Origin of the sequence: Asticcacaulis sp. MM231 (assembly GCF_964186625.1) — a bacterium.
Classification (GTDB): Bacteria; Pseudomonadota; Alphaproteobacteria; order Caulobacterales; family Caulobacteraceae; genus Asticcacaulis.
In genome coordinates this window covers 115,344-173,014 of sequence record NZ_OZ075109.1, presented here as the reverse complement: position 1 = coordinate 173,014, position 57,671 = coordinate 115,344, and the positions used below count along the sequence as shown (strand labels likewise).

The 57,671-nt window shown below is 58.4% G+C and carries 43 protein-coding genes, 1 tRNA gene and 4 pseudogenes (2 of these 48 cut by a window edge); 10 read left to right on the top strand and 38 right to left on the bottom strand.

Annotated elements, in window-relative coordinates; all coding sequences use genetic code 11:
• The 8 genes from ABQ278_RS17615 to ABQ278_RS17580 all read right to left on the bottom strand — a co-directional run.
• Window positions 1-1,369 carry the 5' portion of an AAA family ATPase gene (locus ABQ278_RS17615; protein WP_349322336.1) on the bottom strand. The gene continues 68 nt to the left of window position 1, outside the view, so 1,369 of the gene's 1,437 nt are visible here — the first part of the coding sequence; it begins with the start codon at window positions 1,367-1,369; the stop codon falls past the left edge of the window.
• A 585-nt stretch (window positions 1,370-1,954) separates the two neighbouring features.
• Window positions 1,955-2,032 (bottom strand) — tRNA-Arg (locus ABQ278_RS17610).
• Window positions 2,033-2,125: 93 nt separating this feature from the next.
• Window positions 2,126-4,234 carry a TonB-dependent siderophore receptor gene (locus ABQ278_RS17605; RefSeq protein WP_349322335.1) on the bottom strand — a complete coding sequence of 703 codons (2,109 nt, stop codon included), beginning with the start codon at window positions 4,232-4,234 and terminating at the stop codon, window positions 2,126-2,128.
• Between the two features lie 176 nt (window positions 4,235-4,410).
• Window positions 4,411-4,704: a DUF3325 domain-containing protein gene (locus ABQ278_RS17600; RefSeq protein ID WP_349322334.1), complete on the bottom strand. Its 294-nt coding sequence runs from the start codon at window positions 4,702-4,704 to the stop codon at window positions 4,411-4,413.
• Window positions 4,704-5,342, bottom strand: coding sequence for a hypothetical protein (locus ABQ278_RS17595; RefSeq protein WP_349322333.1), 639 nt, complete (start codon window positions 5,340-5,342; stop codon window positions 4,704-4,706). The genes ABQ278_RS17600 and ABQ278_RS17595 overlap by 1 nt, the downstream gene beginning before the upstream one ends.
• Window positions 5,343-5,359: 17 nt before the next feature.
• Complete coding sequence (locus ABQ278_RS17590; RefSeq protein ID WP_349322332.1) at window positions 5,360-6,934, bottom strand: PepSY-associated TM helix domain-containing protein; 1,575 nt, start codon at window positions 6,932-6,934, stop codon at window positions 5,360-5,362.
• Window positions 6,931-7,254 carry a hypothetical protein gene (locus ABQ278_RS17585; RefSeq protein ID WP_349322331.1) on the bottom strand — a complete coding sequence of 108 codons (324 nt, stop codon included), beginning with the start codon at window positions 7,252-7,254 and terminating at the stop codon, window positions 6,931-6,933. The genes ABQ278_RS17590 and ABQ278_RS17585 overlap by 4 nt, the downstream gene beginning before the upstream one ends.
• A 172-nt stretch (window positions 7,255-7,426) precedes the next feature.
• Entirely contained in the window at window positions 7,427-8,206 is a 780-nt protein-coding gene (locus tag ABQ278_RS17580; protein WP_349322330.1) for a DUF1080 domain-containing protein, read from the bottom strand.
• A gap of 523 nt (window positions 8,207-8,729) precedes the next feature.
• Here ABQ278_RS17580 and ABQ278_RS17575 point away from each other — a divergent pair.
• The gene (locus ABQ278_RS17575) at window positions 8,730-9,296 is read left to right on the top strand and encodes a gluconate 2-dehydrogenase subunit 3 family protein (RefSeq protein WP_349322329.1); all 567 of its coding nucleotides are present in this window, start codon (window positions 8,730-8,732) and stop codon (window positions 9,294-9,296) included.
• A 23-nt stretch (window positions 9,297-9,319) separates the two neighbouring features.
• Complete coding sequence (locus ABQ278_RS17570; RefSeq protein ID WP_349322328.1) at window positions 9,320-11,032, top strand: GMC family oxidoreductase; 1,713 nt, start codon at window positions 9,320-9,322, stop codon at window positions 11,030-11,032.
• A 63-nt stretch (window positions 11,033-11,095) separates the two neighbouring features.
• Here ABQ278_RS17570 and ABQ278_RS17565 read toward each other — a convergent pair whose 3' ends face one another.
• From ABQ278_RS17565 to cimA, 5 genes are all read right to left on the bottom strand, one after another.
• Window positions 11,096-12,223: an ABC transporter permease gene (locus tag ABQ278_RS17565; protein ID WP_349322327.1), complete on the bottom strand. Its 1,128-nt coding sequence runs from the start codon at window positions 12,221-12,223 to the stop codon at window positions 11,096-11,098.
• A gap of 1 nt (window position 12,224) precedes the next feature.
• Window positions 12,225-13,202, bottom strand: a complete 978-nt coding sequence (locus ABQ278_RS17560; protein WP_349322326.1) for an ABC transporter ATP-binding protein — start codon at window positions 13,200-13,202, stop codon at window positions 12,225-12,227.
• Window positions 13,202-14,137 (bottom strand): HlyD family efflux transporter periplasmic adaptor subunit, encoded by a 936-nt coding sequence (locus ABQ278_RS17555; RefSeq protein ID WP_349322325.1) that lies wholly within the window; start codon window positions 14,135-14,137, stop codon window positions 13,202-13,204. Before ABQ278_RS17555 ends, ABQ278_RS17560 begins: the two co-directional genes overlap by 1 nt.
• Entirely contained in the window at window positions 14,130-14,780 is a 651-nt protein-coding gene (locus ABQ278_RS17550; RefSeq protein WP_349322324.1) for a TetR/AcrR family transcriptional regulator, read from the bottom strand. Before ABQ278_RS17550 ends, ABQ278_RS17555 begins: the two co-directional genes overlap by 8 nt.
• A gap of 176 nt (window positions 14,781-14,956) precedes the next feature.
• Complete coding sequence (gene cimA, locus ABQ278_RS17545) at window positions 14,957-16,873, bottom strand: citramalate synthase (RefSeq protein ID WP_349322323.1); 1,917 nt, start codon at window positions 16,871-16,873, stop codon at window positions 14,957-14,959.
• Between the two features lie 72 nt (window positions 16,874-16,945).
• On the opposite strand from cimA, the pseudogene ABQ278_RS17540 reads away from it, so the two are divergent.
• Window positions 16,946-17,377 (top strand): annotated as a pseudogene (locus ABQ278_RS17540) (SDR family oxidoreductase); the annotation flags it as partial.
• A gap of 268 nt (window positions 17,378-17,645) precedes the next feature.
• Here the strand turns inward: ABQ278_RS17540 and ABQ278_RS17535 are convergent.
• The 4 genes from ABQ278_RS17535 to putA form a co-directional block, all read right to left on the bottom strand.
• Window positions 17,646-18,875 carry a type II toxin-antitoxin system HipA family toxin gene (locus ABQ278_RS17535; protein ID WP_349322322.1) on the bottom strand — a complete coding sequence of 410 codons (1,230 nt, stop codon included), beginning with the start codon at window positions 18,873-18,875 and terminating at the stop codon, window positions 17,646-17,648.
• On the bottom strand, window positions 18,872-19,123 hold the full coding sequence (locus ABQ278_RS17530) for a helix-turn-helix domain-containing protein (protein ID WP_349322321.1): 252 nt from the start codon (window positions 19,121-19,123) through the stop codon (window positions 18,872-18,874). Before ABQ278_RS17530 ends, ABQ278_RS17535 begins: the two co-directional genes overlap by 4 nt.
• A gap of 252 nt (window positions 19,124-19,375) precedes the next feature.
• Window positions 19,376-19,687 carry a peptidylprolyl isomerase gene (locus ABQ278_RS17525; RefSeq protein ID WP_349322320.1) on the bottom strand — a complete coding sequence of 104 codons (312 nt, stop codon included), beginning with the start codon at window positions 19,685-19,687 and terminating at the stop codon, window positions 19,376-19,378.
• Between the two features lie 120 nt (window positions 19,688-19,807).
• Entirely contained in the window at window positions 19,808-22,876 is a 3,069-nt protein-coding gene (putA, locus tag ABQ278_RS17520; protein ID WP_349322659.1) for a bifunctional proline dehydrogenase/L-glutamate gamma-semialdehyde dehydrogenase PutA, read from the bottom strand.
• Between the two features lie 126 nt (window positions 22,877-23,002).
• Here putA and ABQ278_RS17515 point away from each other — a divergent pair, with 126 nt between their 5' ends.
• Entirely contained in the window at window positions 23,003-23,458 is a 456-nt protein-coding gene (locus ABQ278_RS17515) for an Lrp/AsnC ligand binding domain-containing protein (protein WP_349322319.1), read from the top strand.
• A 54-nt stretch (window positions 23,459-23,512) separates the two neighbouring features.
• Here the strand turns inward: ABQ278_RS17515 and ABQ278_RS17510 are convergent, their stop codons facing one another.
• The 8 genes from ABQ278_RS17510 to cyoA form a co-directional block, all read right to left on the bottom strand.
• Entirely contained in the window at window positions 23,513-25,066 is a 1,554-nt protein-coding gene (locus tag ABQ278_RS17510) for an outer membrane beta-barrel family protein (RefSeq protein ID WP_349322318.1), read from the bottom strand.
• Window positions 24,985-25,749, bottom strand: coding sequence for a TonB-dependent receptor plug domain-containing protein (locus ABQ278_RS17505; RefSeq protein WP_349322317.1), 765 nt, complete (start codon window positions 25,747-25,749; stop codon window positions 24,985-24,987). The genes ABQ278_RS17510 and ABQ278_RS17505 overlap by 82 nt, the downstream gene beginning before the upstream one ends.
• Before the next feature lie 207 nt (window positions 25,750-25,956).
• Window positions 25,957-26,172 (bottom strand): helix-turn-helix transcriptional regulator, encoded by a 216-nt coding sequence (locus ABQ278_RS17500; protein ID WP_349322316.1) that lies wholly within the window; start codon window positions 26,170-26,172, stop codon window positions 25,957-25,959.
• Entirely contained in the window at window positions 26,172-26,975 is an 804-nt protein-coding gene (locus ABQ278_RS17495) for a hypothetical protein (protein WP_349322315.1), read from the bottom strand. Before ABQ278_RS17495 ends, ABQ278_RS17500 begins: the two co-directional genes overlap by 1 nt.
• A 146-nt stretch (window positions 26,976-27,121) precedes the next feature.
• Window positions 27,122-27,553: a cytochrome o ubiquinol oxidase subunit IV gene (cyoD, locus tag ABQ278_RS17490; RefSeq protein ID WP_349322314.1), complete on the bottom strand. Its 432-nt coding sequence runs from the start codon at window positions 27,551-27,553 to the stop codon at window positions 27,122-27,124.
• Complete coding sequence (gene cyoC, locus ABQ278_RS17485) at window positions 27,553-28,209, bottom strand: cytochrome o ubiquinol oxidase subunit III (protein ID WP_349322313.1); 657 nt, start codon at window positions 28,207-28,209, stop codon at window positions 27,553-27,555. The genes cyoD and cyoC overlap by 1 nt, the downstream gene beginning before the upstream one ends.
• Window position 28,210: 1 nt before the next feature.
• The gene (gene cyoB / locus ABQ278_RS17480; RefSeq protein WP_349322312.1) at window positions 28,211-30,277 is read right to left on the bottom strand and encodes a cytochrome o ubiquinol oxidase subunit I; all 2,067 of its coding nucleotides are present in this window, start codon (window positions 30,275-30,277) and stop codon (window positions 28,211-28,213) included.
• Window positions 30,278-30,283: 6 nt separating this feature from the next.
• Window positions 30,284-31,366 carry a ubiquinol oxidase subunit II gene (gene cyoA, locus ABQ278_RS17475; protein ID WP_349322311.1) on the bottom strand — a complete coding sequence of 361 codons (1,083 nt, stop codon included), beginning with the start codon at window positions 31,364-31,366 and terminating at the stop codon, window positions 30,284-30,286.
• Window positions 31,367-31,757: 391 nt separating this feature from the next.
• On the opposite strand from cyoA, the gene ABQ278_RS17470 reads away from it, so the two are divergent.
• Window positions 31,758-32,216, top strand: a complete 459-nt coding sequence (locus ABQ278_RS17470) for a hypothetical protein (protein WP_349322310.1) — start codon at window positions 31,758-31,760, stop codon at window positions 32,214-32,216.
• 94 nt (window positions 32,217-32,310) lie between these two features.
• Here ABQ278_RS17470 and ABQ278_RS17465 read toward each other — a convergent pair whose 3' ends face one another.
• The 3 genes and pseudogenes from ABQ278_RS17465 to ltrA all read right to left on the bottom strand — a co-directional run bounded on the left by ABQ278_RS17465 (window position 32,311) and on the right by ltrA (window position 35,786).
• On the bottom strand, window positions 32,311-33,021 hold the full coding sequence (locus tag ABQ278_RS17465) for an SURF1 family protein (protein WP_349322309.1): 711 nt from the start codon (window positions 33,019-33,021) through the stop codon (window positions 32,311-32,313).
• A gap of 74 nt (window positions 33,022-33,095) precedes the next feature.
• On the bottom strand, window positions 33,096-34,229 hold the full coding sequence (locus tag ABQ278_RS17460) for an FAD-dependent oxidoreductase (protein ID WP_349322308.1): 1,134 nt from the start codon (window positions 34,227-34,229) through the stop codon (window positions 33,096-33,098).
• Between the two features lie 158 nt (window positions 34,230-34,387).
• Window positions 34,388-35,786, bottom strand: a pseudogene (ltrA, locus tag ABQ278_RS17455) (group II intron reverse transcriptase/maturase).
• A gap of 730 nt (window positions 35,787-36,516) precedes the next feature.
• Here ltrA and ABQ278_RS17450 point away from each other — a divergent pair.
• Complete coding sequence (locus tag ABQ278_RS17450; protein WP_349322307.1) at window positions 36,517-37,524, top strand: LacI family DNA-binding transcriptional regulator; 1,008 nt, start codon at window positions 36,517-36,519, stop codon at window positions 37,522-37,524.
• Between the two features lie 8 nt (window positions 37,525-37,532).
• Here the strand turns inward: ABQ278_RS17450 and ABQ278_RS17445 are convergent, their stop codons facing one another.
• The 4 genes and pseudogenes from ABQ278_RS17445 to ABQ278_RS17430 all read right to left on the bottom strand — a co-directional run bounded on the left by ABQ278_RS17445 (window position 37,533) and on the right by ABQ278_RS17430 (window position 43,712).
• A complete protein-coding gene (locus ABQ278_RS17445; protein ID WP_349322306.1) occupies window positions 37,533-40,673 on the bottom strand; it encodes a CusA/CzcA family heavy metal efflux RND transporter in 3,141 nt (1,046 codons plus the stop codon).
• 9 nt (window positions 40,674-40,682) lie between these two features.
• Window positions 40,683-41,931: pseudogene (locus ABQ278_RS17440) on the bottom strand (HlyD family efflux transporter periplasmic adaptor subunit).
• Window positions 41,931-43,211, bottom strand: a complete 1,281-nt coding sequence (locus ABQ278_RS17435; protein ID WP_349322305.1) for a TolC family protein — start codon at window positions 43,209-43,211, stop codon at window positions 41,931-41,933. The pseudogene ABQ278_RS17440 and the gene ABQ278_RS17435 overlap by 1 nt, the downstream one beginning before the upstream one ends.
• Window positions 43,212-43,259: 48 nt before the next feature.
• A complete protein-coding gene (locus ABQ278_RS17430) occupies window positions 43,260-43,712 on the bottom strand; it encodes a hypothetical protein (protein ID WP_349322304.1) in 453 nt (150 codons plus the stop codon).
• A 243-nt stretch (window positions 43,713-43,955) separates the two neighbouring features.
• Here ABQ278_RS17430 and ABQ278_RS17425 point away from each other — a divergent pair, with 243 nt between their 5' ends.
• The 3 genes from ABQ278_RS17425 to ABQ278_RS17415 are packed head-to-tail and all read left to right on the top strand — an operon-like array spanning window position 43,956 to window position 47,045.
• Complete coding sequence (locus ABQ278_RS17425) at window positions 43,956-44,762, top strand: DUF1080 domain-containing protein (RefSeq protein ID WP_349322303.1); 807 nt, start codon at window positions 43,956-43,958, stop codon at window positions 44,760-44,762.
• A gap of 5 nt (window positions 44,763-44,767) precedes the next feature.
• Window positions 44,768-45,343 (top strand): gluconate 2-dehydrogenase subunit 3 family protein, encoded by a 576-nt coding sequence (locus ABQ278_RS17420; protein WP_349322302.1) that lies wholly within the window; start codon window positions 44,768-44,770, stop codon window positions 45,341-45,343.
• 10 nt (window positions 45,344-45,353) lie between these two features.
• A complete protein-coding gene (locus ABQ278_RS17415) occupies window positions 45,354-47,045 on the top strand; it encodes a GMC family oxidoreductase (RefSeq protein WP_349322301.1) in 1,692 nt (563 codons plus the stop codon).
• A 400-nt stretch (window positions 47,046-47,445) separates the two neighbouring features.
• Here the strand turns inward: ABQ278_RS17415 and ABQ278_RS17410 are convergent, their stop codons facing one another.
• Together ABQ278_RS17410 and ABQ278_RS17405 are read right to left on the bottom strand one after the other, a co-directional pair.
• On the bottom strand, window positions 47,446-48,408 hold the full coding sequence (locus ABQ278_RS17410) for an SIS domain-containing protein (protein ID WP_349322300.1): 963 nt from the start codon (window positions 48,406-48,408) through the stop codon (window positions 47,446-47,448).
• Between the two features lie 68 nt (window positions 48,409-48,476).
• Window positions 48,477-50,658, bottom strand: a pseudogene (locus tag ABQ278_RS17405) (alpha-galactosidase).
• A 301-nt stretch (window positions 50,659-50,959) separates the two neighbouring features.
• Between ABQ278_RS17405 and ABQ278_RS17400 the strand changes: the two are divergent.
• Complete coding sequence (locus ABQ278_RS17400; protein WP_349322299.1) at window positions 50,960-52,408, top strand: sugar porter family MFS transporter; 1,449 nt, start codon at window positions 50,960-50,962, stop codon at window positions 52,406-52,408.
• A gap of 62 nt (window positions 52,409-52,470) precedes the next feature.
• Here the strand turns inward: ABQ278_RS17400 and ABQ278_RS17395 are convergent, their stop codons facing one another.
• The 4 genes from ABQ278_RS17395 to ABQ278_RS17380 all read right to left on the bottom strand — a co-directional run.
• Window positions 52,471-53,499 carry an aldose epimerase family protein gene (locus tag ABQ278_RS17395; protein WP_349322298.1) on the bottom strand — a complete coding sequence of 343 codons (1,029 nt, stop codon included), beginning with the start codon at window positions 53,497-53,499 and terminating at the stop codon, window positions 52,471-52,473.
• Complete coding sequence (locus ABQ278_RS17390) at window positions 53,496-54,233, bottom strand: SDR family oxidoreductase (RefSeq protein WP_349322297.1); 738 nt, start codon at window positions 54,231-54,233, stop codon at window positions 53,496-53,498. Before ABQ278_RS17390 ends, ABQ278_RS17395 begins: the two co-directional genes overlap by 4 nt.
• Window positions 54,234-54,238: 5 nt before the next feature.
• Window positions 54,239-55,336 carry a galactonate dehydratase gene (gene dgoD, locus ABQ278_RS17385; protein ID WP_349322296.1) on the bottom strand — a complete coding sequence of 366 codons (1,098 nt, stop codon included), beginning with the start codon at window positions 55,334-55,336 and terminating at the stop codon, window positions 54,239-54,241.
• A gap of 569 nt (window positions 55,337-55,905) precedes the next feature.
• On the bottom strand, window positions 55,906-57,671 hold the 3' portion of the coding sequence (locus ABQ278_RS17380) for a penicillin acylase family protein (protein WP_349322295.1). It continues 373 nt past the right edge of the window; the window shows 1,766 of its 2,139 coding nt (coding positions 374-2,139); its start codon lies beyond the right edge, outside the window; its stop codon occupies window positions 55,906-55,908.

Genomic DNA, 57,671 nt, shown 5'->3' with positions numbered 1-57,671 from the left:
GGGAAATGCTTGTAGCAAAAAATAGAACGCATGATTCATGATCAGCACCGACCTCAGGCGAATGAGTACACGCAATGATTTGCCTGCCTTGGTGTTGTTTTTCGATATGCTCGAGAATTATTCTCTGCCAGTCGACATGTAGCGATAGCTCAGGTTCATCGATCAAAAAGCAACCTGATTTGAAAGGTGAACGACTGGCTGAGTAGAGCATAGTCACAATCTGCCGCTCTCCCGATGAAAGAGCGTAAAGACTGTATGGTTTGCCTTTTCCAGGCTCAATATAAACGGCAGAGCGTCCTCCCAAATTTTGCCGGGCGCTGGGATCTTGACCAATCTTTAGTGTTTTTTCTGACAGAAAAATATTCACGGAATTTTGTAAATCATTAATTGGATCAAGTACTCGCTCTCTGTTAAGTTTTCTTTCTTTAAGTATATCGACATATATTTGTAATAAATTATTGTATTTTTTTTCAGCCGCACCTGTAGACTGTATGGCTTCTACCAATTTTAAGTATGCGGCATTTTTTGTGGGGCCGAATAAATTTTGATCATCATCCGCGACCAATGCACTAATAGTTTCAAGCAGGTCATTCTGACTAAGAGGCGACGCTTCTTCAGTTCCGCCCGCAATCGCGGCGAAGATATCGACGAAAGCCGTTTCAAATTGCTTTTGCTCTTTTCTAGCGGTGTCAATCTGAGCGCGCTCCCACTCGTTAGTTACACCTTCTATAACATCGACAATTGACGGGTATCGAATAGTTGGAACAAATTCGCCAAACCATTGGCGACATCTCGAAGTTTTAACCACATTGCCGTAAACTAAATCGTCCATCCGCTTGAGATGCCGTTCGGAACTACTGCCAAATAGCGCTTTATGTTCTACGCGGACCAAGGCATCAAATTCAGGTTTCTTTCGCTCCTCATAATTCCCGTAGTAACTTTCGCGAAGTCTTTCCAGCACGGACCTGAAAGCCGGCAAATACGTGGCGCGCTCGCCAATAATCGATCTTAATTCACTCTTCTCAACTTCAGATAGGGGTGTATTTCCTCGTTCGTAAGAAGTCTCTTTGTCATTTATATAAACATTCAGCGCATCATCATGCTTAATCAGCTTAACGGATTGATCTAAGTTGTTAGATATCTTTATTTCTTTGAATGATAGGTGAGCAAATCTGTCAATATCTGCTTCTGATAAGTTAGCGATTATATGTAAAAGAGTGGTCTTACCAAGACCATTTTTTCCGTAAATTATATTTATGCCAGGTTGAAGGTTGACATCAAAATTTAAGCGGTTGTGAAGACCTGAAACGGAGATTTTCGCAATCCACGAACTTTCATGGCCATGAGACATATCCAACTGATCGTCCACTTTGATCTCCCCAATTTTCGGTATGAGTGTTGTCTCGAAAGCCCGTGAGCGGAACGACAGCCCCAGGTGGTGCCGCTTAAATTTTGCCAGCCCTACGATACGCCTACGAGAGGCCGAGTTTCAACGACAAAAAGCAGTATCCTGCATTTATGGCATGTTCAACGACAGCTTCTCTCATTGAGAAATTATTTGGAGACTGGGAGTTTTACAATGAGACCTGACCGCGCGCAAAGGTCCGCTAACAGCGGTTTCATTGCAACGAGTGAATGGCCGGCAAGGGCGCAAACCGGTCCGATGCAAGTGCAGGCAAGAAAACATCAGCGCAAATCGATGGCAATTGATCACACCGGAAAAATAGTCACTGTCGATTTCACATCTTGAAAATGTATCAAGACAACAAACCAGCCTCCTAAAGAACGGGCTTGAATACACTTTATGTGCGCGCTTGTTGCGCGTTTATGGTGATGAGGGCTGCCTAATTTAAACATCCAAAGTGGTGAAATATTGCGCAATCTACCTGTGATAGCGAAAAATCCGTTCCTTAACGCATATTTTTCCGCGTCTTAATGCAAACGCACACAGATATGGCGCACCCGACGAGATTTCGAACTCATGACCTACGGTTTAGGAAACCGGCGCTCTATCCTGCTGAGCTACGGGTGCGTTAGGTGCATTCCTAAAGTAAGCTGGCGGTACGCTCAACAGGCAGAATGAGATTTTCTTGGAAAACCTCATTCTGCCGCCTCAATTGTAGACCTACCAGTTCACCTTCATACTGAGCGCTCCATTGATGCCTTCGCCAAGGCCGCTCATCTCCCAATAGGTCGTGTTGAAGAGATTGTTGATATTCCCGGTAAAGGTCACTCCGTGGCCATACATCTCTGTGCGATACTGGAAGCCGACATTGGCCAGGGTCCGGTGCGGGATGAGGATACGGTTCAGGTCGTCATAATAGGCGTCGCCGTAATAGCGCACGCTGCCGTGCAGGCTTAGACCGCGTATCGACTGGACATCGTAATCGGCATTGGCGACAGCCTGCCATTTGGCGGCACTGGCAGGGATATGACCTTCGACGGCAGCGTTATCAGGTGACACGTCTTCGATGCTGGCGTCGAGATAAGTAGCGCCTAAGCCCACACGCAAGGCCTCATTGACCTTGTAGCTACCGATCGCTTCCAGCCCCTGATAAATTGTCAGACCGTCCTGACTCAGATAGCGCAGGCCATCGACGTACTGATCAATCTGGGCGGCGCGCTCAACACGGAAAGCCGCCGTGGTAAAGCTGGTGCGATCCTGTTCGAGTTTCAAGCCGACTTCGAGCTGCTCGCTGATCGTGGCATCAAGAATCTCACCAACATTGGCGTAAGTGTCCCCCACCCGCGTGCCGGCTTCGAGCGATTCAACATAGCTGCCATAGACGGAGATATTGCCGCGCGGCTTGTAGATCAGGGCGATGGTGGGCGTCAGGGCATCGGTGCTGTAACCGGAGCCGACGCTTGGGTCACCATCCATGTCCTCCTGATCATAATAGGTGTAGCGTAAGCCGACGATGGCCTGCCACTTGTCATTGAAATGCAGCGTATCGCTGGCGAAGGCCGCCGTTTGCTGCTCGTTGGCGCTGACCGGTGCGAAGCTGTAGTCGATATCGCGGGTGACGGCAAAGGTCTGCTTCTGATAGATATTGCCGTTGAAGTCGTTGCTCCAGTACCACTCATTGCCCCATTGGTCCGTCGTCTTCTGGTAGGCGGCGCCAACGACGATGTCGTGCTTCACCGAACCGGTATAGACCTGACCCTGCAAGGTGGCCTGCGTGGAATAGTTCTTGAGGCGGCCAGAGAAGTTATAGGCGGTGCCTTCGTAATCACCGGCCTCGTTCAGCATGTAGGCGAACATCTTGTTAGAGTAGTGGTCCTTCTGCGTATAGCCGGTGACCAGATTGGCCTTCCACGTGTCATTGATCTGCCATGTCAGGCCGGTCGAACTGATCAGGGTCTTGGTCTTGTAGTAAGAGCCCTTGATCAGGACGTTATCGTAATCGTCGGTCACCTCCGGCAGGTTGTCACCAGTATAGCTATCCCAGTAGAACAACAAGGGCTCGTGCTCCAGCTTGCTGTCCTGATAGATGGCGCTGCCATACCAGATCAGATCCGGCGTGAGGCGATAATCGAGGGCGACCGACCCTAAGGTGCGGTTGACGCCGGCGCCATTGTAGGCGTCGCCCTTTTCTGCAGCGACATCGACGCGATAGCCCAATCTCTGGTCTTCGCCAAGACGGCCGCCGGCATCGATATTGGCATAAAAGACGCTGTCATTGCGATAGCCGATCTCGGTCGTCAGGCGCTTGGCCTCAGTCGGCTTTTTGAGTGAATAGCTGATGACACCGCCGGGCGAGCCAAAGCCATACATAAAGCCGCTCAGGCCTTTCAGGGCCTCGACCGTTTCCACGGCTTCGAGCGGAAATTCGCCACCCCAGTAGAGCAACATCGGGTTGCCATCGACATAGTAGTTGCGCACACCGAGACCTCGGATCTGGGCGCCCCACCAGTCGGTAGTGGCCGAAGGCGATGACGACGACACCGACGGATCATTAACAAAGAGCTGCGCCACCGAATTGGCCTGGCGCTTGGACATATCTTCTTCATCGATCACGGTCACAGAGAACGGCGTATCGAGCAGTTTTTTTTCACCCAAGGCGCCATGGCTGGCCGCCTCGTTCTGCCCCTTCTCGACCTTCTTGCCGGTGACCACGACGGTCTGGACTTCGGTCGCCGTCTCCGTATCGGGGAGGCTTTCCGCCAAGGCCGGCGTCGCGAGTAGCGCCAAGAGGGCGAAGTGTGAGGGCATGCGCCAACGAGAAGATGCCATTATTTTTCCTTTGAAAGCGGTCATCAAACGACAGGCTGGGAAAGAATTTGAGCTGAATTACGCGCCATCCCCGGCCATCAGAATAATATTGCGAATAATTCGCAATTATTGCCGCGTCAATAGCAAATGCGTCTTATTTGCATTATCTGCTGACAAGGTGACATATTCGTCATCGCTCAGCGCCGCAGGTATTTCAGCAAAATGTCACGGTTGAAATTTACCACAATGACGACCAGCGCGGCGACCGTCATCCAGCCGCACCAGACGACCGTGCCGTAGGCAAAGCCCTGCGTGAAACCTGCCACCAGCCAGGCCGCGAACAAAAGGCCGAAGCCCCCTGCCCGCAGACTTAGGCTAAGGGATCTGGCCAGTTTGGCGCCAAACCAATCGGGCTGGTGACGGCCCATGGCCGCCAGCAGCAGGGCGAACGCCCCCAGACATAACAGAAAAATGAAGGCGTCGCTCATCATCAGTCGGCGATGTAGGTCATGGTCGCGATATGCAGCAGGCTGTCGACCTTCTGGCCGGAGACCGTGACATCCGACGGCGTTTCGTTCTCGGCGATCAGAATATATTTGCCCTGCCCACGCGCCGGCACAGTGAAGCGGCCTTGCGCGTCAGTTTCCATCTGTCTGGCCCATTTGTCGGGATCGACCAGCTTGACCGTCTTATTGGCGACCGGCTTGCCCTCGAATGTCAGAACGAAGGTGTCGCTGTTGGGTGCCACCGGCACGAACTCATAACCTTGACCAGCGGTGGTTTCCGAACGGCCATAGCGCGCGTGATAGACCGCCGCCTGATATTTGCCATCGTCGGTCTTCCACGGCTCCCAGACGGCGTTATGCACCCAGCGCACGTCACCCGTGGCAGAGACAGGCGATGTCTGGTGATCGGTCTGGACCGTGTAGGCGATGGCCTGCGGCTTGCCGCCGACCAGCAACTGGCCGCCGGTCAGGCGCCTGGCGGCTTCAGGATCGGGCTTGCCATCGGGATCGCCGAGATAGACGTGCAAGGTGGTGGCGTCACGCTCCAGCCAGACTTCATGAGCCTGCGCGGTGAGGGATGTGGCGGCAAACAGGACGGCACTCAGAACGGTTGTCTTGAACATGGCAGTCTCCTTAAGGGTTAAGCGGGTTCGGGTTGGGTGTTAACGGCTTTTTTGTTCACCTTGACGTACGGCTTGTGACGCGCCGTCTTCCATGCAGCCAGCGCATAGGCAGCAGCGGTCAGCAGCATCAGGACATCGAAGCTGAGGAACAGGATATCGCCGCTGAACAGGCTGTGGATCAGCCCGCGCGGCGTGGTGATCGCATTGACCACCGGCACCAGCGCAAACAGACCAGCGCAGGCGCTCATGGCCTCAACCCAGCCCCTTTTCGTCGGTCGCGCAAAGGCCCAGACCAGCACCGCAACCCAGGCGATGAACAGGCTATGGATCTCCCAGTCGGCTCGCGCGGTCATGCCGAGCGGCAGCAGCCGGTTGGCGAGAAAATAGACAGCAATGCCTGTGGGGAAGCCGGCGATGAAGCCAATATTGAGCTTTTCCACCAGTTTGAAACCGAAGTGCGGACGCGCAGGATCGGGCAGTTTTAGGCGGCGCTTACTCGTCCACAAAACCAGTCCGGTGGCGATCATCATCGTGCCGCCGATGCCACCGATAAAATAAAGCCAGCGCAGAACGGTGCCCGCATAGCGGCCGGCGTGCAGGCCGACCATCACGCTTTCGGTCTTTGCTTCAACGCTACGCACCGGAGAGGCCCACAAAATCTGCCCGGTCGCGCCGTCAAACTGCACACTGTCACCGCGCGTCTGCAGGCGTTCATCCGGCGCGCTGGTTGCGGTCAGGGTAGCGCCAGCATCGCCGGGATTGACGGCGCTGAGATAGGCGATGCCGTCGCCGTGCCAGCGCCGGCGGGTGGCTTCAAACACTTTGTCGAGATTGATCAATGCCGCTGGCTTGCCGGTCGGTTCGCGCGTCGGGGCAACAGGATAAAGCGCGGCGAAATAACTTTCTTCGGTCATACCGCTCGCCTTGATCGGCCACGGCATATAGAGCGAGGCCAGGGTGACCAGGCCGGTATAGGTGATCATCAGGATAAACGGCAGGGCCATCACAGCGCTGACATTGTGCGCATCGAGCCACGATCTCTGCCCCTTGCCGAAACGCAGCATGAAAAAGTCGGCGAAGATTTTCTTGTGTGTGACGATACCGGTGATACAGGCGGTCAGCATCATGATAGCGCAAAAGCCAACGATCCAGCGTGCCCAGATGACCGGGATATAGTGCAGGTCATAATGGAAGCGATAGAGGAAGTAGCCGCCTTGTGTGTCGCGCCCGGTCGTCTTTTGCCCCGTGGCCGCGTCAAGCCTGGCCGTATCCTTTTCCCAGTCACGCACGGCGTCCTTGCCGGCTTCGGGCTTCGGCGTCCAGTAGATCTCGACCGGCCCACCGCGCTTGCCCGGCAGGTAGATATCCCAGGCGACGGCCTCGGGCTGGTTCGCGCGTAACCAGGTCATGGCGTTTTGTGCCGCGACCTGCGGTGTAACGACACGCGTCTGCTCCGGCTTCATCCAGCGCGTGATCTCGTACTGGAAATAGGCCGTGGTACCGCTCAGGAAGATGACGAACAGAAACCAGCCAACCAGTAGCCCTGTCCAGGTATGCAGCCACGCCATACTTTGCCGGAACGCGCCCTTCATGCCGCCCCCCGCAAAAGCCAGAGCGCACCGCCGAAGATGATGGCAGGAATGAGCAGACCCAGCACCATCCGCTTCAGGTCACGGGCGGCAAACACCCACATGACGACACAAACGCAGATCGCGAACGACGACAGCATACCGGTCAGCACCGCACCGGACGGGTCCACACCTTCAAGGCGCGATAATCCTGCCGATAGAAGCGCCCCCCACAGGGCGGCGATCCCGTAACCACCGACAATGGCCGAAAGCGTACGCAGCAAGACGCCAAAGCGCGCCGTCCGTCGTGGCGTGATCATCAGACTCAGTCTCAGATCAGACAAAAGCACATCCTCAAAAAACTTTGCACATGCAAGTTATTTTCAAGGAGGTGATTAGAAGGATACAACTTGCGAGTCAATCGCAAAAACGATCAGACCCTGTCACCATCGATACCAGTATAGAGTTTGCTTAAATTTGGTCTCATCTTGCAAGGCGGCATGACCTCCCTTTTCGTCAATCAAGCCGCTGAACCTCTATGTTGCGAAACTCAATCTGCTGCCCCTCGGCTTGCAGCGCGATATAGCCTTGCCGCAACTGAAGCAGACCTCCTGCCGTCGTGATCAGCGGCACAGCGTCCTTGTCCGCAGGATCAAGCTCCGGCATGGAGTAGTTCAGGACTGGCTTGCCGTTGATAAAATGGGTGATCTCGCCATTGGGGAGGACCTCTATCTCAGCCTGCGTCCACAGGCCGACCTGCAGAACCGGCGACGACGACAGGATACAATGGCGCTCGTCACGTTTTGCGCCAATCACGACAGATGTGCCGGGCGTACATAGATTACCGGTGGGCTCTTCAGTCGGACGGGGAATCCCTAGCAATTGAAACTCCAGGCTCACAGGAAAGGCCTGTTCGCGGCGCATGGACTCTGGCGCCTGCGCATGAAGCATCACCCCAGAATTGCTGATCTCCCATTCTTTGATGTCGGGGAGCGGTTCGCCAAACAATCGATACTCGAAACGCAGGCGATAGGCTTTCAGCGGCGCCTTCCAGAACAGATGGCCGTAGGCACCCTCGAACGTTTTATAATGAGCGTAGGAGACCCGGATGACACCGTCCTGCGCAACGAAGGTATGTAACGGATCCTCGCCAACAGCGTGCCCGGCTATCTTCGCTGTCCAGCCCTCAAGCGTTTTCCCATCAAAGAGTGGCTCCCACTTAGCTTCCGTCGCAAGGGCCGTAACAGGGATGGTGGTGATGATGAGCGCAAGACTCATACCCATGAGGTTTTTCATGTTTATCTCCGGAGGGGTTTCTGGTTCGGAAGAATTTTTGCTTATTTTTGCTCGGGCCTATGGGTTAAGAAAGGTCATGTCTGAAGGGTGTAGGCGATTGTACCATCTGGATTAAATGTGAACGGCTGCACGGCCAAACTGCGACGGACGTCACCTCCCATATCCCGTTCAGCCATGACAGATCGATCATGGCAGAATGAGCGAGATGTTCAAGAATCGCGAACGAATAATATCCGAGCCTTCAGGATATTGATCGATAGGTCCAGAGACCGCCAATCCACATTTTCGTTCCATATCTACGGGCTAAGCCAATGCTGACGCACGCACAGGGAAATTTCTCAGGAATACAGCACACGCCTGTTGGAGCGGAATGCGCTTCGAAACCGCTGATGCCTACTTATTTTAATAAGCCAATCGTCGAATTTTCTTCAACCTATAAGCCACAGTCTTGTACTTCGAAAGTATAGCGTTATGGTAAGACAATTAAAAAAATGGCGGCTCCGTGCCGCCGCGGGAGTGAAACATGACTACGCGCCGGCAGGTCTTGCACGGATTGATTTTGAGCCTGGGCGGCGCTGCGGCGCTGTCGACCTTCCAAGGTGCTGCGGCACGCCCGCTGCAGGCGGTACAGCCCGGCGTTCCCGCATTTTACAGTGCGGATGAACTGGCGCTGGTCACATTTCTTGCCGACGCCATTATTCCACGCACCGATACACCGGGGGCCATTGACGTCGGTGTCCCCGCCTATTTGGACCACCTTTACCTGACCTGGGCCTCCGCCCCCACGCAAGGCGCCCATCGCGCCGAACTGGCTGCGATCGCGGGGCACCTGGAACGCTTTGGCGCGCACCGCACCTCAGGTGACACCAAAAGCCGTCTAAAGGCCCTGACCGATCTCGACGCCGCCGCGTTCGCCTACGGCGCCGACGCCGCCGGTCTTGGCGGTTACCGCGCCGTCAAATCCTTGATCGCCACCGTATATTACCTGTCGGAGCCGGGCGCGACGCAGGAGTTGCAATACGAACTGGTGCCGGGACGATGGATCGCTTCAGCACCGATCAGCGACATTGGCCGAACCTGGGCCCAATAAAACCCCGAATGCAGGATGTTGTTATGAGTGAATTCGATGCCATCGTCATAGGTTCGGGCATGAGCGGCGGCTGGGCTGCCAAGGAACTATGCGAAAAGGGCCTTAAGGTGCTGCTCCTGGAGCGCGGACGCGAACTGAGCGTTGAGAAAGACTATTCCGACATGCTGTCGCCGTGGGAGTTGCCAAATCTCGACCGCATTCAGGAGGACGAGCGCAGGACGCACTATCCGATGCAATCGAGGTCGGTGGGCTATGCCCTGCACGAAACCACCAAACAATTCTGGGTCAAGGAGGACGAGCAGCCCTACGAGACACCGGAAGGTGCGCCGTTCGAATGGGTTCGCGGCTATCACAGCGGCGGCAAGTCCTTAATGTGGTCGCGACAATCCTACCGCTTTGGCCCGCAGGATTTTGAATTTAACAAGAAGGACGGCGTTGGCGTCGACTGGCCTATCCGTTATGATGACCTGGCGCCGTGGTACGACCATGTCGAGCGCTTCGCCGGCATATCGGGGAACCGTGACGGCATCGAAAGCCTGCCCGATGGAATCTTCCAGCCGGCCTTCGAGCTGACCATGCCGGAAAAAGCCTTCGCCGAGCGGGTCAACAAAGCCTTTCCCTCCCGCCACGTCATCGCCGCGCGCGTCGCCCACTTGACCGAGCCGACCCAGGAACAGATGGACCTTGGGCGTGGCCCCTGCCAGGTGCGCAATCACTGCCACCGCGGTTGTTCCTATGGGGCGTATTTCTCGTCGATGTCGGCCACCCTGCCGGCGGCGCGCAACACAGGTAACCTGACCCTGATCAGCCACGCCATCGTGCAGGCCATCGACTATGATCCGGTATCGAAGCGCGCGACCGGCGTCCGTGTCATGGACGCCAATACGCGCGACACCAGGACCTACAGCGCACGCCTGATCTTCCTCAATGCCTCAACGGTCGCCTCGACCCTGATCATGCTGAACTCACGATCCGAAGCTTTCCCAACGGGCCTGGCCAACAGCTCCGGACAGTTGGGCCACAATCTGATGGACCATTTCGGTGGCGCCGGCGCCGGGGGCGACATGCCCGAGTTCGACGCCTATTACCATGCCGGTCGTCGTCCGGGTGGTATCTATGTCCCCAATTTTGCCAATATCACCGAACCGGATAAGCCCTTCCTGCGTGGCTTCGGCTTCCAGGGCGGCGCCACGCGTCCGGGCTGGACCGGCGACCGTCCTGGCATCGGTGAGGATTTCAAACTGGCCAACCGCACGCCGGGATCCTGGAGCATCGGCATTTTCGCCTTTGGCGACATGCTGCCCAATTACCGCAACCACATCCGCCTGCACGAGACCAGGACAGATAAGTGGGGCATGCCCATAGCGGTTATCGATTGCCGCCTGGGCGACAACGAAGTGAAGCTTATGCAGGCAGCCGCCAGGGATGGACGGGCCATGATGGAAGCCGCCGGGTGCGTCAACATCTGGTCATCGGATGCGGACAGCATGACCGTAGAGTCGCTGACAGCACCAGGCAACAAGATCCACGAAATGGGCACGGCGCGCATGGGTCGCGACCCCAAAACCTCAGTCCTGAACGGCTGGTGTCAGTCCCACGACGTTCCCAATCTCTTCATCACCGACGGCAGTTGTATGGCCAGTTCGGCGGTTCAGAACCCGTCCCTGACCTACATGGCCCTCACGGCGCGTGCGGCCGATCATGCGGCGCAACTGATAAAGGCCGGCGCTCTTTAAGCGCGCATTTCTACCCCTACGAACCGTAACCCCTTGAGGTCATGCCCTGCCAGGTGGACCGGGTTAATCCAGCGTAGACCGATAGCGCATCATCGCCACCGTCATGGCGACGACTATAAAGATCAGCATGGGCCAGATATTGGGCCACATGGCGCCCAGGTCCGAGCCCTTCAGCATCACCGAGCGCACTATGCGCAGGAAATGCGTCAGCGGGAAGATCTGGCCGATCACTTGCGCCCACTCCGGCATGCCGCGAAACGGGAACATGAACCCCGACAGCAGCATCGACGGCAGGAAGAAGAAAAAGGTCATCTGCATGGCCTGCATCTGACTGCGGGCTATGGTCGAGAAGGTAAAGCCCACCGCCAGATTGGCGATGATGAACAATCCCACGCCCAGGGCCATCACCCAGGGCGATCCGATAAACGGCACATGGAAGATATAATAGGCGGCCAGCAGCACAATCGCCGTCTGGATCAACCCGACCCCGACATAGGGGGTGATCTTGCCGACCATCACCTCCCAGGGCCGCGCCGGCATGGCCAGAAGGTTTTCCATATTGCCGCGTTCGGTCTCACGCGTCATCGCAATCGAGGTAATCATGATCATGGTCATGGTCAGGATAACGCCCAGAAGGCCCGGTACGATATTGTACTGCGAGATGCCTTCCGGGTTATACATCCGGTGGACCACGATATTGACCGGCGGATCGCTCTGGTTCAGCGGCGCCCACGCGCCTTTCAGTTCCGGGCGCAGGGCCGACTGCACGATCTGGTTGATCATGCCAATGGCATTGGATGCCGCCGACGGGTCCGACGCATCGGCCTCGATCAGCAGATCGGGCTTGTCGCCGCGCAACAGGTCGCGTGTGAAACCGGCCGGCACCGTCACCACAAAGGCGACGTCGCCGCTTTGCAGGGCGCGCGTTCCCGCTTCAGCGCTTGCGACCTGGCCCTTGATATCGAAATAACTGGAATTGCCTAAGCCAGATACAATGGACCGCACCGCCGAGCTGTTGTCTTCCAGGTACAAAAGGGTCGGCAAATGGCGCGGGTCGGAATTGATGGCGAAGCCGAACAGGGTCAATTGGATAACTGGCACCATAATCATCATGCCAAACGTCATGCGGTCGCGCCGCATCTGAATAAATTCCTTGGTCAGGATGGCGAGGATACGGTGGAACCACGACACTTTACACCCCCACCGAATTATCGACGGCTGAAGTCATCAGATGGATAAAGACGTCTTCCAGACTAGGACGCACCTGCTGCCACTGGACATCGCTCTTGTCCTGTCCGGCAATCAGGGCTTTGAGCCTGTCCAGATCGCCGCCGCTGACGTGAAGGGCATTGCCAAAATAGGCGATATGGTCAGCCCCCGGCTGGCCACGCAGGCGCTCCATCAGATCGCGCACGCCCACCCCTTCCGCGACAAAGGTATAAAGCCTGGAGCGATCGATAATATCATCCACCCGCCCCTGCGCCATCAGCTTGCCATAGGCGATATAGACGATCTGATCGCAGCGTTCGGCCTCGTCCATATAATGGGTCGAGACCAGCACGGTCAGGCCTTGCGCCGACAGGCGGTGGATCTGGTCCCAGAAATCGCGCCGCGCCTGCGGATCGACGCCGGCGGTCGGCTCGTCCAGCATCAGCATTTTCGGACTGTGCAGGGTGCAGGCGGCCAACGCCAGCCGCTGTTTCCAGCCGCCCGACAGCGTCCCCGCCAGTTGCTTCTGCCGCGAGGTCAGGCCTAAGGTTTCCAGGGTCTCATCGACAATCTGGCGGCTGTTTTTCAGCTCGTACAGATTGGCGACGAATTCAAGGTTTTCGCGAATGGTCAGGTCTTCCCAATAGGAAAACTTCTGGGTCATGTAGCCGACCTGGTTCTTGATCTCGCGGCTGTTTTTTAAGATGTCGAAGCCAAGACAAGTCCCCTCACCGGCATCGGGCTTTAACAACCCGCACAACATGCGGATGGTTGTGGTCTTGCCCGAACCATTGGGCCCGAGGAAGCCCCACACCTGCCCGCGCGGCATCTGGATGTCGACCTTATCAACCACGGTCAGCTTGCCAAAGCGCTTGGTTAACCCACGCACGTCAATCGCTAGACCTTTTGGCGCGAGATCTTTTGGCGCCAGGTCTTTCGGGGCGAGATCGGGGTCCGCCATCACAGGCTCACATCGACCGGCTGACCGGCATGAAGCGCTTCCGGCTTGTCCGGTGTCGCCTCAATCAGGAACATCAGCTTCTGGCGTTCTTTGACGCTGTAAATCACTGGCGGGGTAAATTCGGCATTGGCCGAGATATAGCGCACCTTGCCCGACAGGGCCGGGCAACCATCACAACGGATGGTCACCACACGCCCCACCTTCAGCTTGGCCAGCGCCGATTGCGGCACAAAGAAGCGTACAAATTCGCGCCCCTTGGGTCGAATGGTCAGAACCGCTGCCCCGGCGGCCACAAACTCGCCCGGCTCGCGCAGGCGCTCATCCACCTGCCCCGTCAGGCGCGCGTGGACCTCACGATCCGCCAGCGTCCATTGCGCTGAGGCGACATCGGCGCCAGACGCCTCGGCGGTCGCCTGCGCGGCCTTGACTTGATCCGTGCGCGCGGCGAGACGCTTTTCGCTGATCTGTTTGTCGATACTGACCACGGCGGCAGAGGCGGATTTGGTGGCGCTACGCAAACTGTCCATTTGAGCGGCCGAGACATAGCCCTTTGGTTCCAGTTGCGCATACCGCGCCTCATTGGATTTCGCCAGATCAAGCGCCGATTGCGCCTGTGCCCGCTGGGCCAGCATCGGCGCTATATCAGCGTCGCGCGCGCCTTTCGACAGGTCGGTCGCATTGGCCTGAGCCGCCTCGGCCCGGCTTTGCGCACCCGACAGGGCGTGTTGCGCCTGACTGGGATCAAGACGAAACAAAAGCTGATCTGCGACCACCGCATCGCCGCGATCGACATTGACGGCGGTTAGCCAACCCGATTGCGGGGCGGCAATACTGACCGATTGCGCCTCGACATAACCGCTATAGCTGGCGTCTTGCCTGGCATTGCAGCCGCCAAGCGCCAGCAGGCACACGCTCATCACCACCAGCTTACGCATCAGAAGGCACTCCTGTTTTTAGGCCTTTCATGAACAGATCAATATGGGCTTCTAGATAGGGTGTCGCCTTGAAAGGCACCGTCTCGGCCGGCGAGAAAACCAGCGACCACAGGACGGATTTCAGCAGAGGGGCAATAAACAGATGCGCCAGAATCTCGCTATCGCTGCGCCGTATGTCTCCGCGCGCCATGGCGCGTTCGAACACCCCGCTCAAGGCGGTCAGTATAACGCCGACCACTTCGCGGCGATAGAACAGCACCAGTTCAGGAAAACGTCCGGCCTCAGCCACTAACAGTTTCGGATAGATCGGTATTTGACCGGAATCAACCAGACCGCCGACCAGACCCGCCACGCGCCGCAAAACCGGCTCCAGCGGTCCGTCATAGGCCTTAAGAAATCCCGATATCGCCTCGACACGCGGCCCGATATCCCGGCGCACCAAAGCCTCGAACAAGGCCATCTTGGTGGGGTAGTAGAGATAAACCGTGCCCTTGCTGACCCGGGCCTCGCGCGCCACGTCCTCCATGCGTGCATCGGCATAACCCCGCGCCGCGAATTGTGATAGCGCAGCGTCGAGAATGTCTGCCTGACGAACATCAGGTGAGGCCCGCCGGTTGCGCATGGGGGAGGCTGTATCGGCCACGTAGAGGCTCCTTCAGTACTGACCAGTCAGTACTGTAAGTCGAAAAGCGCTTGGTTGCAAGCCCGCTCACAACCCGATTGCCAGCGCGAGGCATGCCCGGTGATGATTTTGACGCCGCTTCTCGGATTCGCCGGCGCTTTCAGCCGCAACTGCCTTATGCGTATATGGGGATAGCCTTAAGCAGCCGGGTTCTGACGCTTCATCAGGTGATACGAGATCGCATCGTAGAGCGCGTTATAGGACGCATCGATCACGTTGTGGCTGACCCCGACCGTGGTCCAGGTTGCCCCCATCTCATCGCTGCTCTCGATCATGACGCGGGTCAGCGCGGCCGTGGCTTCCGAAGGCGTCAGGATACGCACCTTGTAGTCCGTCAGGTGCATCGCGGCCAGCGCCGGATAGTGCGGCAGAAGCGCCTTGCGCAGGGCGGCGTCGAGTGCGTTGACCGGACCGTTGCCTTCGGCCACCGTCATCACCACCTCGCCCTTGATCGCGACCTTGACCGTGGCTTCCGACAGGGTGATGTGGTTACCATGGGCGTCGACGCGGCACTCATCGAGCGCACGATAGCTTTGCAGGTCATAATAGCGCGGGATGAAGCCCAGCGTCTGGCGCGCCATCAGCTCGAAACTGGCGCCGGCGTCCTCATAGGCATAGCCTTGGGCCTCGCGCGCCTTGACCGCCGTGACCAGATCACCGATGCGCGGGTCATCCGCCGCCACGTCGATACCCATCTGCTGCAAACGGCTGAGGATATTGGCGCGGCCGGCCTTGTCGGAGACCAGGATGAGGCGCGCATTGCCCACAAGCGCGGGATCGATGTGCTCATAGGACCGGCTGTCCTTGCTCATGGCGCTGACATGCAGGCCACCCTTGTGCGCGAAGGCGCTGCTGCCGACATAGGCCGCATGGCGATCGGGCGCGCGGTTGAGCCGATCGTCGACCAGGCGCGACAGCTTGCCGATCTGCGTCAGCTTTTCAGCGCTGATGCCGGTATCAAAACCCATCTTGAGCATCAGGGTCGGGATCAGGGCGATCAGGTTGGCATTGCCGCAGCGCTCACCGATGCCGTTGATCGTGCCCTGGATCTGGCGCACGCCAGATTCGACCGCCGCCAGCGAATTGGCGACCGCCTGCTCGGTATCGTTATGACAATGGATGCCGAGTTTCGCATCCGGCAGGGCTTCGCGCACCACAGCTACGATCTTGCGCACCTCTGACGGCAGCGAACCGCCATTGGTATCACACAGCACCAGCCATTTCGCGCCGGCCTCATGGGCGGCACGCAAGGCATCGAGCGCGTAGCCGGGATTGGCCTTGTAACCGTCGAAGAAGTGCTCGGCGTCGAAGACCGCCTCACGACCGCTCGTCACCATATGGGCCAGCGAGTCGCCGATCATCTTGAGATTTTCGGCCTTGGACACCTTAAGCGCGGTCTCGACCTGCCAGTCCCATGCCTTGCCGACGAGGCAGACGGTTGGCGTATCGACGGCCAGCAGATCCTGCAAGCCGGGATCATTGGAGGCCGAACGGCCGGCGCGGCGCGTCATGCCAAAGGCAGAGACTTTTGCGAATTTCGACAGCGGACGATCGGCAAAAAAAGCGTCGTCGGTCGGGTTGGCGCCGGGCCAGCCGCCTTCGATATAGTCGATGCCAAAGGCGTCGAGCGCAGCCGCGATCGCCTGCTTGTCCGCTACCGTAAAGTCGATACCCTGCGCCTGCGCGCCATCGCGCAAGGTGGAGTCATAAAGATATATCCGTTCAGCCATGGCGCCATTTAGCCTGAACTGCCCCGCACAGCAAGCGGCGGTCGTTTTCTTTTGGTCGACGCGATGGACGTTGAGGATACGGACCTGTGGGTCGAGCGTCTGGCCCTTCATGACGCCGACGCCTTCGGTAGGGGATACCGGCATGTGCAGGATCGATCGCACAATGTCCATGCCCTCGACCACATGGCCGAAGGCGGTGAAGCCCTCCGTATCGCCTGAGGTGGCGCGGCGGGCGTCGAGAAAACGCATGTCACCAATGATGATGAAGAAGTTCGCAATCGCGATGCCCGGTGCGAAGCGCGCCAGTGAAATCACACCGTCCATACAGCGTCAGATTTTCAGTGTAGTTTCGTAAGAACAAGGCATGCTGTGTCCGGTCTGTGATGCCTTTGAGGTCATCGACAAGGCGGTGTCAATGTAATCGGCTACTTCCTGGCGATCCGGGAAGCTCTCAAGCTTTTTGGCGAGAGCGGCGGCAGCATCATCAACATCAGCTCGATCCTCAGCACTGCCCCCTATCTCGCGTCCAGCGTCTATGCCGCGACCAGGGGGGCCGTCGATACGATGACCTTCGCGCTGGCCCGTGAACTCGGACCGCGCGGCATCCAGGTGAACTCGATCCTGCCCGGTCACACGAATACACCTGCGACCGATGGCAATTTCGCGGGCGAATTCGGCGAGAAGCTGATTGCCGGAACACCACTTGGCCGCTTCGGCGAGCGGGAAGATATCGCACCTGCTGCAGTGTTCCTGGCATCCGACGACGCGCATTGGGTTACCGGTGAATCCATCCGCGTCGCCGGCGGCGTTCGCGGTGTCGGCTACTAACTGACACCTCAATATCAATGTACTAATCAGCGTCCGGTCATCTGACCGGATGCTGATCTTTTCCCGCTGCAGAACAAGCTCATCAGCTGGATGATCCCACAGCGTGTCTTCGATCATCGTCTCGAACCGAGCATCTTATGAAGCGGCAAAAATCGCGGCGCCGCCACAATAGCGCCATACCTAGAAGCAGTCACATCGAATAAATAAAGCCAAAGCGAACATTCTTACTATGCAGAGGATGAACTCCAGGTCGTCATTAGCACCCGAGTTACGGCGTGCCACGACCGAGCGATTGGCTTAGGCCAATGCCCCATTGCGCTTCCATGCTTGCGGCGACATTCGCAAAGCTCGGATCATGCCGAGCATATATCTTCAACTCGACCAGTACTTCTGAAACAGCAGTAGCAACCCGATCGACGATTACCGCCACGTCCTTTAAAGACAGTCCACAGCGCAGGGTGCCAAGCCTTGTCAATTGTCGGATATCCGGCCATTTCGTTGTCCCGTCCAGGGTGAGCGCCATTACATCTTTTGACAGGTATGCCGTGGTTGTCACGATGTCATAGACATCGGCAAGGCGGGGTGCTCCAGCGACGTTATCATATAACAACGCAAAGTTTTTCAGGTGCGCATCGCCATTGCGAACGGCCACATTCAGAACGAACAGGGTGAAGAGCTTTCCCAGTTCAACGTGTTGGAGTTCGCCCGGTATAAAGTCCTTGAGGCGTTTAAAAACGGCGGTCTCGTAGCCACCTTCATATTTCCGATCTGCCCCCTTCGCGTTCAGGACACAAAAGTCCTCAATACCCATATAGCTACCGTCGCTTCGCAAGTCGAAGCGATCTATGACCAAAGCCGAAGCATCTTCGGATAGCCGGCGACGCGGTACGGTAAGTCCTGCCTTCTCAGCTGCCAGAAGGCAAAAATACTCATTTGCAGCCAAATGAGGATACTCAGCCGGGTCCCAAAATTTCACGATATGGGTAGCCCCCTGAATGCTGGACGAACGACGCCCTTTAAGAACGTCGGCCTCATTCTCGTCGCGTATCATGACCTTTGGCTGGACACCGGCAATCCCCGAATAGGCGGCAAAACGATCCATCATGTAGTCGAATAACTGCCTATCTCGGCGATGATTTAAGACCTCATCGACCGACTGAAACGGGACCTGATCATCCAGGTCAGCATCGGGTGCCGTATAGCGCAGCCGGCCGATTTGGGAGCGACCGACGACAGACAAAAGATCCAGAGCATCGAATGTGCCGGTGGCTTTCGCAAAGGCCAGACGCAATTTCTCTTTGAGGTAGCCTTCCGGTAAATTCATCTCGAAGATAGGATGTATGCCGAACGCCTGATCCCAACTCGCCAGGCGGACAGGCATAGTCATCGACACGGCTCGCTCGGTGGCAGTATCAGGGGCATAGGCGAAAGCAGCTCCGCTACCTCCATGCCGGTCAAGCAACCCGGCACTGATATTGTCGCTCCACACCCTTATCATTGTCCGGTCTCCCGCTGAAGATCCTCTAACGTCGGCCGCCCGGTGTTGGCCTCTGTGATGTGCAGGTCAAGCTTCAGAACATTGAGAATAGCCATGACTTTATTGAAACCGAGTTCGCGTTGAGCGCCGGTCTCAAGAGCGGTAACCGTCGCACGACTAACGCGGGCACGAAGCGCTAACTGTGCTTGTGTCAACCCGGCGCCCTTCCGTCGTTTTGCGATAGACTGTCCAAGGGTTTCGAGGTCCATTACGAATGTCCAGTATGTTAGGCATTAAGCTTTAATGCAATAACATTGCCTAACATACAAGGCATTACTAAAATGTCAAACACACTAAATATAAATGAATATATTCAACTTATTAGCTAACATACTAGGCACAAAAATTTGACACCCATACCATCACGCCAATATTTAATGGTATCATATTAGCTCACAAGTAAGAATTTAGTGGCCGAATGCACGTTCAAATACGCTGTGATATCAGCGACTTACATTTTCTCATTGCACCCAAATTGCACCCGCGTCCGTGTAAATATCTGATTTTATTAAGGATGCTGTCCAGTCCATCATGGCGCGGTAAAAGACGGTCCCGTCCAGTTTGTGCTGATCAACATAGGCGAGGAAGTTGGCCGTCGTCAGGGGGGCGCGTTCGGCTTCGAGCGCAAGCACGATGGGACCGGCGGTGGTCTCGATACTGACGCTCACGGTCGCGGGCGCGACCACCGACGTCGTGACCGCGCTTTCGTGCGTCTGGGCCAGACCTACAGATGGCAAAAGACAGATAACGGCCAGCAAAAGCGCGTTGTACATGAGATCTCCTGATCATCCGGTCCGACTGTAGGCGAACGACGCGCCAGATCAAGGTCTGCAAAAGACAAAGCCCCGCGCGCCTGGGGGAAAACGCGCAGGGCTTTGCAGGCGAAACAGGACTCAGACGTCTGTTTCAGCCAAAGACAGCAGGGTGGCATTGCCGCCTGCCGATGTGGTGTCGGTCGAGATCGTGCGCTCGGAGACAAAGCGCATCAGGAAGTGCGGACCACCAGCCTTCGGGCCGGTGCCGGAGAGGCCCTCGCCGCCAAAGGGCTGCGAGCCGACCACGGCGCCGATCATCGAGCGGTTGACGTAGAGATTGCCGACGCGCGCCATCAGCCCCACCCTGTCGGCGGTGGCCTTGATGCGCGAATGCAGCCCCATGGTCAGGCCGTAGCCCAGCGCGTTGATGCGCGCGACAAGGCTATCCAGTTCGCCGGCCTTCCAGGTGACGACGTGCAGCAGAGGGCCAAACCACTCCTGTTTCAAGTCTTCGAGGCTATTGAGGCGGATCAGGGTCGGGGCGACGAAGGTTCCTGTATTATGCGGCAGCTCAAGCGCGTGCACCCAGTTGCCCCTGGCCGACTGACGGTAGGCTTCCAGCCTGTCGCGCGCGCCGGCGTCGATCACCGGGCCGACATCAGTGCGGATATCGGCCGGATCACCGATGACCAGCGTATCCATGGCGCCCTTGAGCATGGTGATGATGCCCTCAGCGACCTCTTCCTGCACGACCAGCAGACGCAGCGCCGAACAGCGCTGACCGGCGCTACGGAAGGCCGAGGTGACGACATCGGCGACCACCTGCTCCGGCAGGGCCGAGGAATCGACGATCATGGCGTTAAGGCCGCCGGTTTCCGCGATCAGGGGCACGATGGGGCGGTTGTCATCCTTCAGCAGGTTGCGGGCGATGGTGCGCGCTGTCGGCATGGAGCCGGTGAAGGCGACGCCGTTCACCTGCGTATGGCCGATGATGGCGTCACCGACCTCGACACCGCCGGGCAGGACATGCAGGACGTCGTGCGGGATACCAGCCTGCCAGGCCAGCTCGACGGCGCGCCACGCGATCAGAGGCGTCTGCGGCGCCGGCTTGGCGATGACGGCATTGCCGGTGACGAGCGCGGCGCAGACCTGACCGAGGAAGATGGCCAGCGGGAAGTTCCATGGCGAGATGCAGGCGAAGACGCCGCGGCCGACAAGATGCAGTTCGTTACGCTCACCCGTAGGCCCCGGCAGGATTTCCGGCTTGATCTGGGTGCGTGCCTGAACAGCGTAATAACGACAAAAATCGACGGCTTCGCGCACTTCGGCCAAGGCATCGCCCACCGTTTTGCCGGCTTCGCGCACGGCCAGTCGCATCAGCTCCGGACGGTTGGCTTCGAGGAGATCGGCCAGACGCTCCAGACAGGCGGCACGTTCCTCGACCGGACGCGCGTTCCAGGCGGGCGCGGCAGCGGCGGCCGAGGCGATGGCGCGGTGCACATCGGCAGCGGTCGCCTCAATGACGGTGCCGACGACCGAGCCATCAGCGGGGTTCAGCACGTTGCGCGCTGTACCCGTGACCGGCTGGCCAGCCACCATGGCCGCGGCCTTAAGCGGCGTCGTGGGCACGTTGATCGCCGTCATCACCTGCGCCAGGGTTTCGGTGTCGTTCAGATCGAGACCCGCGGAATTGATGCGTCCGGGAAAGAGATCGCGCGGCAGGGCTATGGCTGGGTGCGGACGGCCTTCGACGGCCTTGATATGGGTGGCAGGGTCGGCCAAGAGCATGTCCTCCGTAACGGTGGCGTCAGCGAGTTGATGAACAAATGAGCTGTTGGCGCCGTTTTCCAGCAGGCGGCGCACGAGATAGGCGAGCAGTTCGCGGTGGCCGCCAACCGGCGCATAGGTGCGGCAGCTATAGCCTTCCTGGCGGACAAGGCGCTCATGCAGGCCTTCGCCCATGCCGTGCAGGCGCTGGAACTCGAAATCGCGGCGATCACCCGCCCAGTCGATCAAGGTGGCGACGGTCAGGGCGTTATGACCGGCAAAGGCCGGGAAGATGTGCGAGGCATCGAACATATCGTGCGCGCAGGCGAGATACGAGACATCGGTCGCCGCCTTGCGGGTGAAGAGCGGATAGTCGCTCAAGCCCTCGACCTGCGCCTTCTTGATCTCGGAATCCCAATAGGCACCCTTGACCAGACGGACCATCAGCTTGTTGCCGGTGGAAGCGCCTAAGGCTTGCGCCCAGGCAATGACCGGACGACAGCGCTTGCCATAGGCCTGCACCGCCATGCCGAACCCTTCCCAGCCCTTGAGCTTGGGATCACGCGCCACGCCTTCGATGATATTGAGCGACATCATCAGGCGTTCGGTCTCCTCGGCATCGACCGTCAGGCCAATGCCGTGACCGGCGGCCTGACGGGCGAGCTCACGGATCATGTCGGTCAGTTCGGGCACACAAGCTGCGGCATTCGCCACTTCATAGCGCGGATGCAGAGCCGACAGCTTGACCGAAATATTGTGCGCCTTGCCCTTCGGCGACGTGCCGACGGCCTCGATGGCGTTGCGGTAGGAGTCGAAATATTTATCCGCATCTTCACGGGTTCGGGCGGATTCGCCCAGCATGTCGAAGCTGGCGGTGAAGCCGGCATTTTCCGGCTTGGCGGCGCGATCAAGCGCCTCGTGGATATTACGGCCCATGACGAAGACCGACCCCATCATCTTCATCGCGGCCGCCACGCCAGCGCGGATGAAAGGCTCACCGGCGCGCGCCAGCAGGCCCTTCAGCGCGCCGCCGTCTTCGGCCACCAGGGCACGGGTCAGGACCAATCCGAAGGTGGCGGAGTTGACGAGGCCCGAGGATGACTTGCCGGAATGCGCCTTCCAGTCAGCATCGCCCAGCTTGTCGCGGATCAGGAGGTCGGCGGTGGCGGCATCGGGTACACGCAGGTAAGCTTCGGCGAGCGAAAGAAGCGCTACGCCTTCCTGCGTATTCAGGCGGTATTCCTGCAGGAAGCGGTTGATCCAGCCCGTGTCTTGCGCGGCGCGCAGATCGTTGAGGATGAGCCCGGCCTGAGCGAGCACGCGACCGCGCGTCGCGGCATCCAGTGTGGCGGCGGGCAACAGCCCTGCCAGCACCTCGGGCTCGGGCGCCCGAAGCAGGGCTTCCATCTTCGAACGGCTGATATCGAGCGCGCTTGTCATGGTCACTGGCCACTCCCTGAAATCTATATCTCTTGTATAAATCCGAATTGACCGAATGTGCTTGGTATTTTAACCTCCAGAACCGAAGATAATTTTTCCTATTGGCACTTTACCGAAGATATTGACATGCTCGACGAGATGGACCGCCGCATCCTGCGCACCCTTCAGGACGATGGCCGTATCACCAATCAGGCCCTGGCGGAGGCCTGCCATATCTCTGCGGCCGCGTGTTTTGACAGGGTGAAGCGGCTGCGCAGCAAGGGCTATATTCTGGGCACCATGGCGATTCTAGATCCGGTCAAGCTCGATTGCGCCCTGATGATCTTCGTCGAAGTGCTGCTGGATCGCACCACGGGCGGGCTGTTTGAGGAGTTTGCCCGGTCGGTGATGCGACACCCGGAGATCATGGAGTGCCATATGGTGGCCGGCGGCTTCGACTACCTGATCAAGGTGCGCGTGAAGGATATGGCCGCCTACCGCGCCTTTATGGGTGATACCCTGGTCAGCCTGCCTGGCGTGCGCGAAACCCGTACCTACGCGGTGATGGAAGAGGTCAAGAACACCATCGCCCTGCCCGTGTGAGCAGAGGGCGCTATCGCTCTGAGTAAGACTACAAAAGCTTGCGCCCTCTCCTGCCTAATTCGCCGGTGCGGGCATCGGCCCAAAGCGACTGAATTGCCGGCTAAGACCGATCATGAAGGTTGGGGACTGCTGGTTATTCACGGAGCGGGTTTGCAAAAGTGGTGTATCAATGACCATCACTCTCCCGGTCTGGCGGAAGAGATCTTCGACCGAAAAATCCAGGTCGATCTTCTCGGTCAGCTTGTGGCTATACTGGATGTTGGCCTGGCCGGAGCCGGTCGTATAGCCCTCACCGGTGAACGATCGGCCGATCATCCTGTAGGTGGCGAAAATACGGTCACCTTTCGGGAAGGTATAGGTGACAGACAGACTGCCATCCGCGGACGTCACCGACTGGACACCGGTGATCTGAGGATTGCGCAGTTGGCTGTGGGTCAGGGTGGCATCGGCGTTAAACATCAGCTTGTTGGCGATCTGCTGGCTGTATTCGGTCGAGATGCCATAGGCGGACTGGTGACGCCAGTTCACGCGCATGGTTTGGGTGACGATATTGCCAAGGCCTTGCGGGTCGGGCACGATCTGCGAGACCGTGGCAATGGTGCGACTGTCGCCGCGCCAGAAAGCGCGCACGGCATAGGTCCTCCCCTTTCCGTTAAATTCATAGCGGCCCTCGATGGCATCCCTCTCTTGCGGTTTCAACCCCGGATTGCCGGCATCTACTGACGTATCGGAATAATAGACGATGTGAGGATTGAGGTCTGCTGCCTCCGGCCGTTGCTGGCGGTGGGTATAGTTGAAGCGCAGTTTTTGTGCGGGTGATATGACATAGGTGGCAAACAGGCTCGGATTCAGGCGGCCATAATTGATATTGCCTTTGGTACGATAGGTCAGGTCGTTGGTCGTGAGATGAAGCACCTCGCCGCGCAGTCCGACCAGAACCGTCCAGCGGGGGGTAAATTCGCGCTGGAATGTTGCGTAAAGCGCCGACACCACCTGATGGGAGCGGAAGTCATTGGTCAGAAGGGGATTGACCGTCAAACTGTCGTCGGTGTCTCCGGGCCCCAGGATACGGCTGTTGAGTGTGTTATCCTCGACATCGACCTCGCCGCCCAGGGTCAACTGGTCATCGCCAAATGGGGTATTATATTCGGCGTGCAGGTTTGACTTTGTCTTGTCGTTACGCCGATCCTGGGTCTGTATCCGGGTGCCCGTATTGCCCGGGAGGGTCGAGATGAGATAGGTATTGGCGCTGCGGTAATCGTTTTGACTTGTGTTACGCGCCAGGCTGCCGTCGACCTTCAACGTCTCGTCAGGCTTTTGACCATAGTGGGTGTAGTTGGCGGACAAGCCTACACTTTCATTGATGAAGGTGCCGCTGCCAGCCTGTTCGAACAGGTTGATAACCGTACCATCAGCCGCTTTACTGACGTCATCCGACCGGTTGAACGAATCTGACGGCATGCGATTGTAATTCAGCGCCGCCGCCATGACATCATTTGCCCCCAGATCATATTGCAGATTGGCGATCAGGAATGGTCCACGATAACGTGAACGTCCCTCACCCTTTGAACTGGACGCCTGCAGGGTCGCGCCCGTGCTGTCCAGCACCGAAGTTTGCGCCTCGGAACGAAGTCCATCTCATTGTCGATATAAGTGCCCATCAAGGTCATGCTCAGCTTGTCCTTGGTAATCCCCAGGAACGCTGCCTCCAAAGACCCCGCCGGTGAGCTATATCTGGCGCTCACACTGCCGAACATGCCAGGCGGCATGTTGCGCTGAGTATTGATATTGATGATCGGCGCGCCATCACCCGAAGACTGTTGCGCCCCAGGATTGGAAATCACCTCGATCGTCGAAATATAGGCTGAGGGCATCGACCTCAGCGCTAGGCCGCGATTGTCTCCGGACAACATCAACGAGGGCCGTCCGTTCAGATACACGACCACATTGCGCCCGTGGTAGGTGACATTGCCCGACGGATCGACATTGACACCCGGGATTTTGTTTAAGGCGTCGGCCGCGGTGCCGGTCTTCGCGTCCAGGTCCTTGCTGACGTCATAGACATCACGGTCGTTGGGGACCTTTTTCTTGCCGGTGACCGTGACGGTCGTGGTGTCCGGCTTCACGACAGATGATGTGTCGCCGCCGGACGTGTCAGCCTGTGACGGTTCGGCCTTAGCCGATTCAGCCTGTGATTGGCCGTCCGTTGTCTGTGACAAAGCCGGTGTCTGCAAGCCGAGCCCCGATGCCAGGCACGTGGCTGCCAGTAATATATGGATGGATCGTTTCATACCTTCCCCCTCTTCAAGTATGGACTTTGACAAACCCGTCACCCCGGGCCGCAAGGCGAACGGCCAGATTCAATCAAAGCGTGTTTCAAATTTCTTTTACACGCTTTTCAAAAAACGGAACGCACTTTTGCAAAACGCTTTACATAATAGCGCCTTGGATCAGCCGGCAGCAGAGCGCCTCAAACTCCGTAACGTCTTTTGTATTCTTTAGGGCTGCGGCGGTTTTTCCCGGCGCAGGATATCCCCGGGCTGGCAGTCAAGGTAGTCGCATATGCGCTCAAGCGTCTCAAACCGGACACCCTTGACCTTGCCTTGCTTGAGAAGGGATAGATTTGCTTCGGTAATACCCAGATAGGCGGCAAGATCTTTCGATTTCACATTACGCTCGGCCATCATGACATTAAGGACAACGCGGATTGGCATCAAATGATCTCGGCATGGTCGTCGACAATCTTCGACGCCTTGGCCATCACAGTGGCGATGACGGTGAGCGTAAAGGCATAAAGCCAGATCAGAAAACCAGAGAATGTCTTGATACCGACAACAGCCGCATTGGCTTCAAAATAGTAGGGCATAGAGAAAGCAAAGGCGTGGCTTGGTTGCCAGGCCCTGACAATCAGGACATTAAGCCAGGTAACGGCAGTAGAAAATGCGGTTGCGAGCGCCGGCATGCAAGGCGTTAAGAGTACGTACAGAAGGCCGGTGATCGCGAAATTACGCATATGGCGGGTGGTAGCGGCATTGAAATACCTACCTTGCGCGAGGCTGCTCAGGCAGCGGGAAGCCTCTATAAGACCCCACGCCAAAAGGAAGACGGGGAGGCTCCAAAAGACGGGCCGGATCGCAGCGTTGAACCAAGTCCCAAACGTTTTCTTCGCTTTGTTCGCCGTGGCGATCTCGTCGGCGCCCGATGTTTGCGGCAGCCATGCGCATTTCGAAAAGTCTGCGCCCGTCTTTTTTGAGAGTTCCGGACACGTCATATCCAAGCGCTTCTCGACCGGCGGTGAGGTCGTAAAATGGCCGCCACTTGTTTCAACACCAAAGGACCAGTTGACGGGCCCCGTCGCCATGGAAATCGTGCCCAGGGTAACCATCAAGATTGCATAGAGCGCTACGATCACGGCTGCTGTCGCCGAAGCTATGCTCATAAGTCGCGTCAGCGCTGAAACTCCGCCTTCTCGCACATCTTGAAGCGACTTATGCATCATGGCGCCAGCATTGATCATCACGACCCCCTAATTACTCTCTATAAATTATCGTAAAACAATAATTTATATCTGTCAATCTGACTTTCCACGCCTAACCGACATGAAAAACGGCGGTCTTCGCAGGGAAGACCGCCGTTGGGTAGATTGAGCCATGACACGGTGGACTATTCCACGGGCATCATACCGGGCATCATATTGGTGTTCAGGTGGTACATGACCCACAGCGATCCAACGATCAGGATGCCAACGATTAGCACCGTAAAGACGAAGGCTGCATTGTTCCACATCTGGCTCGATGAGGTGTTCATGTGCAGGAAGAAGTAGAGGTGCACCATAATCTGCACCACGCCGATCGCGACGACGACCGGTATAAGGCTTGAGGCCGGCAGCATGTGCGCCATGGTCAGACCAAACGGGATCGCCGTCAGGATGACCGACAGGATAAAGCCGATCAGATAGGACTTGACCGTGCCGTGACCGGCCGTGTCGTGGTGGGCGTCGTTGTGCGCCACCTCGGCATGGCTCTGATCGATATCGACCGGCTTAGTGTGGGGCGCCTTCGGCGTCTTCGGCTTGGCAGTATTGGGCGTGCTCATTATGCGGCTCCCATCAGATAGACGATCGTGAAGACACCAATCCAGATGATGTCGAGGAAGTGCCAGAACAGGCTCAGCGTCATCAGGCGGATACGGTTGGCGGGGGTCAGGCCGCGCTTGAACAGGTGGACGAACATGGCGCCCATCCAGATCAGGCCGGACGTGACGTGCAGACCATGGGTGCCGACCAGGGTAAAGAAGGCCGACAGGAAGGCGGAGCGGTCCGGACCTGCGCCTTCATGGATCAGGTGCGCGAACTCATAGATTTCCATGCCCATAAAGCCAAGACCACACAGGGCGGTCATGGCCAGCCAGCCGATGACGCCCTTCAGCTTATTGGCTTCCATGCTGATCATGGCCATGCCGTAGGTAAGCGACGAGATCAAAAGCAGCGCCGTTTCGATCGCCACATAGCTGAGGTCGAACAGTTCGCGGCCATTGGGGCCGCCGGCGGTTGCGTCTTTCAGAACCGCATAGCCCGCAAAAATCGACGCGAACAGGATGCAGTCGCTCATCAGATAGATCCAGAAGCCTAAGGTGACTTTGGGACCTTCATCATGATGATCACCGGCGTGGTGGGCATCGTTCGGATTGTGGTCGTAGGCGGAATCGATCTGATTTTCGTAATGATCGACGGGGTTGGCTGGTTTGCTCATCTTATTTTCCCGCCTTTACAGGTTGGCCCGCCAGCTTGAGATTGGCGAAGTGCGCGTCCTCGATGGCCTTGACCTTTTCGGCCGGCACATAATAGTCGCGGTTTTCATTGAAGGTGTGGGCAATGCCAAGGCCAATCATGACCAGCAAGGCGCCGCCCGCCATCCACCAGATGTGCCAGACGAGACCAAAACCCAGGCCGACGCTGACAATACCGATCAGGAAGCCGCTATAGGTATTGTGCGGCATGTGGATCGGCTCATAGCTTTTCGGCTGCACATAGGCGGTTCCGGTTTGCTTGGCGTCCCAGAAGGCATCGTGATTGCCAACCTTCGGTACGACGGCGAAGTTATAGAACGGCGGCGGCGACGACGTCGCCCATTCCAGTGTGCGGCCACCCCAGGGATCGCCCGTCAGGTCGCGCAGTTCGTCCTGCTTCCAGATGGAATAGACGATCTGGACGACTTGGGCGATGATGCCGACGAAGATCAGAAGGGCGCCACACAGGGCCACGATCAGATAGATATGCCAGACCGGATTGTTCATGAAGTCGAGGCGGCGGGTCATACCCATCAGGCCGAGCGCATAGAGTGGCAGGAAGGCGATATAGAAACCGACCAGCCAGCACCAGAACGACACCTTACCAATACCGACATGCAGCTTGAAGCCGAAGGTCTTGGGGAACCAGTAGTTCAGGCCGGCGATGCAGCCGAAGACCACGCCGCCGATGATGACGTTATGGAAGTGGGCGATCAGGAAGACCGAGTTGTGCAGCACATAGTCGGCGCCAGGGACGGCCAGCAGAACGCCGGTCATGCCGCCGATGACGAAGGTGATGATGAAGCCGAGCGTCCACAGCATCGGCAGTTCGAGGCGAATGCGGCCACGGTACATCGTAAACAGCCAGTTGAAGATCTTCACGCCCGTCGGGATCGAGATGATCATCGTGGTGATGCCGAAGAACGCGTTGACGTTGGCCCCTGCCCCCATCGTGAAGAAGTGGTGCAGCCAGACGATAAACGACAGGACGCCGATGGCCATGGTGGCGTAGACCATGCCGTCATAACCAAACAGACGCTTGCGCGAGAAGGTGGCGACGACTTCAGAAAACACGCCAAAGGCCGGCAGGATGAGGATATAGACTTCGGGGTGGCCCCAGGCCCAGATCAGGTTGACGTACATCATGGCGTTGCCGCCGCCGTCATTGGTAAAGAAGTGCATGCCAAGATAACGGTCGGCGCCCAGCATGGCCAGGGTGACGGTCAGGATCGGGAAGGCCGCGACGATCAGCATATTGGCGACGAGCGTGGTCCAGGTGAAGACTGGCATACGCATCAGGGTCATGCCCGGCGCGCGCATCTTAAAGATGGTGGTGATCAGATTGACCCCGGAGAGCAGCGTGCCAAGGCCGGATATCTGCAACGCCCATATATAGTAGTCGGTGCCAACGCCCGGCGAGAACTCTATCTCAGACAAGGGCGGATAGGCCAGCCAGCCGGCGTGCGAGAACTCGCCGACGACCAGCGAGACGTTGATCAGGATGGCGCCGGCTGCGGTCAGCCAGAAGCTCATGCTGTTGAGATAAGGGAAGGCAACGTCGCGCGCACCGATTTGCAGCGGCATGACGACGTTCATGAGACCGATGACGAACGGCATGGCCATAAAGAAGATCATGATGACGCCGTGGGCCGAGAAGATCTGGTCGAAGTGATCCGGCGGCAGGTAGCCCGCGCCGCCATTCGACGCCAGGGCCTGCTGGGTGCGCATGAGGAGCGCGTCGGCAAAACCGCGCAGCAGCATGATCAGCGCCAGGATGATGTACATCGCGCCGATCTTCTTGTGGTCCACGCTCGTGAGCCATTCGGTCCAGAGGTATTTCCACTGTTTGAAATAGGTGACGAGCGCCACCACCAGGACGGCGGCGCCCACCATGCCGCCGCCGGCGATCATGATGATGGGTTCATGCCACGGAATCGAATCAAGGCGCAGCTTGCCGAAGAGGAAAGCTACGAGCGGCGAAACGTCCGCCGTGGAGGCCGCGTGCGCGGCAGGTTCTGCGTGCGTTAACATGTGATACTAGCTCTTGATCGCTGTGGGCGATGCGGTGACGGCAACGGCCTGTGTCTTGACAGATTGAGTCGTAACGGATTGCGTCTTGGATACAGGCGTTTGCGGCGCAAAGGTCTTGTTGATTTTTTTAGGCTCTTCGCCGGGTTTGCAGATTTCGGCGTCCGGCGCGATGTTCTTCATCATCGCCATGTTCATGGCGTCTTCACGGCACATCTTGCCGTCGGTGCAGTTGTTGAGCACCTTGTGGAAGAGCATCGGCTCAACCGTGGCATAATAGGTCGGCTTGAATTCCATGCCTGGCTTGGCGAGTTGCGCGTAGGCCGCCGCATCGAGCGGCGCCGGCGCGGCCTGCGCTTTCGCCACCCAAGCCTTGAAATCAGCATCATTGAGGGCGACGGCGCTGAACTTCATGCCGGCGAAACCATGGCCGCTGTAGTTGGCTGAAATACCTTCGTATACCCCCGTGTGATCAGCGCGCAGGTTAAGCTGAGTTTCCATCCCGGTCATGGTGTAGATCTGGGAACCAAGCTGCGGGATGAAGAAGGAGTTCATGACCGTGGCAGAGGTCAGCTTGAAATGCACGGGCGTGCCGACCGGCACGGCCAGCTCGTTGACGGTCGCTATATTATATTCCGGGTAGATAAACAGCCACTTCCAGTCCAGCGACACCACTTCGACTTCAATGGGCTTGACATTGGGTTGGCTGACATGCGCCAGCGGTGCACGAGGGTCGAGTTCGTGGGTCGAAATCCACGTCACAGAACCAAGGGCAATAATGATGAGCGTCGGCACGGCCCAGACAACGGCTTCAATACGATTGGAATGCTCAAAATCCGGTGCGTAGGTCGCCTTCTTGTTGGAGGCGCGATAACGCCAGGCAAACCAGAAGGTCATGAATATCACCGGCAAGACCGGAATGAGCATGAGCAGCACGGCCAGAATGATGAGGTCTTTTTCCTGCATCCCGATGGGCCCCTTAGGGTCCATCACAACCATGTTACAACCGGATAGCATGAGGGCTGCTGCGGCCAGACCACCGAGCAGGACGACACGCTTTATATTGCGCTGCAGCGAAGACGGCGATGGCACGCCTCCGTGTTGAGAGACGTGAGATGTCATAGGCACCGAGTGAGAGTCCAATTTACACAACAGGAAAAAATCCTAAACCACACAAAGGAGTTAAAGCGTACTCGCGCAATTTTTTTCAGAAGTTTCACAGGCCTAAACAGGATTTTCACGGAACTGGCAAGTGTCATATTGTCGCACGAGCACACAATAATTTTTGCACATGCGTTAAAAAACATCGGTATCCAAGAGCGAGGGCGGGCCCGTAAAATCGCAACCTCATGGATCTTTACGTTTTTGTGATCAGTTTTTTGTAAGGTTAAGGGCGAAAAAACCGTTGCAATATCTGCTTTTAGCGATAGCATGAGCTAAATTGACGCAGGCGTTAAAATTATTTGACCCGGAGTATAAAAGCATGGAAACGACCAAGACCTACCCGCAAGTCTATCAGTTCGGGCCGGTTTTCAAAACCTTCCTGGTAATGGCCGCATTTGCCCTGATCGCCATCGGCGTTACCGGTGCGATACAGTCCTACGCCCGTATGGATGGTGTCGCCGCCCAGTTCGCCGGCATCCTACTCAGCATGATTCCCATTGCGGCCGCCCTCTTTGGCGCTCCGATGCTATGGCGCTGCAAGCTGACCCTGCATGAAGATCGCCTGGTGTATAACGGCCTGATCGTCGATGCCGTCATCCGCAAGTCGGACGTGCTTGAGGCCCTGACCCCTGCACCGCAATACGGCATGTTTCAGATCTTCCTGACCCTGGCCGGCCATCCGTTCAAGCGCCTGCACTTGGCGGTGCTTGGCCATATGGATGATGCGCTGGAGCGCTGGGTCAACGCCTTGCCCCACGGTCAGACCTCACGGGTTTGACAAGATCTTTCCAGTTTGAGACGTCCAGGGTTTAGAGCGAGCCCTGTGATCGCAAAGCAGAACGGCCGTCGGAGCGATCCGCCGGCCGTTTTTGTTATGCCTCGGCGTCCGGCTTGCGAAACCATCGGAGCCAGACCATGCCCCCTGCCAGCATAGCCGCCAGCGAAAACCAGGTCAGGGCATAGACCAGATGGCTATTGGGGAATTTGATTACGGTCATGCCGCCCTTTGGCCAGCCACCCGGATTGGGCGTGGCGTCGGCATCGATAAAGTAGGGCGCCACCGTTCCAAGCCTGCGTCCGTTTGCCAACTCAAGCACATCACGGCGATACCAGCGATCGCTCGCCGGATCATTGGCCTGCGACAACAGCCATCCCTTATTCTCCGACATGCGAAGCAGGCCGGTCACTGTCACCTGCCCCCTCACCTGGCCTTCCAGTCGTGTCGCCGGCGCTTGATGATCGGTCGGCACAAAGCCACGATTGATATAGACGATCGTGCCGTCATCGGCCTTGAGCGGCGTCATCACCCAGTAGCCCGCGCCCAGCTCGCTGAGGGCATAAACTTGCGCTTCCTTGTCGTTGAGAAACTGACCCGCCAAGGTGACGTGGCGGTACTCATCGTTTTTTTTTGTCAGCTGCGGCCACTCGGTTGGCGCAATCGATACCACCGGCGCATGGACGCGCGCATCGACCTCGGCGATCAGGTTGGTTTTCCACACCAGGCGCTGCACCTGCCAAACGCCAAGCGTCAGGAAGACGGCGATAGCGAGCAGAAACAGGGCATTAAAGAGAAGGCGGCGCATGACGAGCCCCTTTCACAGGAACAAAAGCTGTTCCCTAGCGAAAATGGCAGCCTCTTACAAGGCGATGGGGCGCGTTACCCTGCTGCATAGAAGGTTTTGAGCTTCTCCAGCGCCGCTTGCGCTGCCACCGGATCGGGCGTCTCGTTGTCGTCGTTCCATCCGAAGGTCTCGTTCGGCCCGACCTCCTGCACCACAATGCCGTCCCGACGCGCAAGCACGAGCATAGAATTGTAATAGGCGCCGTAATGCACACCCTCTTGCGGCACCAGCCAGACGATCTGGCCGCGCACCGGCACGACCGTCTCGTCCTTCCACAGTGCTCTGGCCCCATAGCCGGTGCAGTTGATAATGACCTTTTCCCTCAGCTTTGACAGATCAGACGGCGCATGGAATTCGGCTTGCACGAAGCGGCCGCCGGCCAGCAGGAAATCACTCTCAAGTTGATGGCTGTAATCGGCCACATTAAAGGTCATGTGCGCGCCGCGCCGGACATTGCTGACCGAGAACGGATGCTCGCCCGGCGGCACCATGCTGTAATGCGGCGAAACATCACGCAGGCGATCTTCGAGATAGAGAAAGCCCGGGTCGACGTCTTCGGCAGCGGAGGGCCTATCCACGGGCGGATCGCGCAGGATATAATTGTCGAGCCATTCGACCGGATTGCCGGCCAGCCCGACAAACGCCTGGTGCATGGTCAGGGCCGTGCGCGCCATGCGTTCCCAGCGATCGCCGAAATCGGGCGCGGCGGCATCTGCCTTGGCGATACGTGAATCAGGCGTCCAGCTTCCGGTGGCACGCGCCGAACGCACAAAGGGAAAACGTTCACGGGCATAGATGGTGACCTCGGCGCCGGCGCGCTGAGCGGTGATCGCCGCCGTCAGGCCAAGCGCGCCCGCGCCAATCACGGCAACTTTGCGCGGCGAACTTTGCATGGCCAGGCGCACCGCCACGTCGGCCGAGCCCCAGGATAAAGACCAGCCGCTGCCGCCATGACCATAGTTATGCACCACGATCTTGCGGCCGACCTCTTCGCTCTCTAACCTTGGGCCCGCCGCCCGGAAAGGGCGCAGGCAGACCGTGGTGCGGAAAACATCGGCGGGCGACACCCGGATGCGCGGCAACATGATCCCCTGCCCCCGCGCACCGTTGGCCAGACCGATAAGTCCGGCCGTCGCCAGTCCCGATTGCAGCAGTTTTCGTCTGTCCATGGCGCACTCCGTTTTTTTGCTGGCCACACCTTAGCCAAGTTCAAAGAGAGCGCAACGCGCAAGCCCACACAAATCTGTTGGCGCTTGAGGATCGGATAGGGAGCCGGTTTCCCGGCCCCCTTCCACACCACCGTACGTGCGGTTCCGCATACGGCGGTTCACGAGTGACGCTGGAAGTCTTGGACGGCCGGTGTCATGGCAAATAGTCCAAGTTTTCCAAAGAAGGCTTTTGGGTAGGCCTGGTTCATGTGCGGGGCCCCGGAGTTCCACCACGGCCCTTGGCCGTTATGACCGGAGTGCCATGCCCTTGCCTCGTCTAGGCCTGCTTTGCGCAGGAGGTGGGTTCGTCGGTCGCGTGTTTTTGCCTGTTTCCAGATTATACAGCGCAACCGACGGCGAACCCACCCGTCGAGCGTCGTCCAAGCTTCCTTGCTCTCACTGAGTTTGAAGTAGACCGCCTATCCTCGAAGCAACGGGTTCAGCGTTTCGATGACACGGTCAATGCGGCGACCTCGCCCCATGCGCATGAGTTCACGGATACGGTTTCGCAACCGGGCCTCACTCTCGCGGGCGAAACGCAGCCGCACCTTCTCCCGGAAGCGCGTGAAGGTGTACCGGAGGAACTTTCGTTCCCAAGCCCTGCCACACGCGCTTTTGGCTTCGTTTACGCGTAACTTCAGGCGATCCCTAAGGAATGCTGTCATACGCGCCAGGACGCGCCGCCCTGCGGTTTCGCTTCGGACGTAGATATTGCAGTCGTCAGCGTAACGACAGAAGACGAGTCCCCGCCGTTCCAGTTCGCGGTCCCAGTCTGTGAGAAGGATGTTTGAGAGGCAGGGCGACAACGGTCCGCCTTGCGGCGTTCCCGTGCTCCGCACCTCTTCCACTCCGTCACGCATAAGACCCGCTTCTAGATAGCGGCGGATTAGTTTGAGCACCCGCTCGTCGTCGACGAACCGAGCGATACGCGACATCAGGATGTCGTGGTTCACGCGGTCGAAGAATTTCTCCAGATCGATGTCCACTACCCAAGTCAGGCCTTGTTGCACATAGTGCTTCGCGGTGCTGACGGCTTGGTGTGCACTTCGCCCCGGCCGGAAGCCGTAGCTCGAGTCGGAGAATGTCGGTTCGACGATGGGTTGGATGAACTCGAAGCAATGCCTGCTGAATGAGCCGGTCCAACACCGTCGGGATGCCCAGTGTTCGCACTCCACCCGAGGGCTTGGGTATGTCCACTGCGCGTACCGACGCCGGCATGTAGCGTCCGTTCAGCAAGGCCGCTTTCACTGTCGGCCAGTGTATCTTCAGCCAGCCTTTAAGGGCGTCCACCGTGAGGCCATCGACCCCAGGTGCACCGCCGTTTCGGATGACTTTCTGGTACGCGGCCCACAGGTTGCTGCGTTCCACCACGGCCTCCATTAACCGTGGTCCTTCCGTTTTCGTTTGCTCGGACGCCGCCGCAATAACCTCCGCGCCACGCCGCCCTCTTTCGGGATTCCGTCCCGCCGTTGAGTGTGTGGTCCCAGTTGCCTGGGCTTCTGCATCATCGACTATCATCGAGGTCGCCTATCCTAATCACGGTCTCTCGTGTTCGGCCCTTCGGTACTATTAACGCACCTACTATGACCTCGGCTGACTTCTCGCTCCATCTTGCGATGTCGCCCTTTCAGGCGTGAGGCGAGATCTCCCCGGGTATGACACATCTGCCTTCGCGCTTATGCCTGTCGGATATACGCCGCGTCGTCCGTGCAAGTACTGGGCTTTGGCCTTTTTGGATGCCTCACCCCGACGCGTCGCCTCGTATCCGCTTCCTGTTCGTCAGGCCAGCGTTTTGCCTCGGGCTTCCTTCGCACGTCCAGTCACCCGAAACGCACTTGCCTCTAGCTAACTCTTCCCCTTGCCGGGTGAGCGGGGGACTTACACCCCTAAGCAGATGCGCCCTGCCGGGCGCACCAAAAAAAAAGCCGCGCTAAACAGCGCGGCCAAGTTTACAGGGAGGAAACGCCCAGGAAGGGCATCAGCGCCGAAGCGCCGAACACCCTCAATATATTGTGCGGCGCAATAAGATTCAAGTTAAATCGGATACCGTATTTGTAAACTCACGTAACACTTATGTTTCATTTTGTGAGCTAATTTCTAACCTTACGGAAGGTGGCTTTGAACGCTTTTAACTTCAAAGCTCATCTATAGCCGATCAAGTGGATCAATTTTGCTTGGCAAACCAGGCCCTTAAGTCCTATGAGACAAGGAGAGAGCGCCATAAGGGCGCACCTTACGAAAGCACCTCATGTCCACCATTCAGGATGTCGCAAAACTCGCTGGCGTCTCCACCGCGACGGTATCCCGTGCGCTGAATGGTTATGAACACGTCTCATCCGGTGTTTTTGACAAGGTGATGCAGGCGGTCGGGCAACTGGGCTACGAGCCCAACCAGATGGCCAAGTCTTTGCGTACGCTGAAAACCAAGCGCATCATCGTCACCGTGCCCAATATCGCCAACGCCTTCTTCGCCAATATTATCCGCGGCGTTGAAGAAGCCGCCCAGGCCGCCGGCTATACCGTTCTGCTCGGCGATGTCGGGTTTCGCGGCGACAGCGAAGACGCCTATGCCGGTCTTTTGCGCCGCAAGGAAGCCGACGGCATGATCTTCCTCGGCCACACCCTGCCTGCGTCGCTGCAAGGCCTGATCGCCCGACAAGGTGCTGCGGCACCGGTCGTCAATGGCTGCGAATTCAGCGATGATCTCGGCGTGTCGTCGGTCCATATCGACAACGCCCGCGCCGCGCAGGACGTCATGGACTATCTCTATGGCCTCGGACACCGCCACATCGGCATTATTACCGGCGACATGGGCAGCCCGATCAGCCGCGACCGTCTGCAAGGCGTGCATGACAGCGCCAATGCCCATGGCCACGACGGCGAACTTCAGGTGGTCAACGGTGACTACTCCATCGAGTCGGGCGCCGACATGGCCTCTGCGCTCATCGCCCTGACGCCGCGCCCCACCGCCATCTTCTGCTTCTCGGATGACATGGCCTTTGGTGCGCTCCACGCTATTCGCTCTGCGGGTCTGGCGTGTCCGGCCGATATGTCGATCATCGGCTTCGACGATGTGCGGCTGGCGCGCTTTGGCACGCCTTCGCTGACCACGGTGCGTCAGCCGATGCGCGATATCGGCCGCAAGACGGTCGAGCTTCTGATCGGCATTATGGACGAGGGCGTGACCGAGCGCGTCAATATTACGCTCGGCCACGAACTGATTGTGCGCGAAAGCACGACCGCGCCCCGTTCCTAACTTAATGCCTAAGGGGCTGGCGCCATCTTACGTGGCCTGCGTCCATGCACCAGACGATACAGCACCGGCAGCACCAGGAGGGTCAGCAGGGTCGATGACATGATCCCGCCAATCACCACGGTCGCCAGCGGACGCTGAACCTCCGAGCCGGCGCCGACATTGAACGCCATGGGCACGAAACCCAGTGACGCCACCAGGGCCGTCATGAGGACGGGCCGGAGACGCGTCAGGGCCCCCTCATAGATAGCGGCATCCAGTGACCTGCCTTCACTCAGGAGCGACCGGATAAAGGTCACCATCACCACACCATTGAGCACAGCCACGCCAGATAGCGCGATAAACCCGACGCCGGCGGAGATCGAGAGCGGTATCCCACGAAGCGCCAGGGCGATCACCCCGCCGGTCAGCGCCAGAGGCACGCCACTGAAGACGATCAGGGCGTCCTTGATATTGCCAAACAGCAGGAACAAAAGCCCTATGATCAGCACAAGCGCGAGCGGCACCACGATCTGGAGGCGCTGCGTCGCCGAGGTCAGTTGCTCGAAGGTACCGCCGAAGCTGACCCAGTAGCCCTCGGGCAGCTTCACCTCCTGATCGACCTGCGTGCGCAGCCGGGTGACAAAAGACCCGAGATCGCTGCCACGCACATTGGCGGTGACGACGACCCGGCGCTTGCCGTCTTCGCGACTGATCTGGTTCGGCCCGACAACGGTCTCGATGGTGGCGACCTCCGACAGAGGCACAAAACCCGTCATGCCGGCCTCCCCATGCAGAGGCACCCGCAGACGGCCGATGTCGTCGATGTTCGAGCGGATATGTTCCGGCAAACGCACAACGACATCGAAACGCCGGTCACCTTCGAATATCTGCCCGGCTTCCGTGCCGCCAAGCGAGGTGGCGACCACGTCCTGAAGATCGGAGACGTTCAGTCCCAGACGCGCCATGGCGGCGCGATTGGGCGTCACCTGAAGCACCGGCAGACCCGTCACCTGCTCGACCTTCACATCCTGGGCGCCCGGTATCTTTTCCATGATCTCCTGAACCGCCTCTCCACTGGCCAGCAGTTGATCGAGGTCATCACCGAAGATCTTCACCGCCACATCCGAGCGCACGCCGGAGATGAGCTCGTTAAAGCGCATCTGGATCGGTTGTGTGAACTCGTAATTATTGCCGGGAATTTGCTCGACCGCCGCCTGAAGCCTCGCCACCAGTTCGTCCTTGGGCTCCTTCGGGTTGGGCCAGGCTTTGCGGTCCTTCAGCATGACAAAGGTATCGGCGACCGACGGCGGCATCGGGTCGGTGGCGACCTCCGCCGTGCCCAGCTTGGCGAACACGCGATCGACTTCGGGGAAGCCTTTCAGGCGTGCTTCCAGAGCTGACTGCATCTTCACGGCTTGAGTGAGGCTGGTGCCAGGGATACGCAGGGCATGCAACGCCACGTCGCCTTCATCGAGATTGGGGATGAACTCCGCCCCGAGACGCGTGGCCAGAAAACCGGAGACGACCACAAGGCCAAGCGCCAGACCCATGACCAGACGGCGGGAGACAAGCGCCTTTTGCAGGGCCGGCTCATAGAGCCTGCGCGCGCCACGCATGAACCCGCTTTCCTTTTCCTGCACCTTGCCGGTGATGAACATGGCCACCATGGCCGGCACGAAGGTCAGGGAGAGGACCAGCGCCGCGGTCAGGGCGGTGACGACCGTAAAGGCCATCGGGTGGAACATCTTGCCCTCGACACCCTGCAGGGCGAAGATCGGCACATAGACGATGGTGATGATCAACACGCCAAACAGGCTGGGCTTGATCACCTCATCGCTGGCCCTTGCCGCAAGACTGAAGCGCTCCTCCCTCGTCAGAAGCCGGCCAAGGCCTGCCTGCGCCTCGGCGAAACGGCGCAGGCAGTTCTCGATGATGATCACCGCACCATCGACGATCAGGCCAAAATCGAGCGCGCCCAGGCTCATCAGATTGCCCGACACCTTGTTTTCGACCATGCCGGTGATGGTCATCAGCATCGCGACCGGAATGACCAGGGCCGTGATAATGGCGGCGCGGAAATTGCCGAGCAGCAGGAAGAGGATGACGATCACGAGCAGCGCGCCTTCGATCAGGTTTTTCTCAACCGTTTTGATCGTGCGCTCGACCAGATCGGTCCGGTCATAGACCGCGACCGCCCGTACGCCCGAAGGCAACGCCTTGTTGGCGACCTCCAGCCGCTTGGCCACAGCTTCGGCGACGGTGCGGCTGTTCTCGCCGATCAGCATGAAGACGGTGCCGAGCACGACTTCCTTACCGTCCTGCGTTGCCGCCCCGGTGCGCAGTTCTTCGCCCAGCGCCACATCAGCGACATCCGCCACGCGAATGGGTACGCCTGCGCTCGTCTGGACGACGATCGACGACAGGTGGGCGATGGTGGCCGCCTGTCCGGGTACACGCACCAGATATTGTTCACCGGCCTTTTCGACATAGCCCGCGCCGCGGTTGGCGTTGTTGCCTTCCAGCGCCGTGATGACATCCGTCATGGTCAGGCCATAGGCCGACAGGCGCTCCGGCAGCGGTGTGACGTGATACTGGCGCTCAAAACCGCCGATGGTGTTGACCTCGGTGACGCCCGGCGTGTTGCGAAGCTGCGGCTTGACGACCCAGTCCTGCAGGGTGCGCAGATCTTCGGACGTCCACGCCGTGCCGTCAGCCTTGACCGCGCCGGGTTTGGCCTCGACCGTGTACATGAAGATTTCGCCAAGGCCGGTCGAGATCGGCCCAAGCGTTGGCTCCGTCCCTTCCGGCAACTGGCTTTTGGCCGATTGCACGCGCTCATTGACGAGCTGACGGGCAAAATAGATGTCGGTGCCGTCCTTGAAGGCGACCGTGACCTGGCTCAGGCCATAGCGCGAAATCGAGCGGGTATAGTCAAGCCCCGGCAGGCCGGAGATCGCCGTCTCGATCGGGTAAGTGATGCGCTGTTCGGCCTCAAGCGGCGAATAGCCGGCGGCTTCGGTATTGATCTGGACCTGCACATTGGTGATATCCGGCACCGCGTCGATCGGCAGGCGCTGGAAATTATAGATGCCAAGCGCACTCAGCGCCACGACGATGATGAGGACGATCCAGCGATGGCGGATCGATTGTAGGATGATTTTTTCTAACATCTGAGCCCCCTAGTGATCGTGGCTCGCGCCGGACTTCTCGATGTCCGCGCGAATGAGGAAGGCCCCCTTGGTGACATAGACCTCACCGGGTGCGAGGCCGCCCAGAACTTCGGTCCATTCCGGCGTCTGACGGCCCAGTTTGAGCATCCGTACCTCGTAGGTGTTGCCGACCCTGGCGAACACCACTTGGAAATCGCGGAAGCGCTGGATGGCTTCAGTGCGGACGGCCAGTGGCACGCCTTGCGAACCCACAACGAAACTGCCCTCAACACCGAGACCTGAGCGGAAACTGGCAGAGGCGCCCGCCGGCAGATGGACGTGCGCCATCAGGGTCTGGGTGGTTGGGTCGGCATTGGGGAGAAGCGCCTCGACCTTGGCCGTCAGTCTGGTCTGACCATCGAGGCTGCGTACCTCGACCTCCTGGCCCACCCGGATTTTCTCGGCATCACGCGGGAAGACGAAGAACTCGGCGTGCAAGGCATTGGGATCGGCGACGACATAGAGCGGGCTGTCATAGGCCACGCCACCGACATTGGCGTTCTTTTCCATGATGACGCCGGAGATGGGCGCCGGAATGGCATAGGTTTGCAGGCTTTCGCTCGAATTCGACGCGCGCCAGCACCTGTCCTTTGCGCACTGCCTGCCCCAGCTCGCCGTTCATCGAGACGATGCGACCAGGATACCAGGCGCGCACCTCGCTCCTGCCCTCGGGCGTGATCTCGATACGACCCGACATGTCGATACGCTCCGCCAGGATGGCAGCCCCCGCCGCTTCGGTCTGGATGCCAGCGCTGACCGCTGCGTCCGGCGCAATCGTTGTTCGGCCCTCATAGGAAGCATAGGTCCAGGTCGAAACCTTGCCCTCGTGCGTGGCCTTGATGGCGACATCGAACGAATGCGGTTCGCGCACCACACCCTGCCCGCGCAAAAAATCGCCACCGGGGGCAAAGGTGAAGCTGTCGACCTTGCCGCCCAGCCGCGTCAGGCTCGTTGCGACCGTCACCGATTTCGGATCGAGCGGCTTCGATTTCAGATATGGGTAAAAGCGGAACTCAGGCTCAACGCCCCCCTCAAAAATGGTGACTTCAAGCGAGAAGTTGCCGTCTTCCAGCAGACGCCCGCCGTGCGGTCCCTTGGCGGCCTCCCCGGCTTCGGCACGACCGTGTTCGTCCTTTTCATTTTTACTACAAGCGCTAAGTGCCAGCGCAGCGGCACCCGCCAGCCAGAAGCGGCGGTTTATAAGATGTGATTTGTACATTATTTGGCATCCTGAACAGGAATGAGAGGAACCCACTGGCCGGCCAGTTGCTCACGGCGGGCGCGTTCCATTTGAAAGGTTTTAAGAACGAAGAGACGGCGCGTTTTGATGCCGATCAGGGCGTCCTGCGCGCTGACGACATCGCGGTAGCTAAAGCCACCCCGCGCGAAACCCTCACGCACCTGCGTAACCGCGCGTTGTGCTTGCGGAATCACCTCGGCATCAATCCGCCGCACCTCTTCGTCATAGCTGACAAGCCTCGGTGAGATGGCGGCGATCTCACGTAACCGGATGCGTTCGCTCATCTCGATATCGGTTGCCGCTGCCTCGGCCTCGGCCTGAGACCGGACGACGGCGCCCTGATTGGTATCATAGCGACCAAGCGGGATCGAGCCACCGACGACAAAAGCCACCGCGCCATCAGCTTTAAAATGGCGTACACCGGCCTCAACGGTCGGGTCCTGTGCGCGCTTTGATGTTTCCAGCGCTACCTGCGCCGTCGCTATGCGCTGTTGCACCCGCAAGCGCTCGATCTCCGGCGTCTCCATCACCGTTGGTGTGGCGCCGGCCGCGCTCAGGTCTTCCAGCCACGCCGGATCAAGGTCAAAATCGACCGGGCCATTCCAGTAGGCCGCGAGTTGCGCCTTGAGCGCATCGACCTTCTGCCTGGCCTGATCGACGGCAATCTGCGCCTGCGCCACATCGCTATCCGCCAAAGAGCCGGCAAACAAAGGATCGCGCGCGGCCTTCACCCGCCGCGTGACCTCAGTTTGCGCCTGACGGGACAGGGTCAGCCTGTCCTGCGCCAAACCCGCTTCGGCCTCTGCGACCATTGCCTCGATCCACAAGCCCTGAACCTCGGTCATCAGGTCAAGGGACCTGATGCGGCTATTGGCGATGATCAGATCACGCTCGGCACGGACCACCCCGATGCGGGCCTGCCGCTTCTCGCCACGCTCAAGCGTCTGCTGGTAGGTCAGCGTGGTTTCAGTCCGGTCGATACCGCCATAGGGCTGCGAGCCCAACAGGTTCTCGACCTGAAGATCAAGGCGCGGATTTGGCTTCACGCCTGCCTGAAGAAGGCTGCCCCCGGCCCCACGCAGGCGCTGAGCCTGAGCGGACAGGGAAGGATCGGCGGTGGCCGCGCGGGTCATGGCCACCGAAAGCGGCAGGGTTTCTGCCTGAAGGGCAAGGGCGGATATCGCCCAAACCAGGGAAAGGCCTGCGACACGCAGGGCCGTCGTCTTTGCGCCACCAGGGCGCAATCTCGGGAAAGTCATTGAAATCTCTCGCTATGTTTCTGAGCGCGCCCATAGGCGCAGGTGCATTTAAATGCGGCTCAGACCACGCGGAGGCTGGTCGATGGAGGCCGGAAACTGACCGGCAAGGTTTTTCGTCACATCAGGGCGCAGAGTGACAGACGCGACCGCGGGAAAAGGCACGGCCACATCCATATCATTGAGCGTGCCGGAAGGATTTTCATTAAAATGGTGGTGGTGATTGAGGTCCATCATATCGGCCGCATCATGCACATCCGGCGCGTCTATATGGCCAACGCATGAAGCTTGCGAACCGTCACAGGTCGATATCCAGCCGCCATCGGCCAGTTTGACGTCGCCCTTGGCCTGATGCTCCATAATAAACAGACTCGATTGCGCCGACGCAAAGCTGGCATTGAGAATCGCCACCGTGCAGAGCAAGGCGGTGAAGGCCCAAAGGCGTGACAACCAAGATGTGGCCGGGCGTTGCATGCAGATCAAAGACGGGTCCGGAGATGGCATGAGAACCACGCCTTCAGCCTCTCTACACTGTTTTTCGATGCACTAACAGATGGATGTCACTTTATCATATGCGGCCACCCAGCATCTTAAAGTACCCCCTTTAAAGGGTTTCCGGCCAGCCGCAAGGAAGTTGGCGAGAGGCCATTGTAATCGATTTCAGATCGTGTTACCCATTTTGAAAGTGAGGCCGTGGGCGCAAAAGACGTTCTCTCACACATGGTAAAAAAATACAGGGTAGGCAGGATGAGACGTTTCACAGTAGCCACGAGTTTGTTCGTACTGTCGCTTGCACCAGCGATGACACAGGCCGGGGATCTGGGCTTTACCGACACCCCCCGGCTGCCCGGCGGCAAATGGCACGTCCATGATCCGGCTCGTCCGCATCCGGCCATCGTTGCGCCCGGCAAAAACGCGTCCGATGCGCCTTCTGATGCCATAGTGCTCTTCGATGGTAGCGACCTTAACGCCTTTAAAATGAGCAACGGTAAGCCGGCCGACTGGATCCTGGCCGATGGCGCCATGACCGTGCCAAAGCGCGAGGGCCAGCATGGCGACGGCAGCCTGACCACGAAGGACAGCTTCGGCGACATTCAATTGCATATAGAATTCCGTTCGCCCGCCGTGGTGAGCGGCACCTCGCAGAACCGTGGTAATTCCGGTGTTATCCTCATGGGTCAGTATGAGGTTCAGGTGCTCGATTCCTACGAGAACCTCACCTATGCCGACGGGCAGGCCTCCGCCATCTATGCCTGGAAGCCGCCGCTGGTGAATGCGTCGCGCAAGCCCGGCGAATGGCAAACCTACGATATCATTTTCGAGCGCCCGCATTTCGACGCTTCCGGCAAGGTCACCAAGCCTGCCTATGTCACCGTGCTGCACAATGGCATCCTGACGCAGAACCACCAGGCAATCCTTGGCAAGACCGACTGGAAGACGCTCGCCACCTATCATCCGCACGCCGATGCCCTGCCCTTCACCCTGCAGGACCACGGCACACCAGTATCCTATCGCAACATCTGGGTGCGCAAACTGGCGCCCTCTGAGGAGTAGAGATCATGGCTCACGATCATAGTCCCCATCTTGACCGCAGAAGTCTTCTGGCCGGCATCGTCGCCATGGTCGGCGGCGTGGTGATCGCCCCCATGGCCCGTGCCATGCAGGCCGGCATGGACCCCGGTTACACAATGGAAAAGCCCTATATGAGCGATGATCAGCGCAAGCTGACCGCGGCGGTTTCCGAGCGCATTATCCCCACCACGGATACACCCGGCGCCATCGCCGCCGGTGTGCCGGCCTTCATCGAAATGATGCTGTCGGAATGGTACTGGCAGGACGAACGCGACCTGGTGATGGGCGGCCTTACCGCGATGGATAGCTTCGCCAAGACCACCTACGGCAAGCCGTTTGCTAGCGCCACAGCCGTTCAACAGGACGCCATCCTGACCCTGGCCATGGAGAAGCAACTGACCGGTGCGCCGGCGGATTCGTTTGAGCACCTGAGGCAACTGGTGATCTTTGGCTATTACAGCTCCGAGATCGGCTGCACCATCGAGCGCATCTATCTGCCGGTGCCCGGCCGTTATGACGGTGCGTATCCCTATGCCGACGTCAACCGCGTCTTTTCGTCCTAAGAGGCCTCCCATGTCTGATTATGAATTCGACGCCATCGTTATCGGTTCCGGCGTCTCCGGTGGCTGGGCCGCCAAGGAACTGACCGAAAAGGGCATGAAGGTTCTTATGCTCGATCGTGGCCGCATGGTCGAACACGGCACGGACTATCCTTTTGAGGGCACCGGTGCATGGGAGCAACCCTATCGCGGCGACACACCCCCTGCCCTGACCGAGAGCGACTACTATGCATCGCGCTACGGCGGTGCTGGCCAGACGGCGGTCAAGGACTTTATGAACAATGACCGCCTGAACCCCTACGCCATGAAGGATGGCCCGGAATTCCGCTGGGTGCGGCCTGGGATCGTCGGTGGCAAGTCGGTGACGTGGGGGCGGGTTTCTTTGCGTTTTGGCCCGCAGGATTTTACCGCCAACGGTCAGGACGGTCACGGTGTCGACTGGCCGATCCGCTACGACGACATCGCGCCGTGGTATTCTTATGTCGAAGCCTATGCCGGTATCGCCGGCTCAAAAGAAGGCCTGACGCACCTGCCCGATGGCGAATTCCAGCCGCCGCACCCGCTCAATGTCGCAGAAATCTATGTCAAGGAACGCCTCGAAAAGGCCATTCCCGGTCGTAAGGTCATCCCGATCCGCACCGCCAACATGACCGAGGACAAGCCCGAACAGGGTCGGTCACGCTGCCAGAGCCGCTCGCAATGTAACCGCGGCTGCTCGTTCGGCGCCTATTTCTCGACCCAGGCCGTCACCCTGCCCGCCGCCCGCGCCACCAACAACCTGACCCTGCTGGCCGATCAGGTGGTGACCTCACTCGAATACGATCCGAAAACCAAGAAGGCCACCGGCGTGCGCACCATCGACGCCAACACCAAGGTGGCGAAAACCTATCGCTCGCGCATCGTTTTCCTGTGCGCCTCGGCCATGGCGTCGAACCAGATCCTGCTCAACTCGAAGCTTGAAGGCAGCGACAAAAGCTTTGCCAATGCCAGCGGTACGCTTGGGCGTTACATCATGGACCACCCCATGCTGACCTTGTTTTCGGGCAATCTGCCACAGGGCGTCCATGCCGACCTGATCGAATATGGCCGCAAACCCTCCGGTATCTATATTCCGCGCTTCCGCAATCTGGATGGTCAGGATCCGGACGCGGATTTCGTGCGCGGCTATGGCTCCCAGGGCGGCGGTCATCGCGACGTCGCCAACGCCACCGGTTTCGGCGCGAGCATGAAGGAAGGTTTGCGTAAATATGGCGCCTGGTCGGTCGGCTTCAATGTTTTTGGTGAGTGCCTGCCCTATCTCGACAACACCATCACGCTTCATCCCGACAAGGTTGATCGCTTTGGTGTGCCGCAGGCGCTGTTTAACGTCACCTACCGTGACAATGAGCGCAAGATGATGACCGACGCCAAGGTTCAGGGCGAAAAAATGATGAAGGCCGCAGGACTTGTCGATATCTATGCCGAGGAAAGGCCGCATATTCCGGGCAATTCGATCCACGAGATGGGGGGCGCCTGCATGGGCAAGGACCCGCGCACCTCGGTGACGAACAAGTGGAACCAGCTCCACGACGCCCAGAATGTCTTTGTCACCGACGGCTCGGCGCTGTCTTCGACCAGTTGCGTCAACCCGTCACTGACCTTCATGGCCTTCACGGCACGCGCCGCTGACTATGCCGTAAAGCAGGTCAAGGCCGGGGCGATATAAAAAGAGGCGTCTTTTTTAAGCCCAGTGGCACCCGCGGCCCTGATCTTTGCTAAGAAAGGAACGAAGGCCGCCGCTCAAAAAGGGTAAGGCTATGAAGGACATACCCCCTCTCGCCTCAGGCCTGCAGTTCGGAACAAACGATGAGGCCGATACGGAAGGTGCCAATCTCGCGCCTGAGGCATTCATCGCACTCGACGGCACCTGCCCGCTATCTCAGGTGGCTCGACATTCAGTCATTTCTGAGCCACGTCTTTCTTGGCTTATGTAGGATTTTCTTTGTCTTATCTGTCACCGGCCTTGCGGAACACCGCTTTAGGAGCACATACGCATATTCGGGGCCTTGGCCGCCAATAGTATCTAAACTGCCGTATTCAATGCCTCTACAAGCTTTCTGTGGAGCTCAATATGAAAGCTTGCCCATATAGCGTGTCGTGCTCAGCGGCTGCTTATGCCATTGCGCCAGATGCGCTGCGACGCGTTCGACGGCAATGCCGAGCACATAGGGGGCCAGCATCGGCCTGACGATCGGATCAATACCCGGCATAGGCAGATCACGGGAATCATACACAATCGTCCGTGGGGTAAAACGCTGGCAGAAGGTCAATGCCCGTTCGGTCAGGGGCCGGCTCGCGTCTTCTCCCAGCATGAGGATCACCGGAACGGATTCATCTATGGCCTCGAAAGGGCCGTGGAAGAATTCGGCCGCCTCGACGGGGATACAGTGCATCCACTGACTTTCCTGCAGGATGCAGACGCCCACATAATAGGTCATGGTAAAAACAGGGCCTGCCCCCAAAAGGTACATGACCCGATCGTCCTTGTAGGCTTCCGCTTCCTTCGCGGCGCGCGCGTCTTGTTGAACCACCGTACTCGCCAGCACCGCGGGTAAGGCTTTTAAGGAGGCGACCAAACACGACAGATTCGGCCAGCCCTCCGCGCCGGCCAGTACGCCGCCTATAAGCGCCTGCAGAATCATGAAAACGCCGTAGAATGGCTCGTGAGTCTCACCCAGGAGAAACCGTGTCTCAATATAGTGCGCAATCGGCCTGTCAGCCGCCTGTGTAATGACAAGTTTCCGACAGGGCATGTCCTGAAGAAACTGAGCCGCCGCGACGGATTCCAGTGTTTTTCCAGACTTTGATGCCATGATGACCAAGGTTCGCTCATCAAGACGCGGCGGGTTCATGGCCATAAACTCAGCCGGGTAATAGCACCGAACCTCCAGCTTCTTACTTAAGGTTTCGATCCAGTACCGCATCCCTTGCATGATGCGGTTGGGAGCGCCAGGAGCCACAAAGTAAATGCGATCTATGTCAGGCGCGATCGCCTGACCGTAGGCCGCGGCGCGGTCCAGTTCAGCCACAGCGCCGCTTAAGGATTGCGCGAAACTGGTCGCGTCAAAGGGGATCGACAAGGGCAAACACTCCTAATTCAAACGACGTCAAGGACGAGCGCTGCGGCCTGAAAATCGCCTTTCAATGGAATTCTGACACCGTGGTGCATCCAATAGGATCCGCTGGCGATCTTGGGCGTATCGGCCTCCATCGCCCCGACGAGGCTCCGGACCGCATATCGGGCTTGCGGGTCAAGCCCCTGCAACTGGATAAGCGGCGTCGCATCGAAGGTTGAACTGGAGTGCAGGAACGTGAAAAGGACGGCCTGGCGTTTTGCCTCCGATACGGTCAGGGTCGCAGAGCGCTCCGCCCCCCCTTGCGGAGAGATCAAACGATAAAGATCGCCCCTCTGCACGGTCTGTCGGATGGATTTATACTCCGCAACCAGACGCTTTGCCGTGGCAAAATCCTCCGGGCCCCAGTGATTGAGATTGTCACCAATACCCAAACACCCCTGCATGGCGGATAGGAACCTGTACTCAAGGGAGGTTGCGCGCTTGTTCACCCAGTTTGGCGATGCTGTCACCCAGGCCATCATGACGCCCGGCATGTAGGCATGCGAAAAGCCATCCTGCATTTTCAGACGATCAAAGGGATCGGTGTTATCCGTGGGCCAAACCTGATCGGTCACATGCATAATCCCCAGATCCACCCGACCGCCGCCACCGGCGCACGAACTCGATCTCCAGTTTCGGGTGACGGCGCCGAAGTTCCGCCAATATCCAATACAGGTTCTTTGTATAATCGACATAGAGCTTCTGTTGATCCTCCGGCGCGCGCTCCGGCCAGCCCGGCTCGGACCAGCTCCTGTTATGATCCCATTTCAGGAACGCGATGTCGTTGTCGCGCAGGAGCAGATCAAGCGACTTCAGCACATAGTCGCGTACGTCAAAACGTGCCAAATTCAAGACCAGCTGGTTCCGCCCCTCGGTACGCGGGCGGCCTTTGAAGTTGATTACCCAATCAGGATGTTCGCGATAAAGCTGGCTATCCGGGTTCACCATCTCCGGTTCCACCCAAAGGCCAAACTCCATGCCAAGACCACGCACGCGACTGATCAGCGGCCCCAGACCGTTTGGAAATTTCTCCGGGTTGACCGTCCAGTCGCCAAGGCCCGCATGATCATTGTTCCGCTTTCCAAACCAGCCGTCGTCCATGACAAAGCGTTCTACGCCTAAGGTGGCGGCCTTCTCAGCCAGGGCGATTTGCCCGGCTTCATTGACGGCGAACTCCGTGGCCTCCCAAGAATTGTAAAGCACTGGGCGCAATTTGGGCTCGGGCGCGCCAGGCAAGATCACCGAACGCTGAAAGCGATGCATACGGCGGGAGGCGCCGCCCATACCGTCTTGGCTATAACCGGCATAGAAGACGGGTGTTTCAAGGCGCTCGCCTGGTTTCAGGCGATAGGCAAAGTCAAACGGATTGTAGCCGGCTGTAATCCTGGGATGACCAACAATGTCCTTTTCCACCGTGATCCGCCAGGCGCCGCTCCACGCCAGCGCGCCAAACCAGACCGGGCCATTGTCTTCGTCGGTCTGCCCGGCCCGGCCAATGGCAAGCCACGGGTTGTTCTGCGAACCGGTCATGCCGAGCCGGCTCTCGAGCACGGTCGCGCCGGCTTCGAGCGGGCGCTTTTGCAGGGTCCATTCCGCCGCCCAGCGGCCGGTGAGATAATTGACCTCATAGTCTTCGCCGAAAGGCAGGTTCAGCGTGGCGGCCGCCATCTGGTCAATCCTCAGCCACGCCTTGGTCCTGTTGTCGACGACAGCGGATCGGGCCAGAAGGCCCGTGGCCTTGTCCATACTGTACCTGAGTTCGACGTACACTTCCGTCGAAATATCTTTCATCCGCAGGGTAATACCCTCGGAGTTAAGCGTGTGGTCCAGATATTTCAGGACCAGATCGCGCACACCGCTCGGGAAGGCTACCTTCAGAGACGGTTCGGTGACCAGACCGCCCCCGAAAGCCACAAACTCCAGAGGGGTGACCGAGTTGGCGCGGTCAAAACCGGAATAGTCCGAGGGCTTCGGTGCCGGTGCGAGCTGGTCGTCAAGGGCCAGCGGCCCACCCCAGTGCAGGGACTGCACCTGGCCGGCGCTGTCGATCCCGAAGGCATAGGTTACACCCTCACCATCCAGACGAAACACCCGTGACGCGGGATTGAAGCCAACACTGGCCGTTGAGCGCATGGGCAGGGCCGCCGCAACCAGCCCCCCCATGAGACTTAGACAAGCCGCCCGCCGACTTAGACCCGAAACACCCATGACGCACCTCCATTTATATTATATATCCATATCGCAGAGGTGCTACGAACGGTCAAGAGCCGCTGGCGCTCAAAATGATGTTATCTCTTTTATGCAAACGAATAGCACCCCTGTGATCCCTTGGGCGCCAAATTTTAAGCGTAAAAAGAAAACTATATGTATTATATATTGACGATGCACGCCGACCTCCCTAAGGTGGGAGGCAAGGGCCCTATCCTACCACTGGTGACGGCAACTCAAAATAAATTCTGCAGGGATGACAGCACATATGCATATCGTGTCCAAGGAGGTTGGCGCCAATAGCGCACCGTCGCCTTACAAGTTCAATCTGGGCTATGTCTGGATGATCTCTTCGATAGCCGCGCTGGGCGGGCTCTTGTTCGGCTATGACTGGGTGGTCATCGGGGGCGCCAAGCCCTTTTATGAGCCCTATTTCAACCTCACATCCGAAGCCCAGATTGGCTGGGCCAACAGTTGCGCCCTGCTGGGCTGCCTGATCGGCTCCATATGCTCGGGCGTCTTTAGCGATGGCCTCGGGCGCAAGAAGCTTCTGATCGCCGCAGCATCCTTATTTGGCATTTCATCTGTGGCGACCGGGTGGGCGCATACATTTGACACCTTTATTCTGTGGCGCATTCTGGGCGGCGTTGCCATCGGCATAGCGTCCAATGTGTCGCCCACCTACATCGCAGAAATTGCTCCCGCCCAATGGCGAGGCCGTCTGGTCACGCTCAACCAATTGACCGTGGTTGTCGGCATTCTCGCCGCCCAGATCGTCAACCTTTTGATCGCCGGCAACATTGCCGACGGCGCGACGGCGGACATGATCCGCAATTCCTGGCAAGGGCAGTATGGCTGGAGGTGGATGTTCTGTGCCGTCGCCATCCCGTCCCTGACCTTCTTCTTTTGCGCTTTCTTGGTGCCCGAAAGCCCGCGCTGGCTCGTGAAAAAAGGACAAACCGAAAAAGCGAGGGCTGTCCTGACGCGCATCGGCGGTGCTGACTATGCTGAGGCGGAGATACGCGATGTTGACAGCGCGCTGGCCAGCGAGCGCTCAGAACAGGGCGCTTGGCGAGACCTTTTCCGGCCAATGGTCTTTGGTCTGGTTTTGATCGGGATTGGCCTGGCGGTGCTGCAGCAATGGAGCGGCACCAATGTCATCTTCAACTACGCCGAAGAGATTTATCGCGGCGCCGGCTATGACCTGAGCGGTGTGATGTTCAATATCGTCATCACTGGCGCGATCAATCTCTTGTTCACCCTGGTCGCCACCTTCACCGTAGACCGCCTGGGCCGTCGGGCGCTCATGCTGTGGGGCACAGTCGTCATTACGGTTATACACGGTCTGTTGGGCATCGCCTTTTTCCTGGGCATCAAAGGGCCGCTGATCCTGGGCCTTACCCTTGCGGTGATCGCCGCCTACGCCACGTCTCTGGCGCCCGTCACATGGGTGTTGCTGTCGGAAATCTTCCCCAATCGCATCCGGGGATTGGCGATGTCGATTGCCGTATCCGCCTTGTGGATTGCCTGCTTCGCGGTGACCTACACCTTCCCGATTCTCAACAAGCTCCTGGGGGCCGCGGGAACCTTCTGGTGTTACGGCGCCTTCTGCCTCCTGGGTGTCATCTTTATCGCCCTCTTCGTTCCGGAAACCAAGGGTAAAACCCTGGAAGAGATCGAAGCCAGCCTGACCAAACAACGGTAGGGGTAAAAGCGGACCGTCCTCCGACGCCTGTTGGAGGACGCGTTCGCAGGCCACGGAGCCCGTCAGACCTCGCCCAGATTTTGAAATCTATAGCGACTGGTGCGGCGGTAGACCTGGCCCGGTTTGAGCCAGGGGCTCGGAAATGCCGGCTGGCTTACCGCATCGATGAACCCCTGAGGTTCAAGCGCCACGGCACCCCATGCTGCAACGGCGCGTGACAAGCCGGCATAGGCCTGCAGGCAGGGCTGGTCGGTATAGAGCGCCATTTCGAGCCCGGATCTGGGCGCATACAATGTGGCGGCGGGCGCGGTGTCCAGCCCCGTGTCAGCCCCGAGGACCCAGCTCTGATTGAGGCCAATCTGCGTCAATTGCGGATGTTTCCGGGACAGTATCGCCGATAGGGGTTGGGGTTGATGAAGATCGAAGAGCGTGTCGGTCACCGGCAACCGTAGTCCCGTCGCCAGACAAGCCTCGTCAACCTGCAGAATTTCGTCCCCTCTTATACCCAGACTATGATCCAAGAGATCCCCGCCGGGCGTCTGGTCCAGGTTGAAATAGAGATGATGCGTCAGGTCGACGGGGCACGGCGCATCGACCTCGGCCTTGTAATCGATTTGCAGCATCATCGCCTCGGGCAGCGACAAGGTTACCTCGACCGCCAGGACACCGGGATACCCCTCCTCGCCGGCCGGTGAAACGTAGCGCAAAACCAGCGGGGCCTCATCTGAAGGCCTCGCGTCCGCCCGCCAGACACGCCGGCTCAGGCCCTTTGCGCCACCATGAAGGTGGTTCGGACCTTCATTTCGCGTCACCTGCCACACCGCATCATCGCAGCGGAAGCTTGCCTGTCTGAGGCGATTGACCGTACGCCCGACGATACAGGCCTGGTAGGTCTTATCGGCTTCGTAGTCAGACAAACGCTCAAAGCCAACTATGGTCTCGACAAGCCCCTCGGCCGATGGCGCCTTGAGGCTGCGTAGGGTCGCCCCGTAGGTCATGACCTCCACACTCAGGCCTCCCCTCTTGGCCAGGGTCATGCTGTGGACCTTTACGCCATCGGCCAGACAGCCGAAGACCTTGCCGCGGCTCATAGCTTCGCCAGTCGGCCACCGTCCACGTTCAGGCTTGCGCCCGTGATAAAGGCGGCTTCGTCGCTGGCCAGAAACGCGGCGGCATGCGCGATATCGTGCGGGTATCCGATATCACCCTTTTCCAGCACTTCAGCCCCGGACTGGAGGTTCGGGCTGGCCCACAGCATCGGCGTGTCAATGGCGCCTGGCAGCACAGCGTTGGCGCGGATTCCGAGCGCCGCGCCTTCAATGGCGCTCGATCGTGTCAGGGAGGCAAGCGCCGCTTTAGCGGCCGCATAGGGTGCGACCAGGGGCGAGGTCTGGAAGGCATGTATACTGGATACGTTCACAATGGCGCCACCGGGCGTCATGTGACGAAACGCCTCACGCGTGAACAAGGCAGCCCCCACCAGATTCACACCCAACAATTGGTGCCAGTCTGCGGCTGTAAGCTCCACGAGCGGCTTGTAGATCATCATCCCGGCGACGTTGATCACAACGTCGAGCTGACCGGTCTCATCCATGGCGCATTGACACGCTGCCACCACATCACCTTCGGAGGCGACGTCACAGCGTGTGAAAATGACTTTGGGGGCGCCAAGGCCAAGCAGCTCCGTCACCACATCGGCGGAAGGCTCCGCTAACCGATCAACCAGCACCAGGCTGGCCCCCTCAGCGGCCAAGCGCCGCGCACACGCCAATCCAATGCCACCGAGAGCGCCCGTCACGAGGGCTGTCTTATCTGAAAACCGCATGCTTTTCACCATTCCCGCACATAGCCATCGGCCCCACGCCAGGCAGGATTACGCCAGGGCGGACAGTCACGGCTGAGTTCACGGACCTTCTCTTCATCAACAACAACGCCAAGCCCTGAGCCGAAAAATGCCTCGACCATACCGTCCTTGACATCAAATATCTCCGGATTTTTCACATAGGCCAAAAGATCATGGTCATCCGTATTGTAGTGGATACCGAGTGACATTTCCTGAATAGCAAAGTTTGGCGTCGCAAGGCCAATTTGCATGCAAGACGCCAAGGCAATCGGTCCGAGCGGACAGTGAGGCGCAAGGGCGACATCGTAGGCCTCGGCCATGGCAGCCATGCGCCTGACCTCGGAGATACCGCCTGCATGACTAAGGTCGGGTTGGAGAATGTCGATGCACGCGACCTCGAGAAAGGGCTTGATATCCCAGCGCGAATAGAGCCGCTCGCCCATGGCGATCGGAATGCGCGTCAGAAGCGACAGCTGCTTGATCGCCTCAGGGTGCTCGCTCAAAAGCGGCTCCTCGATAAAGAGCGGCCGCAATGGCTCCAGAAGCATGGCCAGTTGTTTAGCCATAGGCTTGTGCAGGCGACCGTGGAAATCCAGCCCTGCGTCCAAGCCCAGCGACTGGACGTCCGAGAGCCGTTGGACGACGCCGTCCAGGGAGCGTGGACTGTCAAGCCAGGCGGCATCCTCCGTAGCGTTCATCTTGACCGATTTAAAGCCCTGCTGCAGGCGCACCCGCGCCGCGTCAAGCACGTCCGACGGGCGGTCACCGCCCACCCAGGCATAGACCGCGACCCTGTCCCGCACCTGCCCGCCCAGAAGCTGATGCACAGGCACGCCCAATCGCTTGCCTTTTATATCCCAAAGCGCCTGATCCAGCCCAGACAGCGCCGACATCAACACAGGCCCGCCGCGATAGAAGCCGAGCCGATAAGCCGTCTGCCATACGTCCTCAATACGGTCGGCCTCGAAGCCAAGGAAACGATCCCTTAGAGCCGCGTAGGCGCCGACGACGGCCTCAGTGTGCCCCTCAAGACTGGCCTCCCCCCACCCGACGAGACCGTCATCGGTTTCCACACGTACAAACATCCAACGCGGCGGAACCGGGAAGGTCTCAATTCGGATAATCTTGGACCTCTGACCGGTTTCCCGTCGCTCCAAGTCCGCTTCCCTCGCCACAGGATTTTGCTCAAATATCTGCATAAAAAACTCGCATTTCATTCCGCCTGTCGCACGCGATCAGCCATATCCACAAATATTATGTTGCGGCCGAAACGTCAATATATGTATTATAAATAAGGGGCAAGACCTCCGATTGATCGTCTCCGCCGACAGATTTTTTCGACCATCTATAATTTTGAATATTAAATATAAATATCACACATCATTCACATAACGGCCTTTCATGCGACAAAAATCATCCAAAGTAGTGCCAAGATAGGATCAACTCGCCCAAACATGAACATAAATCTGATTTGAACTTTATATATTGATACGAAAAGTTGGCATTTGTCATTTTTATATTTCACTATACTACTATATATTATTCCTTATATTGCTTTAGTGCGTCATTTTTCGACATAGACACCTCCGCAAATCGGGCTCCCTTGACAGTTATATAATATTTATTTTCGATTTTTATCGAAGACGATCTCGGGTTATGGCGTGTAGATCGCCTCCACATGTCCTTTGAGGTCATCAGCATAAAAATAGATCGGACGCAGATTCCCCGCCACATACCGATCCACCTGGTCTGAGAAATGAGCGGACTGGGGATGGCCGCTCTGCCCCCCGATGCTGATCGCATAGGCGCGCACGCGCGGCCCAAACTCGACGACAGCGACAAAGCTGTTCCCTGACGTGCCGTAGTAGCGACGCGTGCCGGGATAGGCCTTCGCGCCGAAGGACGCGAGCGCCCCCCACTGATTAGATGTAAACGGCACAGGGTAGCTCGGCTTGACATCGTCAAACACCTGTTCAACCTCGCCATCATTACGCTGGAAGCGATTGATATCGCCCCACGCCACCCGCCAGGAGCCAAAATCTGAGTTCAGCCGGGCAACGGCTTCCTGTAGAGCCTGCAATCGATCTTCAGGAGAACTTTTCTGCTCCATATAATCCCAAACGCTCATCTTCGATCCCGCGGCAAGGGGCGCCGCCCGGCGCCACAGCGCCTCGCCCCAGAAGACCGCCAGCGACGTGGCCTGCGAGTTGCTGCTCCATCGCCGGTCCCAGTCGAGGAGAAGCCGCATAGGTGCCGCTAAGCCTGCATGGCGCGGATCGGTCGGCGGCAGGGCGTCAAAAGCGCTGCCGAGATTCGGTAAAAGCCTGTCAAAGGTCGGCAGCCACGGGTCATAAGCAAGGTCGCGCAGCCCCTCCAGCGTTACCTTGTCTGCCGTCTGAAGCAGCTTTACCGCATGGAGGCCGCGCGGATTTTCGCCGGCCTGGTCCATGTACCGCGGATAGTCACTGGCCTTAGGGCTATCCTCACCGGCCGCCGTCCACGGCCAGTTGTTCGTGTTGAACACGTAGCCCGTCTTTGGGTTATAGACATGCGGCAGGCTTTCGAGGCTATGGAGTCCTTTCCAACGCGTCGTCGGATCACGGCCGTCGACAGGCGAAGTATAATCAAAGCGATCGTCGCGCAGAGGCACAAACTGGGGATGGAGATAGGCGATGTCACCCTTCTGGTCGGCGAAGATCGTGTCATTGGACGAATTGGCGCGAAGCCTGGCAATCTCTAAAAAGCCATCAAGGTCCGTCGCCTTGGTACGCAGAAAGGACTGCTGGAGGGCGGCCAGGGGGCGGTTCATAAGCGCCACGGCTATCCACTTCCCGTCAACCAGCCCCATAACAGGACCGTTGTGAGTTGTGTAGACGGTGAAAGTGCGATTGGCCGGCGCTCCGGACGGCAGACGGTAGGTGATGGTGATGCGGCGCTGCTTCAAAAGACGCCAGCGCTTTCCATCCCGATACACAAAGCGGCCGCCGGACCGAGCCCTGACCGTTTCGGCAAACTCGTCAATGGCATCGACGCCACTTGAGGTGTGCATCCATCCGGCGGAAGCGTTGAACCCCTGATAAATGAAAAATTGGCCCCAGGTCGCCGCCCCGTAAACATTCAGCCCCTCGTCGCTTGTCACCTGCTGTTCTGCCCGAAAGAAGAAGCTTGTGTGGGGGTTTATCAAGAGGAGCGCGTGGCCATCGCGCGTGCGCGACGGCGCCAGAGCTATACCGTTCGAACCTGTTGGCTCCTCATAGGCCACCCCCCGCTCGACATCCGATAAAGCCAGGCTGGTTCCCTCGTAAAAGCTCTTCAGCCGGCCAAGTGGCACCTGCTCTATATCGCCACCAATACTGCCTTCGGAGAAACTGAGGGCCATCCAAGGCTCGAAATGCGTGAGAACTTTCGGGCGCACCTCCG

What these genes read in the sequence shown, in the direction of transcription:
- ABQ278_RS17435 (WP_349322305.1), bottom strand. Translation starts at nt 43,211, where the DNA reads ATGACTTTCCCGAGATTGCGCCCTGGTGGCGCAAAGACGACGGCCCTG.
- cyoD (WP_349322314.1), bottom strand. Translation starts at nt 27,553, where the DNA reads ATGAGCACGCCCAATACTGCCAAGCCGAAGACGCCGAAGGCGCCCCAC.
- ABQ278_RS17445 (WP_349322306.1), bottom strand. Translation starts at nt 40,673, where the DNA reads ATGTTAGAAAAAATCATCCTACAATCGATCCGCCATCGCTGGATCGTC.
- ABQ278_RS17525 (WP_349322320.1), bottom strand. Translation starts at nt 19,687, where the DNA reads ATGTACAACGCGCTTTTGCTGGCCGTTATCTGTCTTTTGCCATCTGTA.
- ABQ278_RS17505 (WP_349322317.1), bottom strand. Translation starts at nt 25,749, where the DNA reads ATGAAACGATCCATCCATATATTACTGGCAGCCACGTGCCTGGCATCG.
- dgoD (WP_349322296.1), bottom strand. Translation starts at nt 55,336, where the DNA reads ATGTTTGTACGTGTGGAAACCGATGACGGTCTCGTCGGGTGGGGGGAG.
- ABQ278_RS17535 (WP_349322322.1), bottom strand. Translation starts at nt 18,875, where the DNA reads ATGATAAGGGTGTGGAGCGACAATATCAGTGCCGGGTTGCTTGACCGG.
- ABQ278_RS17430 (WP_349322304.1), bottom strand. Translation starts at nt 43,712, where the DNA reads ATGCCATCTCCGGACCCGTCTTTGATCTGCATGCAACGCCCGGCCACA.
- ABQ278_RS17580 (WP_349322330.1), bottom strand. Translation starts at nt 8,206, where the DNA reads ATGAAAAACCTCATGGGTATGAGTCTTGCGCTCATCATCACCACCATC.
- ABQ278_RS17470 (WP_349322310.1), top strand. Translation starts at nt 31,758, where the DNA reads ATGGAAACGACCAAGACCTACCCGCAAGTCTATCAGTTCGGGCCGGTT.
- ABQ278_RS17515 (WP_349322319.1), top strand. Translation starts at nt 23,003, where the DNA reads ATGCTCGACGAGATGGACCGCCGCATCCTGCGCACCCTTCAGGACGAT.
- ABQ278_RS17570 (WP_349322328.1), top strand. Translation starts at nt 9,320, where the DNA reads ATGAGTGAATTCGATGCCATCGTCATAGGTTCGGGCATGAGCGGCGGC.
- ABQ278_RS17575 (WP_349322329.1), top strand. Translation starts at nt 8,730, where the DNA reads ATGACTACGCGCCGGCAGGTCTTGCACGGATTGATTTTGAGCCTGGGC.
- ABQ278_RS17605 (WP_349322335.1), bottom strand. Translation starts at nt 4,234, where the DNA reads ATGGCATCTTCTCGTTGGCGCATGCCCTCACACTTCGCCCTCTTGGCG.
- putA (WP_349322659.1), bottom strand. Translation starts at nt 22,876, where the DNA reads ATGACAAGCGCGCTCGATATCAGCCGTTCGAAGATGGAAGCCCTGCTT.
- ABQ278_RS17560 (WP_349322326.1), bottom strand. Translation starts at nt 13,202, where the DNA reads ATGGCGGACCCCGATCTCGCCCCGAAAGACCTGGCGCCAAAAGATCTC.
- ABQ278_RS17500 (WP_349322316.1), bottom strand. Translation starts at nt 26,172, where the DNA reads ATGCCAATCCGCGTTGTCCTTAATGTCATGATGGCCGAGCGTAATGTG.
- ABQ278_RS17425 (WP_349322303.1), top strand. Translation starts at nt 43,956, where the DNA reads ATGAGACGTTTCACAGTAGCCACGAGTTTGTTCGTACTGTCGCTTGCA.
- ABQ278_RS17450 (WP_349322307.1), top strand. Translation starts at nt 36,517, where the DNA reads ATGTCCACCATTCAGGATGTCGCAAAACTCGCTGGCGTCTCCACCGCG.
- ABQ278_RS17600 (WP_349322334.1), bottom strand. Translation starts at nt 4,704, where the DNA reads ATGATGAGCGACGCCTTCATTTTTCTGTTATGTCTGGGGGCGTTCGCC.
- cyoB (WP_349322312.1), bottom strand. Translation starts at nt 30,277, where the DNA reads ATGTTAACGCACGCAGAACCTGCCGCGCACGCGGCCTCCACGGCGGAC.
- ABQ278_RS17465 (WP_349322309.1), bottom strand. Translation starts at nt 33,021, where the DNA reads ATGCGCCGCCTTCTCTTTAATGCCCTGTTTCTGCTCGCTATCGCCGTC.
- ABQ278_RS17460 (WP_349322308.1), bottom strand. Translation starts at nt 34,229, where the DNA reads ATGGACAGACGAAAACTGCTGCAATCGGGACTGGCGACGGCCGGACTT.
- ABQ278_RS17390 (WP_349322297.1), bottom strand. Translation starts at nt 54,233, where the DNA reads ATGCGGTTTTCAGATAAGACAGCCCTCGTGACGGGCGCTCTCGGTGGC.
- ABQ278_RS17495 (WP_349322315.1), bottom strand. Translation starts at nt 26,975, where the DNA reads ATGATCAATGCTGGCGCCATGATGCATAAGTCGCTTCAAGATGTGCGA.
- ABQ278_RS17555 (WP_349322325.1), bottom strand. Translation starts at nt 14,137, where the DNA reads ATGCGTAAGCTGGTGGTGATGAGCGTGTGCCTGCTGGCGCTTGGCGGC.
- ABQ278_RS17590 (WP_349322332.1), bottom strand. Translation starts at nt 6,934, where the DNA reads ATGAAGGGCGCGTTCCGGCAAAGTATGGCGTGGCTGCATACCTGGACA.
- ABQ278_RS17595 (WP_349322333.1), bottom strand. Translation starts at nt 5,342, where the DNA reads ATGTTCAAGACAACCGTTCTGAGTGCCGTCCTGTTTGCCGCCACATCC.
- ABQ278_RS17400 (WP_349322299.1), top strand. Translation starts at nt 50,960, where the DNA reads ATGACAGCACATATGCATATCGTGTCCAAGGAGGTTGGCGCCAATAGC.
- ABQ278_RS17395 (WP_349322298.1), bottom strand. Translation starts at nt 53,499, where the DNA reads ATGAGCCGCGGCAAGGTCTTCGGCTGTCTGGCCGATGGCGTAAAGGTC.
- ABQ278_RS17420 (WP_349322302.1), top strand. Translation starts at nt 44,768, where the DNA reads ATGGCTCACGATCATAGTCCCCATCTTGACCGCAGAAGTCTTCTGGCC.
- cyoC (WP_349322313.1), bottom strand. Translation starts at nt 28,209, where the DNA reads ATGAGCAAACCAGCCAACCCCGTCGATCATTACGAAAATCAGATCGAT.
- cimA (WP_349322323.1), bottom strand. Translation starts at nt 16,873, where the DNA reads ATGGACGGTGTGATTTCACTGGCGCGCTTCGCACCGGGCATCGCGATT.
- ABQ278_RS17415 (WP_349322301.1), top strand. Translation starts at nt 45,354, where the DNA reads ATGTCTGATTATGAATTCGACGCCATCGTTATCGGTTCCGGCGTCTCC.
- ABQ278_RS17530 (WP_349322321.1), bottom strand. Translation starts at nt 19,123, where the DNA reads ATGGACCTCGAAACCCTTGGACAGTCTATCGCAAAACGACGGAAGGGC.